The sequence below is a fragment of the Actinomadura madurae genome (genome assembly GCF_047130825.1).
Lineage (GTDB): Bacteria > Actinomycetota > Actinomycetes > Streptosporangiales > Streptosporangiaceae > Spirillospora > Spirillospora madurae.
This window is the reverse complement of record NZ_CP083237.1, coordinates 8,874,654-8,930,658: the sequence shown is the minus strand read 5'-3', so window position 1 is coordinate 8,930,658 and position 56,005 is coordinate 8,874,654. Positions and strand designations below refer to the sequence as shown.

At 73.8% G+C, this 56,005-nt stretch carries 53 protein-coding genes (1 of these 53 running past the window's edge); 18 read left to right on the top strand and 35 right to left on the bottom strand.

Annotated features, from left to right (window positions below):
• Positions 1–82 precede the first annotated feature (82 nt).
• On the top strand, positions 83–1,507 hold the full coding sequence (locus K8Z49_RS41740) for a glutamate decarboxylase (protein ID WP_412516768.1): 1,425 nt from the start codon (positions 83–85) through the stop codon (positions 1,505–1,507).
• Between the two features lie 7 nt (positions 1,508–1,514).
• Here K8Z49_RS41740 and K8Z49_RS41735 read toward each other — a convergent pair whose 3' ends face one another.
• From K8Z49_RS41735 to K8Z49_RS41720, 4 genes are all read right to left on the bottom strand, one after another.
• Entirely contained in the window at positions 1,515–2,366 is an 852-nt protein-coding gene (locus K8Z49_RS41735; protein WP_021594229.1) for a hypothetical protein, read from the bottom strand.
• Between the two features lie 127 nt (positions 2,367–2,493).
• A complete protein-coding gene (locus tag K8Z49_RS41730; protein ID WP_412516767.1) occupies positions 2,494–3,666 on the bottom strand; it encodes an acyl-CoA dehydrogenase family protein in 1,173 nt (390 codons plus the stop codon).
• Complete coding sequence (locus tag K8Z49_RS41725) at positions 3,667–4,773, bottom strand: acyl-CoA dehydrogenase family protein (RefSeq protein ID WP_412516766.1); 1,107 nt, start codon at positions 4,771–4,773, stop codon at positions 3,667–3,669.
• Positions 4,774–6,396 carry an AMP-binding protein gene (locus K8Z49_RS41720; protein ID WP_412516765.1) on the bottom strand — a complete coding sequence of 541 codons (1,623 nt, stop codon included), beginning with the start codon at positions 6,394–6,396 and terminating at the stop codon, positions 4,774–4,776. It abuts the gene before it with no gap.
• A gap of 228 nt (positions 6,397–6,624) precedes the next feature.
• Between K8Z49_RS41720 and K8Z49_RS41715 the strand changes: the two genes are divergently transcribed.
• Positions 6,625–7,248 (top strand): TetR family transcriptional regulator, encoded by a 624-nt coding sequence (locus K8Z49_RS41715; RefSeq protein WP_024935877.1) that lies wholly within the window; start codon positions 6,625–6,627, stop codon positions 7,246–7,248.
• 46 nt (positions 7,249–7,294) lie between these two features.
• Here the strand turns inward: K8Z49_RS41715 and K8Z49_RS41710 are convergent, their stop codons facing one another.
• Positions 7,295–8,239, bottom strand: coding sequence for a CU044_5270 family protein (locus tag K8Z49_RS41710; RefSeq protein ID WP_412516764.1), 945 nt, complete (start codon positions 8,237–8,239; stop codon positions 7,295–7,297).
• On the bottom strand, positions 8,236–8,814 hold the full coding sequence (locus K8Z49_RS41705; protein ID WP_021594223.1) for an RNA polymerase sigma factor: 579 nt from the start codon (positions 8,812–8,814) through the stop codon (positions 8,236–8,238). The genes K8Z49_RS41710 and K8Z49_RS41705 overlap by 4 nt, the downstream gene beginning before the upstream one ends.
• A 156-nt stretch (positions 8,815–8,970) precedes the next feature.
• Between K8Z49_RS41705 and K8Z49_RS41700 the strand changes: the two genes are divergently transcribed.
• Complete coding sequence (locus tag K8Z49_RS41700) at positions 8,971–9,204, top strand: DUF397 domain-containing protein (RefSeq protein WP_021594222.1); 234 nt, start codon at positions 8,971–8,973, stop codon at positions 9,202–9,204.
• 410 nt (positions 9,205–9,614) lie between these two features.
• Here the strand turns inward: K8Z49_RS41700 and K8Z49_RS41695 are convergent, their stop codons facing one another.
• The 11 genes from K8Z49_RS41695 to uraD all read right to left on the bottom strand — a co-directional run bounded on the left by K8Z49_RS41695 (position 9,615) and on the right by uraD (position 20,901).
• Positions 9,615–10,955 (bottom strand): hypothetical protein, encoded by a 1,341-nt coding sequence (locus tag K8Z49_RS41695; RefSeq protein ID WP_412516763.1) that lies wholly within the window; start codon positions 10,953–10,955, stop codon positions 9,615–9,617.
• Positions 10,956–11,103: 148 nt separating this feature from the next.
• Positions 11,104–12,120, bottom strand: coding sequence for an allantoicase (alc, locus tag K8Z49_RS41690; protein ID WP_412516762.1), 1,017 nt, complete (start codon positions 12,118–12,120; stop codon positions 11,104–11,106).
• Positions 12,117–13,418, bottom strand: coding sequence for an allantoinase AllB (allB, locus tag K8Z49_RS41685; protein WP_412516761.1), 1,302 nt, complete (start codon positions 13,416–13,418; stop codon positions 12,117–12,119). Before allB ends, alc begins: the two co-directional genes overlap by 4 nt.
• Entirely contained in the window at positions 13,403–14,206 is an 804-nt protein-coding gene (locus K8Z49_RS41680; RefSeq protein WP_021594217.1) for a hydroxypyruvate isomerase family protein, read from the bottom strand. Before K8Z49_RS41680 ends, allB begins: the two co-directional genes overlap by 16 nt.
• Positions 14,203–16,515: a xanthine dehydrogenase subunit D gene (gene pucD, locus K8Z49_RS41675; RefSeq protein ID WP_412516760.1), complete on the bottom strand. Its 2,313-nt coding sequence runs from the start codon at positions 16,513–16,515 to the stop codon at positions 14,203–14,205. Before pucD ends, K8Z49_RS41680 begins: the two co-directional genes overlap by 4 nt.
• Position 16,516: 1 nt before the next feature.
• Positions 16,517–17,866, bottom strand: coding sequence for an 8-oxoguanine deaminase (locus K8Z49_RS41670; protein WP_412516759.1), 1,350 nt, complete (start codon positions 17,864–17,866; stop codon positions 16,517–16,519).
• A complete protein-coding gene (locus K8Z49_RS41665) occupies positions 17,863–18,348 on the bottom strand; it encodes a (2Fe-2S)-binding protein (protein WP_412516758.1) in 486 nt (161 codons plus the stop codon). The genes K8Z49_RS41670 and K8Z49_RS41665 overlap by 4 nt, the downstream gene beginning before the upstream one ends.
• Positions 18,348–19,229: an FAD binding domain-containing protein gene (locus K8Z49_RS41660; RefSeq protein ID WP_412516757.1), complete on the bottom strand. Its 882-nt coding sequence runs from the start codon at positions 19,227–19,229 to the stop codon at positions 18,348–18,350. The genes K8Z49_RS41665 and K8Z49_RS41660 overlap by 1 nt, the downstream gene beginning before the upstream one ends.
• 14 nt (positions 19,230–19,243) lie before the next feature.
• A complete protein-coding gene (pucL, locus tag K8Z49_RS41655) occupies positions 19,244–20,116 on the bottom strand; it encodes a factor-independent urate hydroxylase (protein WP_412516756.1) in 873 nt (290 codons plus the stop codon).
• The gene (gene uraH, locus K8Z49_RS41650; RefSeq protein ID WP_021594211.1) at positions 20,117–20,431 is read right to left on the bottom strand and encodes a hydroxyisourate hydrolase; all 315 of its coding nucleotides are present in this window, start codon (positions 20,429–20,431) and stop codon (positions 20,117–20,119) included. It abuts the gene before it with no gap.
• A complete protein-coding gene (gene uraD / locus K8Z49_RS41645; RefSeq protein ID WP_412516755.1) occupies positions 20,428–20,901 on the bottom strand; it encodes a 2-oxo-4-hydroxy-4-carboxy-5-ureidoimidazoline decarboxylase in 474 nt (157 codons plus the stop codon). The genes uraH and uraD overlap by 4 nt, the downstream gene beginning before the upstream one ends.
• 95 nt (positions 20,902–20,996) lie before the next feature.
• Between uraD and K8Z49_RS41640 the strand changes: the two genes are divergently transcribed.
• Positions 20,997–22,439 carry a PucR family transcriptional regulator gene (locus K8Z49_RS41640; RefSeq protein ID WP_412516754.1) on the top strand — a complete coding sequence of 481 codons (1,443 nt, stop codon included), beginning with the start codon at positions 20,997–20,999 and terminating at the stop codon, positions 22,437–22,439.
• 6 nt (positions 22,440–22,445) lie between these two features.
• Here the strand turns inward: K8Z49_RS41640 and K8Z49_RS41635 are convergent, their stop codons facing one another.
• The 7 genes from K8Z49_RS41635 to K8Z49_RS41605 are packed head-to-tail and all read right to left on the bottom strand — an operon-like array spanning position 22,446 to position 29,460.
• On the bottom strand, positions 22,446–23,306 hold the full coding sequence (locus tag K8Z49_RS41635) for an alpha/beta fold hydrolase (RefSeq protein ID WP_021594208.1): 861 nt from the start codon (positions 23,304–23,306) through the stop codon (positions 22,446–22,448).
• Positions 23,307–23,343: 37 nt separating this feature from the next.
• On the bottom strand, positions 23,344–24,078 hold the full coding sequence (locus K8Z49_RS41630; RefSeq protein ID WP_075022118.1) for a Clp protease N-terminal domain-containing protein: 735 nt from the start codon (positions 24,076–24,078) through the stop codon (positions 23,344–23,346).
• Between the two features lie 49 nt (positions 24,079–24,127).
• Entirely contained in the window at positions 24,128–25,054 is a 927-nt protein-coding gene (locus tag K8Z49_RS41625) for an NAD-dependent epimerase/dehydratase family protein (RefSeq protein ID WP_412516753.1), read from the bottom strand.
• Positions 25,051–26,556: a class I adenylate-forming enzyme family protein gene (locus K8Z49_RS41620; RefSeq protein ID WP_021594205.1), complete on the bottom strand. Its 1,506-nt coding sequence runs from the start codon at positions 26,554–26,556 to the stop codon at positions 25,051–25,053. Before K8Z49_RS41620 ends, K8Z49_RS41625 begins: the two co-directional genes overlap by 4 nt.
• Positions 26,553–27,707 carry a cytochrome P450 gene (locus tag K8Z49_RS41615; RefSeq protein WP_111831844.1) on the bottom strand — a complete coding sequence of 385 codons (1,155 nt, stop codon included), beginning with the start codon at positions 27,705–27,707 and terminating at the stop codon, positions 26,553–26,555. Before K8Z49_RS41615 ends, K8Z49_RS41620 begins: the two co-directional genes overlap by 4 nt.
• A complete protein-coding gene (locus tag K8Z49_RS41610) occupies positions 27,704–28,459 on the bottom strand; it encodes a glycosyltransferase (RefSeq protein WP_412516752.1) in 756 nt (251 codons plus the stop codon). The genes K8Z49_RS41615 and K8Z49_RS41610 overlap by 4 nt, the downstream gene beginning before the upstream one ends.
• Positions 28,459–29,460: a 3-oxoacyl-ACP synthase III family protein gene (locus K8Z49_RS41605; RefSeq protein WP_075022122.1), complete on the bottom strand. Its 1,002-nt coding sequence runs from the start codon at positions 29,458–29,460 to the stop codon at positions 28,459–28,461. Before K8Z49_RS41605 ends, K8Z49_RS41610 begins: the two co-directional genes overlap by 1 nt.
• 190 nt (positions 29,461–29,650) lie before the next feature.
• Between K8Z49_RS41605 and K8Z49_RS41600 the strand changes: the two genes are divergently transcribed.
• Positions 29,651–30,829, top strand: a complete 1,179-nt coding sequence (locus K8Z49_RS41600; protein ID WP_033333646.1) for a cytochrome P450 — start codon at positions 29,651–29,653, stop codon at positions 30,827–30,829.
• Here K8Z49_RS41600 and K8Z49_RS41595 read toward each other — a convergent pair.
• Positions 30,826–31,224 carry a hypothetical protein gene (locus K8Z49_RS41595; protein ID WP_024936322.1) on the bottom strand — a complete coding sequence of 133 codons (399 nt, stop codon included), beginning with the start codon at positions 31,222–31,224 and terminating at the stop codon, positions 30,826–30,828. The genes K8Z49_RS41600 and K8Z49_RS41595 overlap by 4 nt on opposite strands.
• 184 nt (positions 31,225–31,408) lie before the next feature.
• Between K8Z49_RS41595 and K8Z49_RS41590 the strand changes: the two genes are divergently transcribed.
• Both K8Z49_RS41590 and K8Z49_RS41585 read left to right on the top strand, forming a co-directional pair.
• Complete coding sequence (locus K8Z49_RS41590) at positions 31,409–32,566, top strand: steroid 3-ketoacyl-CoA thiolase (protein WP_412516751.1); 1,158 nt, start codon at positions 31,409–31,411, stop codon at positions 32,564–32,566.
• 75 nt (positions 32,567–32,641) lie between these two features.
• Complete coding sequence (locus tag K8Z49_RS41585) at positions 32,642–33,631, top strand: MBL fold metallo-hydrolase (protein WP_021600210.1); 990 nt, start codon at positions 32,642–32,644, stop codon at positions 33,629–33,631.
• Here the strand turns inward: K8Z49_RS41585 and K8Z49_RS41580 are convergent.
• Complete coding sequence (locus K8Z49_RS41580) at positions 33,616–35,253, bottom strand: ABC-F family ATP-binding cassette domain-containing protein (protein WP_412516750.1); 1,638 nt, start codon at positions 35,251–35,253, stop codon at positions 33,616–33,618. The two genes, K8Z49_RS41585 and K8Z49_RS41580, sit on opposite strands and share 16 nt — an antisense overlap.
• Positions 35,254–35,627: 374 nt before the next feature.
• Between K8Z49_RS41580 and K8Z49_RS41575 the strand changes: the two genes are divergently transcribed.
• The 5 genes from K8Z49_RS41575 to K8Z49_RS41555 are packed head-to-tail and all read left to right on the top strand — an operon-like array spanning position 35,628 to position 41,390.
• Positions 35,628–36,899, top strand: coding sequence for a cytochrome P450 (locus K8Z49_RS41575; protein WP_021598636.1), 1,272 nt, complete (start codon positions 35,628–35,630; stop codon positions 36,897–36,899).
• A 36-nt stretch (positions 36,900–36,935) separates the two neighbouring features.
• On the top strand, positions 36,936–38,171 hold the full coding sequence (locus K8Z49_RS41570) for a cytochrome P450 (RefSeq protein ID WP_412516749.1): 1,236 nt from the start codon (positions 36,936–36,938) through the stop codon (positions 38,169–38,171).
• Between the two features lie 28 nt (positions 38,172–38,199).
• A complete protein-coding gene (locus K8Z49_RS41565) occupies positions 38,200–39,480 on the top strand; it encodes a glycosyltransferase family 4 protein (RefSeq protein WP_021598634.1) in 1,281 nt (426 codons plus the stop codon).
• A gap of 43 nt (positions 39,481–39,523) precedes the next feature.
• On the top strand, positions 39,524–40,285 hold the full coding sequence (locus K8Z49_RS41560; protein ID WP_412521270.1) for a class I SAM-dependent methyltransferase: 762 nt from the start codon (positions 39,524–39,526) through the stop codon (positions 40,283–40,285).
• Positions 40,275–41,390, top strand: a complete 1,116-nt coding sequence (locus K8Z49_RS41555) for a prenyltransferase (RefSeq protein WP_021598632.1) — start codon at positions 40,275–40,277, stop codon at positions 41,388–41,390. Before K8Z49_RS41560 ends, K8Z49_RS41555 begins: the two co-directional genes overlap by 11 nt.
• A gap of 39 nt (positions 41,391–41,429) precedes the next feature.
• On the opposite strand, the gene K8Z49_RS41550 is transcribed toward K8Z49_RS41555, so the two are convergent.
• Positions 41,430–42,146 (bottom strand): class I SAM-dependent methyltransferase, encoded by a 717-nt coding sequence (locus K8Z49_RS41550; protein WP_021598631.1) that lies wholly within the window; start codon positions 42,144–42,146, stop codon positions 41,430–41,432.
• 220 nt (positions 42,147–42,366) lie between these two features.
• Here K8Z49_RS41550 and K8Z49_RS41545 point away from each other — a divergent pair, with 220 nt between their 5' ends.
• The 3 genes from K8Z49_RS41545 to K8Z49_RS41535 all read left to right on the top strand — a co-directional run bounded on the left by K8Z49_RS41545 (position 42,367) and on the right by K8Z49_RS41535 (position 44,867).
• Entirely contained in the window at positions 42,367–42,558 is a 192-nt protein-coding gene (locus K8Z49_RS41545) for a ferredoxin (protein WP_021598630.1), read from the top strand.
• 143 nt (positions 42,559–42,701) lie between these two features.
• Positions 42,702–44,552, top strand: coding sequence for an endonuclease/exonuclease/phosphatase family protein (locus K8Z49_RS41540; RefSeq protein WP_244938689.1), 1,851 nt, complete (start codon positions 42,702–42,704; stop codon positions 44,550–44,552).
• Positions 44,553–44,681: 129 nt separating this feature from the next.
• Positions 44,682–44,867, top strand: coding sequence for a hypothetical protein (locus K8Z49_RS41535; RefSeq protein WP_021600335.1), 186 nt, complete (start codon positions 44,682–44,684; stop codon positions 44,865–44,867).
• A 219-nt stretch (positions 44,868–45,086) separates the two neighbouring features.
• On the opposite strand, the gene K8Z49_RS41530 is transcribed toward K8Z49_RS41535, so the two are convergent.
• On the bottom strand, positions 45,087–47,630 hold the full coding sequence (locus tag K8Z49_RS41530) for a hypothetical protein (RefSeq protein ID WP_412516748.1): 2,544 nt from the start codon (positions 47,628–47,630) through the stop codon (positions 45,087–45,089).
• A gap of 111 nt (positions 47,631–47,741) precedes the next feature.
• Positions 47,742–48,308, bottom strand: a complete 567-nt coding sequence (locus K8Z49_RS41525) for a DUF1707 SHOCT-like domain-containing protein (protein WP_021597622.1) — start codon at positions 48,306–48,308, stop codon at positions 47,742–47,744.
• Between the two features lie 204 nt (positions 48,309–48,512).
• Between K8Z49_RS41525 and K8Z49_RS41520 the strand changes: the two genes are divergently transcribed.
• Together K8Z49_RS41520 and K8Z49_RS41515 are read left to right on the top strand one after the other, a co-directional pair.
• Entirely contained in the window at positions 48,513–49,097 is a 585-nt protein-coding gene (locus tag K8Z49_RS41520) for a Uma2 family endonuclease (RefSeq protein ID WP_021597621.1), read from the top strand.
• A gap of 23 nt (positions 49,098–49,120) precedes the next feature.
• On the top strand, positions 49,121–49,819 hold the full coding sequence (locus tag K8Z49_RS41515; RefSeq protein WP_021597620.1) for a cupin domain-containing protein: 699 nt from the start codon (positions 49,121–49,123) through the stop codon (positions 49,817–49,819).
• 6 nt (positions 49,820–49,825) lie between these two features.
• Here K8Z49_RS41515 and K8Z49_RS41510 read toward each other — a convergent pair whose 3' ends face one another.
• Entirely contained in the window at positions 49,826–50,317 is a 492-nt protein-coding gene (locus K8Z49_RS41510; RefSeq protein WP_412516747.1) for a MarR family winged helix-turn-helix transcriptional regulator, read from the bottom strand.
• 65 nt (positions 50,318–50,382) lie between these two features.
• Here K8Z49_RS41510 and K8Z49_RS41505 point away from each other — a divergent pair, with 65 nt between their 5' ends.
• Positions 50,383–51,234 (top strand): TIGR03619 family F420-dependent LLM class oxidoreductase, encoded by an 852-nt coding sequence (locus K8Z49_RS41505; protein ID WP_412516746.1) that lies wholly within the window; start codon positions 50,383–50,385, stop codon positions 51,232–51,234.
• A gap of 69 nt (positions 51,235–51,303) precedes the next feature.
• Here K8Z49_RS41505 and K8Z49_RS41500 read toward each other — a convergent pair whose 3' ends face one another.
• From K8Z49_RS41500 to K8Z49_RS41480, 5 genes are all read right to left on the bottom strand, one after another.
• On the bottom strand, positions 51,304–52,308 hold the full coding sequence (locus K8Z49_RS41500) for a sugar phosphate isomerase/epimerase family protein (RefSeq protein WP_111831849.1): 1,005 nt from the start codon (positions 52,306–52,308) through the stop codon (positions 51,304–51,306).
• A 1-nt stretch (position 52,309) separates the two neighbouring features.
• Positions 52,310–53,449, bottom strand: a complete 1,140-nt coding sequence (locus tag K8Z49_RS41495) for a Gfo/Idh/MocA family protein (RefSeq protein ID WP_021597616.1) — start codon at positions 53,447–53,449, stop codon at positions 52,310–52,312.
• Between the two features lie 81 nt (positions 53,450–53,530).
• The gene (locus K8Z49_RS41490) at positions 53,531–54,598 is read right to left on the bottom strand and encodes an ABC transporter substrate-binding protein (RefSeq protein ID WP_021597615.1); all 1,068 of its coding nucleotides are present in this window, start codon (positions 54,596–54,598) and stop codon (positions 53,531–53,533) included.
• A gap of 83 nt (positions 54,599–54,681) precedes the next feature.
• Positions 54,682–55,728, bottom strand: coding sequence for an ABC transporter permease (locus tag K8Z49_RS41485; RefSeq protein WP_244938690.1), 1,047 nt, complete (start codon positions 55,726–55,728; stop codon positions 54,682–54,684).
• Positions 55,725–56,005, bottom strand: the end of a protein-coding gene (locus K8Z49_RS41480) for a sugar ABC transporter ATP-binding protein (protein ID WP_021597613.1). Its footprint extends 1,237 nt past the window's final position; only the last 281 of its 1,518 coding nucleotides appear in the window; the start codon falls outside the window, past its right edge; its stop codon occupies positions 55,725–55,727. Before K8Z49_RS41480 ends, K8Z49_RS41485 begins: the two co-directional genes overlap by 4 nt.

The following is a 56,005-nucleotide window of genomic DNA, read 5'->3' as shown; positions in this document are numbered from 1 at the left end:
CCTACCGGTGTGGCGCGGTGCGCCGCGGGTACCCCCTGCGGATCCGGGGGCGTCCCGTCCCCGCACGCGGGAGGGCGGCGACATGGCTCCGCAGCATCCGCGCGACGCCGGGTCCGGCGGCCGTGACCTGGAGGTCAACCCGGTCTTCAGCCGGGAGCCGCTGACGATCCCCCGGTACGCGCTGCCCGCCGGGGAGCTCGACCCCGGCACCGCCTACCAGATCGTCCACGACGAGCTGATGCTGGACGGCAACGCGCGGCTGAACCTCGCGACGTTCGTGTCCACCTGGGCGGAGCCGGAGGCGCTCCGGCTGATGGCCGAGTGCGCCGACAAGAACATGATCGACAAGGACGAGTACCCGCGCACCGCCGAGCTGGAGATGCGCTGCGTGCACATGCTCGCCCGGCTGTGGCACGCCGCGGACCCGCGCCGGGCGGTGGGCTGCTCGACGACCGGGTCCAGCGAGGCCGCGATGCTCGGCGGGCTGGCGCTCAAGCGGCGCTGGCGCGAGCGGCGGCGCGCCGCGGGCGAGCCCGCGGACCGGCCGAACCTCGTCATGGGCGTCAACGTGCAGGTCTGCTGGGAGAAGTTCGCGAACTACTTCGAGGTCGAGCCCCGGTACGTGCCGATGGAGGGCGACCGCTTCCATCTCGGCGCGCGGGAGGCGGTGGAGCTGTGCGACGAGAACACCATCGGCGTGGTCGCCGTCCTCGGGTCCACCTTCGACGGGAGCTACGAGCCCGTCGCCGAGATCGCCTCCGCGCTCGACGACCTGGAGGCGCGGACCGGGCTGGACGTCCCGATCCACGTGGACGGGGCGTCCGGGGCGATGATCGCGCCGTTCCTCGACCCCGGCCTGGTGTGGGACTTCCGGCTGCCGCGGGTGGCCTCGATCAACACCTCGGGGCACAAGTACGGGCTGGTCATGCCGGGCGTCGGCTGGGCGCTGTGGCGGGACGAGGACGCGCTGCCCGCCGACCTGGTCTTCCGCGTGAACTACCTCGGCGGGGACATGCCGACGTTCGCGCTCAACTTCTCCCGTCCCGGCGCGCAGGTCGTCGCCCAGTACTACGCGTTCCTGCGGCTCGGCTTCGACGGGTACCGCCGCGTCCAGCGCACCTGCCGGGACGTCGCGACGCGGCTGGCCGCCGAGATCGGCCGGCTCGGGCCGTTCGAGACGCTCACCGGCGGCGACGAACTCCCGGTGTTCGCGTTCCGGGTGCGGGAGGACGCCGGCTGCACGGTCTACGACGTGTCCGCCGCGCTGCGCGAGTGCGGATGGCTCGTGCCCGCCTACACGTTTCCCGAGAACCGCACCGACCTCGCCGTCCTGCGCGTCGTGGTGCGCAACGGGTTCGGGCACGACCTCGCCGACCTGTTCCTGGACGACCTGCGCCGCGCCCTGCCCCGGCTGCGCGCCCAGCAGGGCCCCGGACGCGACGCGAGCGAGACGACCGGATTCGCCCACGGCGCCGAGCCCAAGAAGGCGCGGGCCCGGAAGATCTGAGGGGCGGTCAGGCCATCCACTCGCCGATGCTGTCCCAGTACATGTTGAGCATCCGCTCGGCCATCCGGCGATCGCTCAGCTCGCCCGCCCGCGCGGCGACCGACCGCATCAGCGCGAACCCGCCCTCGGCGTTGAGGCGGTGCCCGATGGCGCGGATCTCGACACGCTCGGCGAGCCCTTCCGGCGGCGTGCCGCCGTCCAGCAGGCCGTCGACATAGCGGAGGTCGTGCCAGCGCTCCCGGTCCTCCTCGCCGAGCCCCTTGTACGCGCGCTGGGCGGCCGCCACGAGGTCCACGAGACGGCGGGCCGTGCGCTCGTCCTCGCCGACGGCCTCCGCTTCGAAGAAGGCGAGCCGATCCTCGGGGCAGGTCGCGCGCAGCAGCTCGATCGCGCGGTTCGCCTGGGCCGGCGAGTGGCCCGAGGACACGATCCCGCGGTTCAGCACGACATTGAGCACCACGGTCACGCCGTCGTCGGTCATCTGCCACACGGCCCCGGCGGCCTCCTCGGCCACCGGCGAGTCGATGACCAGATCGGCGACCGTGACCGCGTGCGGCGTGACGTCCTCCAGGTGCGGGGAGCGCAGGGTCTGGACGACGACGTCGCGGTCCGGGTGGTGCAGCAGCGCCATGACCCACATACGGCGCAGGCTCTCGTCGTCCCCGCCCGCGTAGTCGTTGAACTCCGCGTCGTCCGGCCAGAGCGACGGCATCGGGCTCTGGTCGAGGAAGGAGCCGACGTCCACCACCGCGGGGACGCGGATGGGCTTGCGGTCCCAGATGTCGGCGGTCCAAGCACCGCTGAGCAGCAGGGTGCCGTCCTTGTCCGGCTCCCGGTCCCGCTTCCTCCGCCAGAACACGCTGCACCTCCTGCGAGTGACCGCCCGGATTCATTGCGTCAGTGCGTAGATGATCGCATTTCTTCCGGTGGAGTGCAGCCCGTACCGTGATCGCCGCGTCACACCCAGCTGACTCCGGGGCGCGGCATCAGCGCGGCGCCCGGGGCAGGCCGAGGCCGATCATCGCGATCAGCTCGCGCTGGATCTCGTTGACGCCGCCGCCGAAGGTCAGCACCAGGGCGCCCTTGGCCAGCCGGTCGAGCGCCGTCATGAACGCGGCCGTCTCCGGGTCGGCCGGATCGCCGTAGCGGGCGAGGACGGTGCCGACGATCCGGCCGACCTCCTGCATCCGCTCCGAGGAGTAGATCTTGGTGGCGGACGCGTCGGCGGCGCCGAGCCAGCCGAGGTCCTGGTTCGCGGCGACCTGCCAGTTGAGGATCTCGTTGACGCGCAGGTAGGCGTACACCTGCGCCACCGCGCGGCGGACGGCGGGCTCCTCGATCAGCGGGCGCCCGTCCCGTCCGGGGGTGCCGCGGGCCCAGCGCTCGAAGCGGATGTAGGTGTGCCCGATGTTGCCCGCCGGGCCCAGCGTGACCCGCTCGTGGTTGAGCTGGTTGACGATGAGGTCCCAGCCCTTGTTCTCCTCGCCGATGAGCATGTCCGCGGGGACGCGGACGTCCTGGAAGTACGTCGAGTTCGTGTGGTGGGCGCCGTCCATCGTGATGATCGGCGTCCAGGAGAACCCCGGGTCCTCGCAGTCCACGATGAGCATCGAGATGCCCTTGTGCTTCTTGGCGGCCGGGTCGGTGCGCGCCGCGAGCCACACGTAGTCGGCGTGGTGCGCCCCGGAGGTGAAGATCTTCTGGCCGTTGACGACGTAGTGGTCGCCGTCCCTGACCGCGGTGGTGCGCAGGGCCGCGAGGTCGGTGCCCGCGCCCGGCTCGCTGTAGCCGATCGCGAAGTGGCACTCGCCGGCCAGGATGCGCGGGATGAAGAACTCCTTGTGGGCCTCGGACCCGTACTGCAGGATCGTCGGCGCGACCGAGTTCAGCGTGATGAGCGGGTAGGTGACCTCGGCGCGCGCGATCTCGTTGGCGAAGATCGTCTGCTCGACCGGGCCGTAACCCCGCCCGCCGTACTCCTTCGGCAGCGCGACGCCGAGCATCCCGTCCCGTCCGAGCCGCTTGCAGTGCTCCAGGTAGGCCGGGCCGAACGGGTCGGCGAGGATCGCGGCGCGCTGCTCGGCCGTCAGGCAGTTCTCGAAGTACTCGCGCAGCTCGGCGCGGAGCTTCTTCTGCTCGTCGGTGAGGTCGATGAACATTCAGGCCTCCTGGGCGATCAGGGCGCCGAGCGCGTCGAGACGGTCTTCCCCGCCACCGAGCAGGTGCGCGCAGTGCTTGCCCCAGGCGAAGTAGCGGTGCAGCGGGTAGGTGACGTCCAGACCGATGCCGCCGTGCAGGTGCTGGCAGGTGTAGAGCGCCTTCACCACGGGGTCGCACGCGTTGTAGGCGGCCACGGTGAGGACCTCCTCCGCGTCGTCCGCTCCTTGCGCGAGGCGCCACACTCCCGCCCACACGGCGACGTCCAGCGCGCGCTTGGCGATGTAGACGTCCCCGATCTGCATCGTGACCGCCTGGAACTGCGCGAGCGCACGGTCGAACTGCTCGCGCGTCTTCGTGTACTCCTTCGTCAGATCCAGAGCGCCTTCGATGACACCGGACGCGACGGCCACCGCGCCCGCGACGGCCGAGCGGCGCAGCGTGTCCCAGGCCGCGCCGTCCGCCGAGCCGCCGAGAAGGGCGTCCGGGCCGACGCGGACGTCGGCGAGGGCCACGCGCGACAGCGGTTCGGACGTCGCGGACGGCTGCTCGCTGATCGTCACGGCGGAGGGCTCGACGAGGAAGACCCCGATGCCCGCGCCCTCGACACGCGCCGGGATCAGGATCCGGGACGCCTCCCGCGCGTACGGGACGAACGTCTTCACGCCGTCCAGGACGTATCCGGCGCCGTCCTCGCGGGCCGTCGCGGCGATGCCGCCGGCCGGTCCGACCTCGCGGTACGCGCCCGTCAGGATCGTCGCCCCCTCGGTCAGCGGGGCCAGCAGGGCGCGCTGCTCCGCCGTCCCGTGCGCCGCGATCGGGGCGGCCGCGAGCGCGAGCGACGCGTACACGGGCACGGGCGCGACGTGGAGGCCGGCCTCCTTGAGGATCACCGCCAGCTCGACCGGGCCGAGCCCGGCGCCGCCGGCGTCCTCCGGCAGGACGACGCCGAGCAGCCCCGCCTGCGCGAGGGCCTTCCACGTCACGTCGTCGTAGGGCGCCCCGCTCCGCTCGAACGCCTCAAGGCGCTCCCGCGTCGACTCGCGCGCGAGCACGTCCGCCGCGAGCCCCCTGATCTCTTGCTGGGTCTCGTCGAGGTCGAAGTCCACTCATCCGCTCCCTTCCAGGAGGTGCAGCCGGCCGCGCCGCTCGAACTCGGCCCGCAGGCCCGCCGCGTCGTCCGCGGTCATCGGGCGGTAGTCGAGGTCGCGGCCGGGCCGCCACCACACCGGATCTCCGGTGCGCCAGCCCTCCCGCACCAGCCGGCGTTTGAGGATCTTGTTGGAGGCCGTCGCGGGCAGCTCCCGCGCCACCCGGACGTAGCGGGGCGGCCACTTGGGGCTCATGTCGGCGCGCCCGCGCAGGTAGGCGGCGAACGCCTCGGGGTCGAAGGCGTCGGCGGCGACGGCGAGCATCACCTGGTCGCCGGACGCCGCGTCCGGCACCCCGTAGACGGCGAGCTGCCGGACGCCGGGCAGCTCCGCCAGAACACGTTCCACCTGGACGGCGCCGAAGTTCTCGCCGTCCACGCGGAGCCGGTCGGCGCTGCGCCCGGCGAAGAAGACGTACCCGTCGGCGTCGGCGTAGGCGAGGTCGCCGCTCCAGAACATGCCGTCGCGCAGGCGATCGGGCGCGTCCTCCTTGTAGTAGCCGTCGAACAGGCCGAGGTCCCCGGTCTTGACGAGCTCGCCGATGGCCTCGTCGCCGTTCACCACGCGTCCGGCGCCGTCGAACCGCGCGGGCGGGCAGGGCCGGCCGGTCGCGGGGTCGAGGATCGCGATGCCCTCGGTCAGCCTGCCGAGCGCGCCCTGCGGGCCGAACGGGTCGGGCGCCAGCGAGATGGCGGTCTCCGTCGAGCCGTAGCCGTCGATGACGAAACAGCCGAAACGCTCACCGAACGTCTTCTGCTCCAGCGGAGCCGCCTCGTTCCCGAACGCGAACCGCACCGGGTTGTCGGCGTCGTCCTGTTTCGCCTGCGTGGCGAGCACGTACGACAGGGCCTTGCCGACGTAGTGCAGGTAGGTGCACCCGTGCTCGCGCACGTCGGGCAGAACCGACGACGCCGAGAACCGGGCGCGCAGCACCAGCTCGGCACCGGCGACCAGGGCGGGCGCGTACGCGGCCATGACGGCGCCGGAGTGGAACAGCGGCATCGGGCAGTAGACGACCGACTCCGGGGTCAGCATGCGCTCGGCGAGCACCTCCCCCGGCACGACCACCTTCCGGTGGGTGACGCGGACGGCGCGGGGCCGTCCGGACGTCCCGGACGTGAAGATGAGCATCAGCAGGGTGGCGGGGCTGATACCGGAGATGTCCGGAATCGGAGAACCCTCGAAGGGCGCCAGCAGCTCATGGAAAGCCTCGATGTCCAGCACGGGAGGCCCGAGCGCGGCGGCCCGCTCGGCGTGGCGCGGCTGGGCCACCACAAGATCGCAGTCGGCGCGCTCGGCGTCGCCCGCCAGCTCGGCGGCGCTCCGCGTCGGGTTCAGCGCGACCACCACCGCGCCCGACAGCGCCGCCCCGCCGAGGAGGAACACCAGCTCGGGAAGGTTGTCGAGGAGCACCCCGACATGGACGGGACGCTCCGCGCCCGCCCGGCCGCCCATCCAGGCGGCGCGGGCCGCGCACTCGGCGACGACCTGCCGCCACGTCCAGGCGCGTCCGTCGTCGGCGGAGCGCAGCCCCGGGCGGTCGTCGTCCGCCCTCGCCTCCAGCAGTGTCGCGACGCTCACGCCACCACCTCCCGCGGCAAAAACTAGAACAGATTCTAGTCTCTGTCCAGAGCTCTGATCATCCGTCTTCCCGCCCCGATTGGCCTGGACCACTGGTGCGTCACCCCATCCCCGAGAGCACCACGGAAGCCACCCCGATCAACGGATCAGATAACACGTTCTCGCATGAGCGGTACGCTTGGGGGGAACACGTCGGGCGTCCGGGCCCGCACAGAAGGGATGACGACCGTGACCGCAGAGCCGACAGTGACCGGGGACGAGGCCCGGGGGCAGGCGGCCGGCCAGGGCGTGCGCTCCCGCAGCCAGCACCAGCGGCGCAAGCGTATCGTCCAGGCGGCCGCGGCGCTCGCCTCGCGCGGCGGCATCGAGGCGATGCAGATGCGCACCGTCTCCGAGCGCGCCGGGGTCGCCCTCGGCACCCTCTACCGCTACTTCCCGTCCAAGATGGACCTGGTCGTCGCCGTCGTCAGCGAGGAGATCGACCTCCTCGAGAGCAGCATCGAGCGCCGCCCGCCCCGCGCCGGCGCCGCCCCGGAGCGGGCCGTGGACGTGCTGATGCGCGCCACCCGCGGCCTGATGCGCGAACCGGAGCTGGCCGAGGCGCTGATCCGGTCACTGCTGCTGTCGGACGTCAAGACCGACTTCGGCTACCGCATGAGCGAACTCCTGCTCCGCGCCGCGTACGGCCCGCCGGAGGAGATCCCCGCCGGCGACCCCCGCCGCCTCGCGTCCCGCGCGCTGTCCGGCATCTGGACCATGGAGATGATCGAGATGCTCCGCGGCAACGCCACCGCAGAGGAGATCCAGGCCCGCCTGGAGATCACCGCCACCCGCCTCCTCATCGACCCCTGACACGACGAGCGGCCGGGGCGCGCCCCGGCCGCTCTCCCGCCGCTCTTCAGGGCCGCTGCCCCGCCTCGTCGACGACGCCCGACCTGACCCGGACGGTGAGGTTCAGCAGATCGTCCCTCTTCACCGGCACGCCGCCGTCGTGGTCCTTGATCGCGCTCGACCGCTCGCCGATGTAGGCGTAGCTCTCCCGGTCCAGCAGCAGTTCCCGGTGCAGCCAGCCTTCGGAGACGCGCCCGAGCCCGAGCGCCGGACGTTCGCCGGTCCGTCCCGCCAGCGTCACGCCGGGGAGGTACAGGACCCCGAGCACGCCGGGGATCCGACTGATCGCCCGGTACACCGCCGCCTCGGTCTTCGGCGGCAGCAGATTGTCCCGCAGGATCGCGCAGAGCATCGAGTACGCGGCCGAGTACCGCCCCTCCGCCGTCCCCCCCTGCCCGCCCGCCTTCTCGTAGACCCACTGCAGCAGGGCGGCCGGATCGGTCGGCAGCGCCGCCAGCGACGCGTAGTCGGACGGCGGCGTGGTCGGCGGCGAGTCGGAGACGACGAGCTTCCCGTCCTCCAGCCTGGCGGACTTCTCACCGTCGGCCCGCTTCCACTGCCGCCGCACGACCGTGTCGCGCGGGTCCTTCGACAGCGCCCCGTTCGGGCGGGGGCCCGTCCGCGTCCGCGACTCGATGTAGATCCACTGGTCCGGGCGGGGCGGCGTGAACGGCCGCTCCTCCGCGGCCAGCGCGGCCCGCTCCAGCGCCTGCGACGCGCTGGACACGGGACGTACGACCGGCCCGTCCCCATCGCCCGCCTGCACCACGGTCACGCCCACGGCGACCGCGGCGGCCACCACCGCGACCCTGATGCCGAGCCGGAACCGCCCCCGCTTCCGGGTGCCTCCTGACGCGCGTTCGAGGAGCGCCGTCCTGGCCGCCGTGCGAGACGCCTCCGCGGGCGGCCCGGGCTCGGCCCAGGCGTCGCGAAGAATGTCGAGGTCGTTCACAGGTCCTCTCCCAAGGTCGTCGGGTCGGTCTCGCCCAATGCGGCACGGATCCTCCTGCGGGCCCGGTGCAGCCGCGACCGCGCCGTCCCGGCCGGTATCCCGAGCGCCTCACCGGCCTCCTGCACGGTGAGCTGCGCCCACGCGACGAGCAGCAGGACGTCCCGGTCGCCGCGCGGCAGCCCGGCGAGCGCCGCCGCCAGCGCCCCCTTCGCGGCCTGCGCGTCGACGCGCCCGGCCACCGCGTCGGCGTGCCCGTCGCCGGCCTCGGACGTCCCGGCCCTCGCGAGCGCCCGGTACTGGCGCACCTCGGCACGGTGGTGCCGGGCGACGAGGTTGGACGCGATCCCGTACAGCCAGGGCCGCGCGTCGGGCCGCGCCAGGTCGTAGCGCCCGCGCCGGTCGAACGCGATCAGGAACGTCTCGGCGGCGACGTCGTCGGCGAGCCCCCGCCCGAGCCGCCGCGCCGCGTACCCGTGGATCGCGGCGTAGTGCCGGTCGAACAGCGCGGCGAAGCACTCGGGCTCGTGCCGGGACCGCCGGACGATCTCGGCGTCCCCGGCGGTCACCGCGACCATGCCGGTCCTTCTCGGGTCATGTCCTGCCTTCCGCAGAGGGGGATGGTCACCTGTGCTTCGCCGATCCCCCACCGCGCGTTCGCGTTCCGGTGTGCCGCACGCACCTTCCCTACTAACCTTGGCCACGCCAGAGCCAGGGAAGAAGAAGGTGGGCCAGTGACCGAGCAGGAACCGATCCTCAGCGACGGGGTCATCATCGAGTTCATCGATGGCAAGGACGTCCCCGTCCAGCACAAGGACTTCGGTGAGCGGGCCGTCGTCATGCGCGACGCCAAGAACCCCGAGGGCCCGATCCTCTACTTCACCGAGGCCGAGTGGGACGCCTTCATCGCCGGCGTCAAGGACGGCGAGTTCGACGACCTCCTAGAAGACCCCACCGAAACCCCCTGACCCAAACCCAGAACGCCCCCGGCATCCCCGCCGGGGGCGTTCTGCGTGAAGCACACCCAGATCAACCGAACACGTCGTCGACCGACTCCGCCGTGACCGCGCGGGCCAGCCAGCGGTCCAGTTGCTCCGTGTCCTCGCAGGCCAAGACACGCTCCCGCGCGTGGTCAATTCAGGCATCTGTGCCGCCTGCTCGGTCGAGGTTATGAGCGGTTCGGAGCCCGGTCCCAGTACCAGGGGCGTGAGCTCGAAGCCCGGGTGACCGAGCTTGATCGGCTCTCGGGCCCACTCGGCCACCGCAGGACGAGGACATATGACCACCAGGTAGCACGGGGCTCTCGTCTTGGCCCATTGGGAGGTGACGTCTCGGCGACGATGCTGAGCGTCGGCTTGTGCAGTGGGTCACGGTGCATTTATGGGCGGGAAGGTTGCACTAGTAGGGGGTTTGGGTTGTGAGGGTGGAAGGCGGGGGTGTCCAGGGAGAGGGCGTTGGCTTTTTGGTTTAGGGACTTTGGTGTGGTGCTGGGCCAATGGTTGGTTTCGACGCGCTTTTCCAGGACTTGGAGGCTTGCCACGTATTCGGAGGCCGCGAAGTTGCAGTGGCCCGTGCGGTGGACGTAGGCCTGGCGCAGCAGGCGGGTGCGGCCGGCGGCGCGGACGGTCCCGGCGTATTCGGTCTCGTGTTCCACAGGGACCAGCTGGTCGGAGATCGTGTGGATGTTCAGGGTCGGGACGGTGAGGCGGCCGGTGGGTTCGGATGTGCGCGTCATCCAGGCGAGAGGGGCCGGTTCGAGCTGTTTGGTGGCCTTTGCAGTGAGGGTTGAGAGGTCCTTCTTCAGGTTCAGGCCCGCGGTTCGGTAGAGGGCCTTCACCTGGCGGAGGTTCGCGGAGCGGGTGAGCAGGCGGGAGTAGTTCAGGCCCTTGTTCCAGGCGCTGTCACCGCCTGCCGCCTGGTTGATGGAGTAGCGGCCGCTGAAGATGAACCCGAGGACCCCGGAGGTGAGCCACTGGTACTGCTGGCGTTCCTGTTCGGCGTAGTCGTGGCGGGGTGGTTCTTCCTCGCCGGTGAACCAGGACGACTGGTTGAGGAAGGCGGAGGCCAGGGCTATGCGGGCGCGGCCGGCGGGGGTGGCCTGGGCGTTCTGCACGGCGAGGGTGAGCTGGGTTCCGGCGACGATGCCCTCGGCAGGGGACGTGTAGTCGGTGAGCTTGATGTCCTGGGACGGGGCCAGCAGCGTGGCGATGGCGTGGCCCGCGTTGAGCTGGTAGTTGTTCAGGTCGACGCCGCCGCCGACGATGCCGCAGGTGCTGAGGACGCCGTCCACGGCGCGGGTCTCGGCGAGCTTGGCGCTGACCAGGCCGCCCATCGACTGGCCCAGCGCGAGCGTGGTGCGGGGACGTCCGATGATCTTCGTGACCGCGTCCTTCGCGGCGGTCTGGTCCCGGACGGCGCTGCCCAGTGCCCACAGGGAGCCGTCCGGATCGTAGGACGAGCCGGCGAGCGCGTACCCGCGGTCGAGGAGGGCCTTTCCGGCGGCCTCGCTCGGGCGGTCGGCGGGGGTGAGCGGGCCGAATCCGTGGCTGAACAGGATGAGCGTGCCGTTCCAGCGGGCGGGGACGTCGGCGATCCAGGTCGCGCCGTCGGGGAGGGTGCCGGTGTAGTGCGCGGGGCCGGCGGCGTGGGCGGTGGTCGGGGCGAGCGCCGCGGGCACCGCGAGGACGGCGGCGAGAGCGCCTGCCTGCAGTCGTTTCATGGGAATCCTCTCCGGCCCGGGGGCTCAGAAATTGGAGGTGTACGCCACGAACGTCACGATTTTGTCGAATGTCGACCCGTACGGAGGCGGGCTCCGGAGTCGAGTGCTCAGAATGTAGGCAGAAATCTCACGGTCGTCAACGATCCGCCTAATATCGGGTGTACTCGTCCCAGCTCTTCACCAGGCGGCGCTGGGTCTCAGGGCTCAGCACGCCCCAGAGGCGGAACCTGGAGAGGCCGCCGTCCGGGTAGATGTCCAGCCGGACGTGCGTGACCTCCGGGGTCGCCATCCGGAAACGGTGCCGGGTGTCGGGCCGCAGGGGGGTCCGCGGCAGGATCGTCCAGGAGAACGCCCTGTCGTCGGCGCCGCCGCGGCCGTCGGTGCCGGTCAGGCGGACCTCGGCGGGGGCGTTGAACTTCAGGTTCGTGGTGTCGATCTCGGCGAGGAGGACGGTGCCGGGCGCGGCCAGGCTGATCTCGGCCCAGTCGTTGCCGTCGTCGCGGCGGCGGGCGGTCTCCCAGCCTTCCGCCTGGTTGCGGGCGAGTCCCGGGAACAGCATGTTGTCGGGCGAGGAGTAGAACATGTCGGAGCAGCCGATGACGCGGGCGCCGTTCTCCAGGGCTGCCAGGTCGACGGTCAGGCCGGTCAGGAACTCCGGGTTGGGGACGACGTGGCCGTGGACGCGGAGCCGCGCGATCCCGCCGTCGGGGAACATGTTGAGCCTGACGTGCGTGAACACGCGGTCGGGCACCTGGGCGGGGAGGGTGTGCGCGGTGTCGCCCGTGAGGGGGGTCTTCGGGACGATCTCGACCCAGTCGGCGGCGGCGAGGGCGGCGGGCGAGGGGTGGCCGTCCGCGAAGCAGGCCTCCACGGAGGCGTGCGGCGGGAAGTTGCCCTTGAACCAGGCGGTGTCGATGACGACGCCCATGATCCGGCCGGGGAGGCCGAGGCGGATCAGGGCCCAGTCGTGGCCGGGTCCCCGGCGGCGGGCGGTCTCCCAACCGTCGTAGAGCTGCCCCTTCGGCCCGAAGGTCTCCGGGCTGAACGCCGGTGGCCAGGGGTTGAGCAGGTTCTCCTTCTCCGCGAACGACTCGTCGCTGGCGGCGATGACCGAGCCGCCGAGGGAGCGGACGGCCAGGTCCGGGAGGGACGTGAAGTCGGTCATCGCGCCTCCCTGGTGAGCAGCCGGCCGGCCGGCTCGTCCGCGATCGGCACGCCGCGCAGCCAGGTGGTCCGGACGAGCCCGGTCAGCGTCCGGCCCGCGTAGGGGGTGACGGGGTGCCGGTGGTGGAGGGCGGCCGGGTCGACGGTGAAGGGCTCGTCGGGTGCGAAGGCGACCAGGTCGGCGTCGTTGCCGACGGCGATGCCGCCCTTCCCGGGGACGGCGGCCAGCGCCGCGGGGGCCTCGGACGTCCAGCGGGCGACGGACGCCAGCCCGTGGCCGCGCTCGCGGGCGGCCGTCCAGACCGCGGGCAGCCCGAGCTGGAGCGAGGAGACGCCGCCCCAGGCCGTCGCGAAGTCGCCGAGTTTGAGCTCCGGCGTGCAGGGCGAGTGGTCGCTGACGACGCACGAGATCACGCCGGAGGCGAGGCCCTGCCAGAGCAGGTCGCGGTTGGCCTCGTCGCGGATGGGCGGGCAGCATTTGAACGTGGTGGCGTAGGCGTCGTCTGCGGAGAGGGTCAGGTAGTGGGGGCAGGTCTCGGCGGTCACGGGGAGGCCGGCGGTCTGTGCCTTCGCCAGGACCTCCAGGCAGCTCGCCGATGACAGGTGCAGGATGTGGGCGCGCACACCCGTCTCCTCCGCCAAGCCGACGACCTGTTCGACGGCGCGGCGTTCGGCTGACGGGGGACGCGACGCCAGGAAGGCCGGATAGTCGCCGCCGGTGGGTGGCCGCAGGGACGCGGGGTCCTCGGCGTGCACGACGACCAGCCCGCCGAACGAGGCGATCTCCCGGAACGCCGCCCTCATCTCGCCGGGCGCCAGCGGCGGGAACTCCGGGACGCCCGAGTCGGACGTGAAGCACTTGAACCCGAAGACGCCGAGGTCGTGCAGCGGCCGGAGCGAGGCGAGGTTGCCGGGGATCGCGCCGCCCCAGAAGCCGACGTCCACGGCGCACGCCCCCTCGGCCGCGTCGCGCTTCGCCGCCAGCGCGGCCGGGTCGACGGTCGGCGGGAGCGCGTTGAGCGGCATGTCGACGAGGGTCGTCACGCCGCCCGCGGCGGCGGCGCGGGTCGCGGTGGCGAAGCCCTCCCACTCGGTGCGTCCCGGCTCGTTGACGTGGACGTGCGTGTCGACGAGACCGGGCAGCAGCGCGACGCCGCCGAGGTCCACCGACTCGGCGGCCGGGACGGCGGCGTCGTACGCCGCGATCGCCGCGATCCGGCCGCCGCGGACGGAGACGGCGGCGGGACGCTCGCCGTCCGGCAGCACGGTCCGGCGCGACCGGATCAGGAGGTCGTCCACCCGAACTCCTCGGGCGACGGGCCCTGGGGCACGTACTCCAGCGCGATCCGGCCGGTGTAGCCGATGCCGTCCAGGACGGCGAAGAGCCGGTCGAAGTCGATCCGGCCGGTGCCGGGACGTCCCCGGCCGGGCGCGTCGGCGATCTGGACGTGCCCGATGTCGGCGGCGTGCTCCCGGGCGGCCCTCTCCAGGTCGTCGCCGTTGGTCGCGAGGTGGAAGGTGTCGAACAGGAACCGGACGTTCGCGGCGCCCGCCGCCCGGACGCGCGACACCACGGCCATGGCGTCCGCGGCCGTCTCCAGCGGGTAGGCGCCGTTGAGCCCGCGTGCGAGCGGCTCGATCAGGAGGGTTCCGCCGAATTCGCCCACCGATCGGGCGGCATGGACGAGGTTCTCCGTCGCGACCCGGTCCTGGTCGGACGCCGCCACGCCGTCGAGCCGCTGCCCGTAGAGCGCGTTGAACGACCGGACGCCCGTCCGCCCGGCGATCCGCCGCACCACCGGCAGGCAGGCCCGGAACTCCTCGACGCGGGACGGGTCGGACAGCACGCCCCGCTCCCCCGCCGGCATGTCGCCCGCGTAGAGGTTGAGGCCGATGAGGCGCACGCCCGCGTCCTCGACCGCCCGGCAGAACGCGTCCACGTCCGCGCCGGGCGGGTCGGGCTCGCCGGGCCAGGGCCACCAGAACTCCACCTCGCCGAATCCCGCCGCGCGCGCCGCGGCCGGGCGTTCCAGCAGCGGCGCCTCGGTGAAGAGGATCGAGCAGTTGACCGCGAACCGCCGCGTCATGGGCCTCCTTGGACGATGTGCTCCGGCCGGACCGGCGCCCGGGTCAGCGCCGCGCCCGTCGCGTCCCGGACGGCCGCGACGATGGCGGGCGTCGACGACAGCGTCGGCGGCTCTCCCGCGCCGCGCAACCCGTAGGGTGCCTCCGGGTCGGGATTCTCCAGAATCTCCAGCCGCATCGGCGGCATGTCGAGGATCGTGGGGATCAGGTAGTCGGTGAAGGACGGGTTCCGGACGAGGCCGTCCGACACGACGATCTCCTCCATCAGGGCGAGCCCGAGGCCCTGCGCGGACCCGCCGTGGATCTGCCCCTCCACCCCGGTCCGGTTGATGATCTTCCCGACGTCCTGGACGGCGGCCAGCTCGACGACCTTGACCAGGCCGAGGTCGGCGTCCACGTCGACGACGGCGCGGTGGACGCACAGCGCGAGCTGGGTGTGGCTGCGCCCCTGCCCGGTGACCGGGTCCATGCGGGACGTGGGCCGGTGGTGGTACTCGCGGGTCTCCTCGATCACGGCGTCGCCGAGGGCGTCCTCGATCGTGCCGAGCACCCCGGCCGCCCGCGACATGATCTTCCCGCCGGCCACGGCCAGGTCGCCGCGGCCGAAGCGGCGGGCGGCGCGGGCGAGCAGCTCCGCCCGCACCGCCTCGCAGGCCGCCTTCACCGCCCCGCCCGACATGTACGACTGGCGGGACGCGCTGGACGAGCCGGCGTCGCCGACCCGGTTGTCCGCGGGCGCGATGGCGACCTTCTGCACGCCGAGCTCGGTCCGCGCGATCTGCGCCTGGATCGTGACGAGCCCCTGCCCGACCTCGGCCGCCGCGGTGTGCACGAGCGCGGTCGCCTCCCCGCCGATGACCTCCAGCCGGACGCGGGCGGTGGACAGGTCGTCGAAGCCCTCGGAGAAGCAGATGTTCTTGATGCCGACGCCGTAGCCGACGCCGCGCACGACGCCCTCGCCGTGCGTCGTCTGCGACACCCCGCCCGGCAGGTTCCGCAGGTCGGCCGCGTCCGGGGCGGGCGGCATCGGCATCGCCTCCAGCCGGGTCAGCATCTCGGCGAGCGGCGCCGGCGACTCGATGACCTGCCCGGTCGCGAGCTTCGAGCCCTGCGCGACGGCGTTGCGGCGGCGGATCTCCACCGGGTCGAGACCGCAGGCGGCGCCCAGCTTGTCCATCATCGACTCGTAGGCGAAGCACGCCTGCACGGCGCCGAACCCGCGCATCGCCCCGCACGGCGGGTTGTTGGTGTAGACGCCGTAGCCGTCGATCCTGATGTTGGGGATCTCGTACGGGCCGACGCCCAGCGAGGCGGCGTTGCCGACCACGTTCATCGTGGAGGACGTGTACGCGCCGCCGTCCAGCACGATCTCGACGTCGGCGTAGAGCAGCCGCCCGGTGGCGGTGGCGCCGTACTCGTACCGCATCTGCGCGGGGTGCCGGTGGACGTGCCCGAAAAAGGACTCGTACCGGTTGTACGACATCTTCACGGGCCTGCCCGTGTGCAGCGCCAGCATCCCGGCGTGGATCTGCATCGACAGGTCCTCGCGCCCGCCGAACGCCCCGCCGACCCCGGCGAGCGTCATGTGCACCTGGTCCTCGCGGAGGCCGAGGCAGGGCGCGATCTGCTTGAGGTCGTTGTGGATCCACTGGGTGGACACGTACAGGTCGATCCCGCCGTCCTCGGCCGGGATCGCCAGCCCGGACTCCGGGCCGAGGAACGCCTGGTCCTGGATGCCGACCTCGTACTCGCCCGAGACGACGACGTCGGCGCGGGCCTTGGCGGCGTCCACGTCCCCGACGCGGACGGGCTGGTAGCGGGTGATGCCACCGCGGTCCTGGACCTTCAGCCGCTCCGGGTCGGCGATCACCGCGCGCGGGTCGGTGATCGGCTCCAGCACCTCGTAGTCGACGGCGATCCTGTCCAGGGCGCGGCGGGCCGTCTCGGGATGGTCGGCGGCGACCAGCGCGACCGGCTCGCCCTGGTGCCTGACCTGGTCGATGGCGAGGACGGGCTGGTCGTCGGTGTCGTCGATGCCGAACATCCTCCGGCCCGGCACGTCCTCGTGGGTCAGCACCGCCCGGACGCCGGGGACCGCGAGCGCCGGCCCGATGCCGAGCGACCGGATCCGCGCCCGGGGGTGCGGGCTGCGCAGCGTCGCGCCCCACAGCATCCCGTCCATCCAGAGGTCGGACGCGTAGGCGAACTCGCCGGCGACCTTGAGCGTGCCGTCCGGCCGCAGCGGGCTCTCCCCGACGCCGCCGATGCCGGGGGCGGCCACGTGGCCCGGGCTTCTCACCGGGGACGCCATGTCAGAGCACCTCCTCCGCCGAGCGCATGAGGCGGCGGTGGGCCGCGGCGCCGCGCCGCCCGGCCTCGTCCTGCGGGACGGTGACGAGGGTGTCGCCGTCCACGACGGTGCGCCCGCCGACGAGGAGGCGCCGCAGCGGCGGCGTCGGCCCGAACGCGAACGCGACGACGGGGTCGTCGATGGCCGCCTGGAAGCCGTCCATCCGCCACAGCGCGATGTCGGCGAGCTTGCCGGGTTCCAGGGAGCCGATCTCGTCCTCGCGGCCGAGGCAGCGGGCGCCGCCGAGCGTCGCCATCTCCAGGGCCTGCCGGGCGGTCAGCGCGGCCGGCCCGTACCGGGCGCGCTGCATGTAGACGGCCTGCCGCAGCTCCCCCGCCAGCGGGACGAGCTCCGCCGACGCCGAGCCGTCCACGCCGAGCCCGACGGTCGCGCCCTCCTCCAGCAGGTGCGACACGCGGGCGATCCCGGAGCCGAGGCGCGCGTTGGAGCTCGGGCAGTGGGCCGTGCCGGTGCCGGTCTCCGCGAGCCGCTTGATGTCGGTGTCGTGCAGGTGGACGCAGTGCGCGAGCCACACGTCGGGGCCCAGCCAGCCGATCGAGTCCATGTACTCGGTCGGCGTCATGCCGAACTGCTCCGTCGTGTGCTCCTCCTCGTCCAGCGTCTCGGCGAGGTGGGTGTGCAGGCGGACGCCCTTGTCGCGGGCCAGCCGCGCCGACTCGACCAGCAGCTCCCGCGTGACGGAGAACGGCGAGCAGGGCGCGACGGCGACGCGGAGCATGGAGCCCGGCGACGGGTCGTGGTACCGGTCGATCGCGGCCTCGGTCTCGGCGAGGATCGTGTCGAGGTCCTCGACGACCTCGTCCGGCGGCAGGCCGCCCTGGGACGCGCCCCGGTCCATCGACCCCCGGCACGGATGGAACCGGAGGCCGATCTCCCGCGCCGACTCCACCTCCGCCGCGAACAGGTCGCCGCGCCCCTTCGGGAACAGGTAGTGGTGGTCGGTGGACGTCGTGCAGCCCGACTTGGCCAGCCACGCGAGCCCGGCGGTGGCGGCCCCGGCGACGACCTCGGCGTCCATCATCGACCACGGCCGGTAGAGCGTCGTCAGCCACTCGAAGAGCGTGCTGTCGGTGGCCATGCCCTGGCTCGCCCACTGGTAGAGGTGGTGGTGGGTGTTGACCAGGCCCGGGGTGGCGAGGCAGCCGGTGCCGTCGACGCGGGCGGCGGCGCCCGCCGGGGCGGGGCCCGCGCCGACCGCCGTGATCCGGTCGCCGTCGACCACGACGTGGCCGCGGGGGTACTCCTCCCCGGAGACCGTGACGACGTGCGCGTTCTCGATGATGAGCCTCATCCGGTGACCGCCTTCCGCGCGGCCGCGAGGCGCACCGCGTCGAGGATCTTCTCGTAGCCGGTGCAGCGGCACAGGTTGCCGGCGAGCGCCTCGCGGATCTCGGCGTCGGACGGCGCGGGGTTCCGCTCGATCAGGTCGTGCGCCTGGACGATCAGGCCCGGCGTGCAGAACCCGCACTGGACGGCGCCCGTCTCGACGAACGCCTCCTGGACGGGGTCGAGCCGCTCCTCCCCGGGCGGCCCCTCCGCGAGGCCCTCCACGGTGCGGACCTCCCGGCCCTCGGCCTGCCCGGCCGCGACCAGGCACGCGCACACCGGCAGGCCGTCCAGGTAGACGGTGCACGAGCCGCATTCTCCCTGCTCGCAGGCGTTCTTCGAGCCCGGGAGCCCCATCCGCTCGCGCAGCATGTAGAGCAGGCTCTCGCCCTCCCACACGTCGTCCACGGTCTCAGCGGACCCGTTGACGACCACGTTCACCCGCATCAGGAGGCCTCCTTCCGTCCCGTGCTCCCCGCCCGGTGCTCGTTCCATGCCCACGTGAGGGTGCGGCGCGCCATCACCGCGAGGGCGTGCCTGCGGTAGTCCCCCGTCCCGCGGACGTCGTCGATCGGCGCCGCCGCCTCGCTCACCAGCGCGCCGAACCGCCGCGCGGCCGCGTCGGAGAGCGGGCCGCGCCCGTCCCAGTCCAGCTCGGCGGAGATGAACGCCTCCGCCTCGGCGGCGCGGCGGGGCGTCGGGGCGGCCGAGCCGAGGCCCGTCCCGGCGCGGCGCTCCGCCGGGTGCAGGGCGATCGCGAACGAGCAGACCGCGATGACCATCGCGTTCCGGGTCCCGATCTTGGAGAAGTACTGGGGGCCGGACGCGGGGGCCGTCCAGAACGCGCGGATCAGCTCGTCCGGCTCCAGCGCGTTGCGCTTCACGCCGGTGAAGAACTCCGCGGCCGGGATCATCCGGACCCCGCGCGCCGCCGACTCCGCCTCGATGACGGCGTCCCCGGCCAGCAGCGGCGGATGGGCGTCCCCGGCGGGCGACGCGGCGCCGAGGTTGCCGCCGGCCGTGCCCCGGTTGCGGATCTGCGGCGACCCGACCGTCCGGGACGCCTGGGCGAGGCCGGGCAGCCGGCCGCCCAGCTCGGCGATCAGCCGGGCGTAGGTGACGCCGGCGCCGACGCGCAGCCGGCCGTCCGCCATGTCCCAGTCGGCGAGCTCGCGGATCCCGGTGAGGTCGAGCAGCGCCTCCGGCCGGCGCGCGTCGAAGTTGATCTCGACCATGACGTCGGTGCCGCCCTGCACGGGCAGCGCGCCCGGCAGCCCCGCCTTGGCGGCGAGGGCGTCCTCCCAGGTCGGCGGTCGCAGGAAGTCCATGTCTCCAGGGTTCCTCACGTGAAGGCGGACGGGGCGTCCGGCGCGTCATCGGTCAGCACGGTGCCCTCGATCAGCCCGTACGGGCGGTCCGCGGCGAAGTAGACCTCGTTGTCGTTGTCCAGCCCGAACGGCTCCAGGTCGACGAGGAAGTGGTGCCTGTTGGGCATCGACAGCCGGATCTCGCAGATCTCCGGCCGCTCCTCCAGGACGCGGCGCCCCATCTGGTAGAGCGTCTGCTGGAGCGAGAGGCTGTGCGTCTCGGCGAACGCGCGCAGCAGGAGGTCGCGGGCGGCGGTGTAGGAGTCGTCCCAGGCAGTGTCCGTATCCGTGTCCGTGCCGCGGTGCCGCCACCGGGCCGTCACCGCCGTGGCGAGGACGCGGTCGTCGGTCGGCGCGAGCGTCGTGTACTCGTCCTGGACGAAGCCGTGGAACTCGCTGCCGGTCGAGTTGAGGACCACCAGGTCGGTGAGCCCGGAGACGACCGTCTCCGCCGCGGCGCCGGCGTGGACGAGCGCGGTCCGCACCTCGCCGCCGTCCCGGGCGAACGAGTGCCCGCCCGTGATCCGCCGCCAGCCGTACTCGTGGATCTCCACCCGCGCGTGGGTGATCGTCGGCTGCGAATCGACGAAGTGGCGGGCGAGCAGCAGCCCGAAGTCCTCGATGGAGGCGATCCCGTGCTTCTTCGCGAACGCGAACACGGTGTTCTTCTGGCTGTCGGTCGGCAGCACGGCCGCGTTGTCGCCGGTCAGATGCACGTCGTCCATCGCGCCGGAGAGGGAGACGCTGACGTTGACGTCCTTGATCCGGTGCGTGCCGCCGTCCCGCGTCACGCGGACGACGCGCGTCTCCGCCTTCCCGTAGCGGTTGGGCCCGAGCATGATCGCCATCTAGCTCCCCCGGTAGGTCGAGTACGCGAACGGGCTGATCAGCAGCGGGACGTGGTAGTGCCGCCCCGGATCATCGATCGTGAAGGCCACCGTGACCTCGGGGTAGAAGGCGGACAGTCCCGCCGTGTCGAAGGTGAGCCGGTGCACGCCCTCCTGCGGCAGCACGCCCCACTCCCTGATCCGGCCGTCGGCGTCGGTGCGGGCCTCGGCGAGCGTCGTCCAGCCACCGCCGTCGTCCCGCCGGTCGAGCCGCACGGCGACCCCCTCGGCGGGCAGCCCCTTCGCGGCGTCGAGCACGTGCGTCGACAGGCTCATGTGAGTTCCTCCACCAGTTTGGCCAGGCGCAGATCGACGATCTTGGCCAGTTCCCCTCGGACGACCTCCCGCTCGGTCTCGGCGTCGTTCCCCAGCCGCGCCAGCAACTCCCCGAGCATCTCCCGGGCCGGGCGGCCGGACGCGCAGATCAGGAACACGTGCCCGAAGCGCTCCTCGTAAACCCGGTTGCCCTCGACCAGGGCATGCCGGACGTCCGGGGCGGCGCCGCCCATCCCGGACTGCTCGCCGCGCGACCAGCCCGCCTCCCGGGCATCGCCGCCGGCCCGCTCCCCGATGCGCGGATGGGCGGCGAGCGCCTCCTCCACATCGGCCCACCCGAGATCGTCCAGCGCCCGCCGCGAGGCCGCGCGCAGCGCGCCGAGGTCCGCGTAGGCGCGTCCGGCGAGGGCCCCGACCCAGCGGCGGGACGCGCAGCACGCCGCCAGGTCCTCGGTACCAGGTTCCAGCACGCCAGCAGTACACACAGCGGCCCGGCGGCCCGTCGAGGGGCAGGACGTCCGAATTGTCCTCGTCGCCGGACGGGGCCTTTTGTAGGTTGCTCCATATGAAGCTGCGCTCGCTGCTCTCCATGCCCGGGCTGCGGCTGGAGGTCGTCACCGGGGAGGAGGAGCTGGACCGGCCGATCCGGTGGGTCGTCACCACCGACCTGCTCGACCCGGGCCGCTACCTGCGCGGACGCGAGCTGGTGCTGACCGGGCTGGTCTGGCGGACGGGCCCCGCCGACTCCGAGGCGTTCGTCCGGGCCCTCGCGGGCGCGGGCGTCTCCGGCCTCGCCGCGTGGGACCTCGCGCTCGGCGCCATCCCCGACGACCTCGTCGAGGCGTGCCGCCGCCACCGCATCCCGCTGTTCAAGGTCCCCGAGGACGTGGCGTTCGCGACCGTGACCGAGGAGGTCGTCCGGCACCTGTCGGGCGCCCGCGCCGCCGACCTGACCGCCGTCCTCGACCGGCACCGGCGGCTGGTCGAGGGCACCGGGCTCGGCGCCGTCCTCGACCTGGTCGGCCACTGCCACGTCCTCGCCCCGACCGGCCGCGTCGTCGCCGGGCCGCCGCCGACGGACGCCGCCGCGCTGGCGCGGGCCTTCCTCACCGCGCCGCGGCTGCCGCACCACGTCCCCGCCCTGGACATCTCGGTCCTGCCCGTCGGCCCGGACGGCACGCCCCGCGCCGCCGACTGGTTCATCGCGCTCGACGGCGACGCCGCCGGCTGGCCCGAGGAGCGGCACGCCCTCGCCGGCGAGCTCGCCGCGATCGTCGCCCTCGAACGGGCCCGGCTGCGCGCCGAGGACCGCTCGTCCCAGGAGATCGTGGACGCGGCGTTCGCCGGGGACCCCGTCGCGCCCGGCCGGCTTTCCTTCCCCGTCGTCGCCGTCGCGGCCTCGACGGAGGGGGCGCTGCGTCCGGGCGAGCTGCGCACCGTCCTGGCCGAGGCCGTCCCCGGGCCGCAGCCGGCGGTCGGGATGGTGGACGGGGAGGCCGTCGCGCTCGTCCCGGCCACCGGGGAGGACGTCGCCGCCGCCGTCCAGGACGCGCTCGACTTCCTGTCCCCGGGGCTGCCGGAGGGCGGCATCGCCGCCGGCGTCAGCGACCGCGCCGGCGCGTCCGGCCTGCGCGGCGCCATCGAGGAGGCCCGCTACGCGCGCCGCCTCGCCGCGACCCGCCCCGCGCCGGTCCGCGTCGTCCGGCACGACGAGCTCGCGACACACGTGCTGCTGCTCGCCAGTGTCCCCGACGACGTCCGCCAGATGTTCCGGGTGCGGCTCCTGGACCCGCTGCGCGACTACGACGAGGTCCACGGCTCCGACCTCGTGCGCACCCTGGAGACCTTCCTGCAGAACTCGGGGTCCTGGACGCGGTGCGCCGAGCAGCTGCACCTGCACGTCAACTCCGTCCGGTACCGCATCCAGCGCATCCAGGACCTCACCGGCCGCGACCTCTCCCGCCTGGAGGACCGGGTCGACTTCTTCCTGGCCCTCCGCCTGTCCTGACGCCGTTCAGGAGGTGTGGCGGAGCAGGGCCGGGACGAACGTGTCCCACGTCCGGCGAGGAAGTTCGCTGCCCGTGCCGGGGAGGACGAGGAGCTCGGCGTCCGGGATCTCGGCGGCGAGGGCCCGGCCGTTGCCCAGCGGGAAGAAGGGGTCGTCCTCGCCGTGGACGACGAGGGTCGGCGCGGTGATGCCGGGCAGCCGCTCGCGCCACCGGTCGCCGCAGTCCAGGGCCGCAAAGACCGTCCCCATCTGGTTCGCGCGGTGCGCCTTGCCGGGGTCGGCGCCGGTCCGCGTCCGGTCGTGGATCCGTTCGATGGCGGAGCGGGCCTCGGCCTCGTCGAAGGCCGGGCCCGCTCGGTGCCGGGCGCCCTCGACCATGAACGCGACCACGGACTCGCGGTCGCTCCAGTCGACCTCCGTCATCTTCATGAAGTGCGCCATCATCTGGGGCGCGTGGTCGGGCAGGTCCTCGTCGCTGGGTCCGGGGGCGGTGGGCCGGGTGGCGACCAGGGTGAGCGTGGTGACGCGGCCGGGGTGGTCCAGGGCGAGGAGCTGGGCGATCCAGCCGCCGGGCCCGAAGCCGGCGACGTGCGCGGCCGGCAGGTCGTGGGCGTCGAGGACGCCGGCGGCGTCGTCGACGAGGTCGCGCAGCGTGTAGCCGGGCGCCTCGGGGTCGCCACCGGCGGAGCCCCCGGTGTCGCGCAGGTCGTAGCGGACGACGAACCGCCGCAGCTCGGCGAGCAGCTCGCAGAGCTCGTCCGGCCAGGTGAGCATCGTGTTCCCGATCAGCAGGATCGGCGCCCCGGCCGCGTCACCGAACGTCTCGGCGCACAGCTCCACCCCGTTGGCCTTGATGAGTTTCTCCATGACGGGTCGGACCGCGGCCGGACGCGGAACTCATCGGTCAACCGCCCTCCTTCTGGGCGGTGATGGCGGCCAGGGCCTCGACGATGTTCGCCTCGGCGGCGGCCTTGCCGATGCCCGCCTCCGACAGGACGCCGGTGCCGTTCTCGAACTCCAGGAGGGCGAGGAGGAGGTGCTCGGTGCCGATGTAGTTGTGGCCGAGACGGAGGGCCTCGCGGAACGTCAGTTCCAGGGCCTTCTTGGCGTCCTGGTCGAAGGGGATGAGTTCGGGGAGGTCGTCGCCCGACGGCGGGAGGGCGGCGGTGGCGGCCTGGCGGACGGTGTCCAGCAGGACGTCCTGGGCGACGATCGCCCTGGAGGCGAGCGAGTCGCGCTGCGTGATCATGGCGAGCACGAGGTGGGCGGGGGCGATCTCGGCGTTCCCGGCGGCGCGGGCCTGGCTCATCGACTGCACGACCACCTGGCGGGCCCGGTCGGTGTAGCGGGAGAAGCCCTGGGACGGGTCGAGGTCGGGGCCCGATCCCTTCGGGACGAACCGCTTCTGGGCCGCCTGCTTGGTGACGCCCATGCTGGTGCCGATCTCGGTCCAGGAGGCGCCGGAGCGGCGGGCCTGGTCGACGAAGTGGCCGATGAGGTGGTCGGCGACCTCGCCGAGGTGCTCGGCGGCGAGGACCGCGCTGCTCAGCTGTTCGAGGGCGTCGGTGTGGACCTTCTTGATGGCGTTGATGAGGTCGTCCAGGCGGACCTGGACGGCCGGCGGTGTGGGTTCGGACATGCGTCAACCATAGGTTGACGATCCTGGATCGTCAACCCGAGGTTGACGCTCACCAGCCGGCGGCGCCCGCGAAGGACGTCGGAGCCGGGTCGTAGCCGAGCTCCTCCCTGGCGGCGGTGATGTCGAGGGTGCGTTCCACGGCGAGATGGCCGATCGCGTAGCGGGTGATCCGCGGGGGCTCGGGACGGCGGGCCAGCAGGTACGCGCCTTCGGCGACCGCGGCGAGCGGGCGGGCGACGCGGGCCGGGACGTAGACGGGACGGGCCCGGACGCCGCGCTCCCGGAGGATCTCCCGGAACGCGTCGTCGAGGACGACCGGTTCCGCGTCCGCGACGTTGAAGACGCCCGAGGTCACCGGGCCGGTCGCGGCGAGGACGCAGGCCCGCGCGAGGTTGCCGGACGAGGTGAGGCTGACGAACCGGCGGCCCGTCCCCGCGGCGAGCAGGATCGGGCCGCGCACGGCCGACAGGACGCGCGGCAGGAGCGTCGTGTCGCCGGGCCCGTAGACGGCGTGCGGGCGCAGGACGATCGCGCCGCGGGCGGCGGCCAGCCGTTCGGCGGCGGCCTTGGACGCGCCGTAGGCGTTCATGTAGCGGCGCACCGGGGCCTCGTCCTCGCGCGCCATGACGCTCGGACGGTACGGGTCGTACACGCTGGCCGTGCTGACGTGCACGAACCGGGCGCACGGAAAGGTCGCGAGGGCGTGGCGGGTCCCAGTGAGGTTGGCGGCGAACAGGACGGCGGCGGGTCCCCAGTCGGTGGCGCTTCCCGCGCAGTGGACGACCGCGTCGACCCCGGGCGGATCGGCGAGCGGGCCGTGCGCGAGGTCCCACGACCGGTAGCCGGCGCCGCCCACGTGCGCGGGGTCCACGGCCGGACGGCGGCCGAACGCGTAGGTCGTGACGCCCTCGGACGCGAGCGCCCGGCACACCGCGCCGCCGACGAACCCCGAGGCGCCCGTCACCGCGATCCTCATGGCGCCACCAGGTCGCGGAGCCGGTCGCGGTCGAGCTTGCGGGTGCGCCCGGAGCGGGGCAGCCCGTCCAGGACGACGATGCGGTCCGGCAGGGCGTCGTGGTCGATGACGTCGGGGAGCGCCCGCCGGAGCCTGGCGGGCAGGTCGCCGGGTCCGACGACCGCCAGGACCACCTCCTCGTCCCCGGTCCGCGGGTCCGGCACGCCCACGATGGCGGCCTCGGTCACGTCGGGGAGGGCCGCGATCGACGGTTCGTACAGGCCCGGGTAGAGGTTGAACTTGCCGCGGATCAGCATGTCCTTCTTGCGTCCCACGAGGACGAGGCGGCCCTCGTCCAGCCGGGCGAGGTCGCCGGTCGGCAGTTCGCGCGAGGGTTCGGCGCCGAGGTAGCCGCGGCACAGGTTGGGGCCGGACAGCAGCAGCTCGCCGTCGTCCGCGAGCCGCGCGCCGACACCGGGCAGCGGCGCGCCGAGCAGGTCGCCGGGCGCGGCATGCGCGAGCTTCTCCTCCGCCGACGCGATCGCCACCGGCAGGATCTCGGTCATCGCGTACACCGACAGGACCTCGGCGGACGGGGCCGCGGCGACCGCGCGCCGCAGGATCGCCGCGGGCGCCGGGGCCGCCCCGAGCAGCACGTACCGGACGGACGGCGGCAGCTCGCCGCACGCGTCCAGGATCTCCGCCAGGTGGACGGGGACGCAGAACGTGTGCGTGGCCTCCCGTTCCCGCATCAGCCGGGCGAAGTCGGCGGGCGGGCAGGACAGCGGCGGCATCGACCAGCGGGCGCCGGCGATCAGCGTCGGCAGCCCCAGCATGAGCTGGTCGGTGTGGACGACGTCGCCCGGCCCGAGCGGCAGCCGGGCCCGGAACAGGTCGAGCGCCGCGGCGAGGGACGCCTGCGTGTGGACGACCGCGCGGGGGTTCGCCGTCGTCCCGGAGGTGAAGATCACCGCCGCGGGCGCGTCCGGGTCGGGATCGCCGCCGGGTTCGGGCGCGTCTCCCCGGATCAGCCGCGCGAACGACAGCGCCTTCCCGGGCACGCCCGGCAGGCGGCGGCCGACGTACACGTGCCGCATCGGGCCTTCGCCCGGGACCCGCAGGTCGGCGAGGTTCGGCAGGAGCAGCCCGCGCCGCCGCGCATACGCCCGGACGGGCCGGAGCCTGCTCCCCGCGTACAGCACCGATTCCGCGGCCGACCAGCGCGGGCGCGCCAGCCGCAGCCGCGCGGTGAACATCTCCGGCCCCGCCCCGGGATCGGCGAAGACGACCACGCCCCCGGCCGCGACCACGCCCAGCGCGAGGACCAGCGACTCCGGCGACGGCCGCACCGAGAACAGCACCCCGTCGCCCGCGCCGAGCCCGCCGGACAGCAGCCCGTGCCGGACGGCGAGCACCTGCCGCCGCAGTTCGCCGTACGTCAGTTCCGCGCCGTCCCCGGAGACCAGCGCGACGGCCCCGGGCGTCCGGCCCGCCTGGTCGAGGAGCCGGCGGACGAGGGTCATGGCGCGTCCCCCTTGCGGACGGTCAGGTACCGGTACGTGGGGATCAGGACGTTCCGCGCGGCGGCCCGCCCGGTGACCACGAGCGGCGCGGCGGCGAGCAGCGTCCGGGCGACCAGGCGGATCTGGGCCATGGCCAGCGGGTACCCGATGCAGAAGTGCGGCCCGGCGCCGAACCACAGGCGGCGCAGCTCGGGCGGGTGCGGGCGGTCCAGGTCGAACGGGCCGTGCGCGCGGCAGCAGTTGTGCGTGGCGATCAGGACCCGCTCGCCCGGACGGACGCGGACGCCGCCCGCCGTCGCCGGACGGTGCACGCTGCGCAGCATGACCGGCGTCGGCGTCGTGACCCGCATGGCCTCCTCGACGGCCCGGTCGAGCAGGGCGGCGTCACCGGCGACGCGGAGCAGCTGCCCGTGGTCGGCGAGGAGCGCGATCAGGCGGGGCAGCAGCGTGGCGACCGTCTCGGTGCCGGTGAGGAAGAACGCCCCGGCCGCGCCGCGCGCCTCGTCCTCGGACAGGCCGAGGGCCCGCATCCGGCCCATGACCGTGGCCTCGTCCCCCGCCAGGTAGGACTTCGCCGCGATGTCGCCGAGCGGGTCGAGGACCGCGCGGGCGCGCCGCACCTGGGACGGCGACAGCCGGCGCGTCCGCAGCGACACCGTCGACACGACCCGCTCGCCCTGCTCGAACAGCTCGCGGTAGGCGTCCTCGGTGCCGCCTTCGAGGCCGATGACCTCGCCGATCACGGTCCCGGCCATGACGCGCGCCGCGTCCACGAGGTCGAGGGTCGCGCCGCGCTCAAGGCGGCCGGCCAGCCGCTCCAGCGGCCCGGCCAGCACGCGGGCGCACAGCGCCTCGGTGTAGGACGGGACGAACAGGTCGGTCAGCCGCCGCCGGAGGGCGCGGTGCGCGTCCCCTTCCATGTTCAGCAGGACCGACGGCCCGAGCACGGGCGTCCACAGGTCGCCGGGCGAGCCGGGCCCGTCCTTGCGGAACGTCTCGCCGTCCATCAGGACCTCGCGCGCCACCGAGGCGTCGTTGACGACCACCCCGACCCCGGGCACCCGGACGGCCGGGCCGCGCCGGGCGACCGCGCGCAGCAGCGGATACGCGACCGGGTGCGCGGTCAGGTAGAGCCGCTCCTCCCAGTTCACCGGATGTCCACGACGTCGGGGCGGTAGCGGTGGTCGGCGTACCAGCCGAGGGTCCTGACCAGGCCGAACGCGCGGAGCCGCCGTACGGACCCGTAGACGATGACGTCCTCGCGCAGCCCGTAGGCGTCGGTGACGTGGCGGACGCGGTTGACGAGCGCGCGGTCCTCGTGGACGTCCTCGATGCGCGTGCGCGGGAAGCCGCCGGCCCGCGCGTACAGGTCCGCGGTGATCGCGAGGTTGCAGCCCGGCATCATCACGTAGGGGCCGAGGTAGAGGGGGTCCTGGTTGCCGGGGCGGAACCGCCCGAAGAGCGCCGCGACGTCGATGACGGCCGGGAGCAGGCGCCGCTCCCAGAACTTCAGCGGGAACTCGTCGGTGCGCGGGAGCAGCGGCCCGGACACCATCTCCAGCCCGTCGCCGAACGCCCGCTTCACCGCCGCGACCCACCCGCGGTGGGGCAGGCAGTCGGCGTCGGTGCGGGCCACGTGCGCGGCGCCGGCGGCGATGGCGTGCCGGACGCCGGTGTCGGCGGCGGCGCCGGTCCCCTTCTCCGGCTCGTGGACGATCCGGACGTCGAAGGGCGGGTCCCCGGCGGCGAACTCCTTGACGACCGTGGCGGTCCCGTCGGTGCTGCCGTTGTCGACCACGACCAGCGTGAACGCGGTGTCGCTCTGCTCGGCGAGCCGGCGCAGCGTCGCGCCGATCGACCGCTCCTCGTCGTAGGCGGGGACGACGACCCACAGGCCCGCCATCACAGCTCCGCGAACATGACGCCGAGGCTGACCCCGCCGGCGAGGCCGATCAGCGCGATCCTGTCTCCGGGCCCGCAGCGTCCCTCGGCGCGCGCGGTGGCGATCTGCAGCGGGAGGCTCGCGGACGCGACGTTGCCGTGTTCGGGCAGCGTGACGACCAGCCGGTCGGGCGGGATGCCGAGGATCGAGCGCAGCACCTCCATGTACGGCAGCGTCACCTGGTGGACGGCGACGACCGCGAAGTCGTCCCAGGTGAGTCCGGTCTTGTCCAGCGCGGTGGTGAAGATCTCCGGGCCGTTGACGACGAAGGCGTCCTTGAGCCGCCGCCCGTCGCCGCTGAAGTAGGTGTACTCAGGGTCGCGCGGGTGCATCGAGCCGCCGGCGGGCAGCGTCCCGATCCGCCAGGCGCTGGAGACGGCGGCGAAGTCGCGGTAGAAGATGCCGCCGTCCGGGGCGGCCTCCACGAGCACCGCGGCGCCGCCGTCGGAGAGGGTGTAGCCGGCGAAGGCGTCCACGAACTGGGCGCGGTCGCGGACGCTCCAGCGGATCGCGCGGGACGGGCTCTCGCCCGTGCAGACCAGGACGCGCTCGTGCTGCCCGGTGCGGATGAGCGCGTCCGCCATCTGCAGCCCGTTGAGGAAGCTGTTGCAGGCGTTCTTGACGTCGAAGACCGGGCAGGTCGCGCCGAGCTTGGCGGCGACGATGTGCGCGGTCGCGGGCTCGATGAGGTCCTGCGAGGCCGATCCGAAGATCAGCAGGTCGAGGCCGGCCGGGTCGGCGGCCCGGTCGGCGAGGGCGCGGCGGGCGGCGGCGACGGCCAGATCGGACGCCTGCTCGCCGTCGGGCATGACGTGCCGGGCGCGGATCCCGGTCATCCGCTCGACGATCGTGGGGCGCGGCCGGAATCCGGGGCTCTCGGCGGCGACCCGGGCCTCGACCTCGGCGCTGCTGACCGTCCGCTCGGGCAGGTGCGCGGCGACGGCGGTGATGCGGGCTCTCATGGGCTGGGGTTCCCCCGGTTCCTCGTGCTCGGTGTCCGGCCAGACTCGCCGAACCCGGACGCTCCCGATCAGGGAGACCCTACGGAACATGGAGCGGGCGTTGTACCCGGTTCGTGGTGAGTACCGCCACTTAGCCGGTTTGAGTAATACCGCGTTTCCGTCCCGGTCCGCCACCCGCCAGAATCGCCGGATGACCAGCATGAAGATCGCGGACCGGCACGAGGCGCGGCTGCTGTGGGCCGCGAACCCCGCGCTGTTCGCTCTCCTGGAGGCGGCGCGCCACACGGGCCCGATCACTTGCGTCCCCAGGCTCGGGTGGGTGGTGACCGATCCCGTCCTGGCACGGCACGTGCTGAACGACCACGCCGGTTTCGGCATGACCGGCGAGGGCGGCGTCGGCCACCTGTGGACGCAGCTGTTCGGGGAGGAGATGGGCCGCTTCTTCAGCGGCGCGCGGCACGCGGAGATCCGCACCGGCGTCCGGGACCTGTTCACCGAGGACGCCGCGCGGACCCTGGTGGAACGTTCCCAGGGCGCCTCCCACGCCGCGCTCGCCGGCCGCCTCACCGCCGGCGCCGACGTGGACGTCGCCGACGCCGCCCGCGTCCTGTCCGGGCGGATGGTCGCCGACCTGCTCGGGCTTCCCGCCGGCCGGTCCGACGACGCCTGCCGCGAGCTGTTCGCCGCCGGGGAGCGGCTGGCCCGGCTCGCGCTCGGCACCACCGCGTCCACCGACCTCGACCCGGCCGTGCTCGCGCGGGCCCGCGCGATCGTGGCCGGGCTCACCGCCGCCGTCCCGGACGCCTACCGCACGGCGGGGCCGGACACCCTCCTCGGCCGGTGCCGCGCGATGGGCCTCGGCCTGCCGCTGAGCCGCGGCCTGGCGACCCTGCTGGTGATCGCCGGAACGGAGACCGGCGCCTCCGGGACCGCCCGGACCGCGGCGCTGCTGCACGACACCGGCCGGCAGCGGGCGCTGCTGGACGACCCGTCGCTCATGGACGCCGCCGTCCGCGAGGGCCTGCGCGTCGCCGCCCCCGCCCCGCTGATCGGGCGGCACGTGGCCCGGGACGCGACGGTCGGCGGCCGGCGGCTCCGCGCGGGCGAGCGCGTCCTGCTGCTGGTCCACCGGGCCACCAACGGCGCCGGTCCGTTCGACGTCCACCGCGGATACGTGCCCGAGACGCGGCAGCTGTGGTTCGGCGGCGGCCGCCACCTCTGCCTCGGCGCGGCGGTCGCGCGGGTGCAGGTCGCGCGGATGCTGGGGACGCTGCTGTCGGGCGGCCGGCCGTACCGGATCGTCTCCCGGCGCCCCGCCCGGCGGGTGCTCGTCCCGGCGTACGCCGAGCTGCGGGTGCGGCTCGCCTAGATCTCGGGGATGCCGGTCGGCGGCGCCTGCGTCGCCGGGCCGGTCGGCGCCGGACCCGTCGGCGCCGGGGCGGGCGCCGGGGAGTGGGTGATCGTCGGGCCGACCGGCGGGGCCGGCTCCTCGGCGCGCGGCGCCGAGTTCCACCACCAGAGCGCGATGGAGATCGCCAGCAGCACCAGCACGGCCCCGATCAGCTGGAACACGGCCATGCGGTGGCTCGTCTCCCGGCCGCGGCGGCGGAACCGGCCGCCCGCGGCCCGCCGGGCGGCCCTGCGGGACCGCCGCCGCTCGCGCCGGCCCGGCGGGCGGGCCCGCTCGCGGGCGGACGGCTCGGTGAAGACCGCGCTCCTGACGAAGTCCTCGTCGAACACGGGATCGTCGAAATCTGCGGCCATGGGGGCCCTCCGGCGCGGGGGATCGTCGCACCCCAGGCTAATGGACGCGTCCGGGTGCCCACAGGGGCGATTCACGGCCGCCGCCCGCGCCCCGGCGCGGATCCCTTTCACCGGGACCGGCCTTCCCCGGGAAAGTTAGAACACGTTACAGTCGAAGGCGAATCGCGTTCTAGAAGGAGACCGCATGGGTACCCCGGTGATCGTCGAGGCGGTGCGCACGCCGCTCGGGAAGCGCAACGGCTGGATGGCGGGCCTGAAGCCGATGGCCGTCCTCGCGCATGCGCTGAACGCCGTCGTCGGCCGCTCCGGCATCGACGCCGCCGAGGTGGAGCAGGTCTTCGCGGGCTGCGTCACGCAGGCCGGTGAGCAGGGCGGCCACATCGGCCGCTACTCCTGGCTGTACGCCGGGCTGCCGTGGCAGACCGGCGTCACCACGATCGACGCGCAGTGCGGGTCGTCGCAGCAGGGCGTGCACCTCGCCGCGTCCCAGATCGCGGCCGGGGTCGTGGACGTCGCGATCGGCTGCGGCGTCGAGGTGATGAGCCGCGCCCCGCTCGGCTCCAACGTGCTGCCCGCCAACCCGCGCCCGGACGACTGGTCGCTGGACATGCCGAACCAGTTCGAGGCGGCCGAGCGGATCGCCGCCCGCCGCGGCATCACCCGCGCCGACCTCGACGCGTTCGGCGCCCGCTCCCAGCAGCTCGCCGCCAAGGCGTGGGCGGACGGCCGGTTCGACCGGGAGGTCGCCCCGATCACGGCCCCCGTCCTGGACGCCGAGGGCAACGTCACCGGGGAGACCCGCGAGGTCACCCGCGACCAGGGCCTGCGCGAGACGACCGCCGACGGGCTCGCCGGGCTGAAGCCCGTGATGCCGGACGCGCTGCACACCGCGGGCACGTCCTCGCAGATCTCCGACGGCGCCGCCGCCGTCCTGCTGATGTCGGAGGAGAAGGCCAGGGCCCTCGGCCTGCGGCCCCGCGCCCGCGTCAGGACGCAGGCCCTCGTCGGCGGCGAGCCGTACTACCACCTCGACGGCCCGGTCCAGGCGACCGAGCGCGTGCTGCGCAAGTCCGGCATGACGATGAACGACATCGACATCACCGAGATCAACGAGGCGTTCGCGTCGATCGTGCTGTCGTGGGCGTCGGTCCACAAGCCGGACATGGACCGGGTCAACGTCAACGGCGGCGCCATCGCCATCGGCCACCCCGTCGGCGCCACCGGCGCCCGGCTGATCACCACCGCGCTGCACGAGCTGGAGCGCCGCGACGCCGGCACGGCCCTCGTCACGATGTGCGCGGGCGGCGCCCTCTCCACGGCCTCGGTCATCGAGCGGATCTGAGCGGGCATCCTGGACATCGGCCCCGGCGGTCCTCGCCGGGGCCTCGACCCCTGACAGGCGCGAAAGGCGGTCTCGGTGCAGCCGGAACCTGAAGATCTCGGCGGCGGGCTGTGGAGCGTTCCCGTCCCCATCCCGGACAACCCCCTCGCCTACACCCTCGTGTACGCGGTGGAGAGCCCGCGGGGGCCCGTCCTGATCGACGCGGGCTGGCACCACGAGGACGCCTGGACGGCCCTGCGCGACGGCCTCGGCACGTTCGGGATCGACGTCGCCGACGTGCACGGCGTGGTCGTCACCCACTTCCACCCCGACCATTCGGGCCTCGCCGGCCGCGTCCGGGAGGCGTCCGGCGCCTGGATCGCCATGCACCACGCGGACGCCGGCATCGTCCGGCTCTTCCACCAGGTCGGCCAGGGCGGCCGCCGCGCGTTCGAGCTGACCGCGCTGCGCCGCGCCGGCGCGGCCGAGTCGGAGCTGAGCGGCCCGAGCCAGCAGACCCGGGTCGCCCCGCCCGCGATCCCCGACCGCGAGCTGTCCGACGGCGACCTGGTCGACCTGCCCGGCCGCCGGCTCCGCGCGGTCTGGACGCCGGGCCACTCCCCCGGGCACATCTGCCTGCACCTGGAGGACGACGACCGCATCTTCACCGGCGACCACGTCCTGCCCCGCATCACCCCGCACATCGGCCTCTACCCGTACGACACCCCGGACATCGACCCGCTCAGCGACTTCCTCGGGTCACTGGACAAGGTGTCCGCGATGTCGGTGGAGGAGGTCCTGCCCGCCCACCAGTTCCGCTTCAGCGGGCTGTCCGCCCGCGCCCGCGAGATCATCACCCACCACGAGGAGCGCCTCGCCGAGGTGGCGGCGCTCCTGTCGTCCAGCCCCATCACGCTGTGGGACCTCACGGCGGGCCTCACCTGGCGCCACCCGTGGGCGGACATGGCCCAGCAGGCCCGCCGCATGGCCGCCGCGGAGGCCGCCGCCCACATCCGCACCTTGGAGACGCGGGCGGTGGCCCGCCGCGAGGGCACCGACGACCCGCTCCGCTACGTCCTGCGCTGACCACCGAGGTCCAGCCGCGGCCAGCCCGCGGTGTCGCGCTGGAGCCGCCGGTCATGGGTCGCCAGGACGACCGCGGCCGGGGTCGCGTGGAGGGCCTCGGTCAGCTCGTCCACGAGTGCGATCGACAGGTGGTTCGTCGGCTCGTCCAGTAGGAGGACGTGCGGGCGGGCCGCCAGCACCATCGCCAGGTCCAGCCGGCGCCGCTGCCCCATCGACAGTTCGCGCACCCTCTTCCCCAGCTCCCCGGACGACAGCAGGCCCAGCGCCGCCTCGGAGACGGTCTCGTCCTCGGCGACGGCGCCCGTCGTGATCAGCCGCCCCACATGTGCGGCGAACACGTCGCGGGCACGGCGTCCGTCCGCCGGCGGCGACTCCTGGGCGAGCAGGCCGGCCCGCACGCCGGGCGCGCGGCGCGCCGTCCCGGCCGTCGGCGCGAGCCGCCCGGCGAGCACGCCCAGCAGGGTCGACTTGCCCGCGCCGTTGGGCCCGGTGACGACCACGCGGGAGCCGGCCTCCAGGGACAGCGTCGCCTCCCGGCGCAGCCGGCCGTCCACGCGCACGCCGTCGGCGGCCAGCAGGACGCCCGGACGCGCCGGAAGATCCGGCATCCCGAAGCGCCGCGGCGGCTCCGGCGCCGTCACCGCGTGCCGCTCCAGCTCGTCGCGCCTGCGGTGGACGGAGCGGACGAGCGCGGGGGCGCGCGTGGCCCGCTGGTGCTTTCCGGTGCCCTTGTCCGGCCGCCACCCGGTCACGAGCCGGTTCCGCGCCTCGGACAGGTCGCGGGAGAGGCGCACATGCTCGGCCCGCTGCCGCTCGTACTCGGCCTCCCACCGCCGCAGCTCGGCCTCGCGGCCCTCCCGATACCCGGCGAACCCGTCTCCGTGGACGCGCGGGCGCCCGTCCGGGCTCGGGTCGAGGTCGAGGACGGTGGTCGCGACGTCCTCCAGCAGCGCGCGGTCGTGGCTGACGAGGACGATCCCGCCCGGGTGCCCGCGCAGCCTCTCGGTGAGGAACGCCAGGCCCGCCGCGTCCAGGTGGTTCGTCGGCTCGTCGAGGAGCAGGAAGTCGTGCTCGGCCCCGAGCAGGCAGGCGAGGCGGACGCGGTAGCGCTCCCCCACCGACAGCTCCCGCAGCCCGCGGGCGCGGTCGGTGACGGCCCCCAGGTTCCGCAGGGCGAGGTCGACGCGGCGGTCGGCGTCCCAGGCGCCGAGCGCCTCCGCCGCGTCGAGGGCCGCCGCGTAGTCCTCGTCCGCGCCGGGACGTCCGTCGGTCAGGGCGCCGGTGGCCGCGTCGAGGGCGCGCAGCGCGGCCCGCGCGTCCGCGAGTTCCCGGTCGACGGCGTCGCCGACCGTGGCGCTCTCGCCGGCGGGCATGTTCTGCTCGGCGATGCCGAACGTGCCGACGCGCCGCACCTCGCCCTCGTCGGGCGCGAGCGCTCCGCTCAGCACGTGCAGCAGGGTCGTCTTGCCGCGGCCGTTCTCGCCGACGACGCCCCAGCGGGACCGCGGTGAGACGGTCATGGTCAGGCCGTCGAGGACGGTCCGCCCACCGCGGGCGACGCGGATCCCCTCGGCGGTGAGCTGTGCCCGCGCGCGTGCGGGCAGGGTGATGGAGACGGTCATTCTTCCTCCGGACGCAGGCACGCTTCGACCGTCGCGCGGGCGACCGCGGTACGGGAGCGTGCCTTCGAGCTGACTCGCCCAGTGCGAGGGCGAATGGCAGGCGTCAGACCGCCCGCGGCTCGCTCGGCGCGAGGGGCGGGCCGTCCGGAGTCCGATCAGAGAAAGAGCGACTGCAGCACGTCCGGGATCCTACCGCCCCGGACCAGGCGGGACGAGGGGGCGCGGGCCGGATGCGGCATGCGTCACTCCGGCTCCGGGGCCTTGATGAGACTGGAGTCTCATGTTAGAACCTGTTCTAGGTGCGTGCACCCAAGCAAGCGCTCAAACGGCCTGTTCGCCTCGTGTGGTCTCCACCCCGGCACGAAGGATCTTCCATGGCACTCGCGACGTCTCCCGTCTCCGCCCACCGGGCCTTCCGAGCTCCCGAGATCGACATCATCGACCCCGGCGTGTACGAGCGCGGGGGCATCCCGCACCGGCAGTTCCAGTGGCTGCGCGACAACGATCCCGTGCACTGGCACCAGGACCCCAACGAGGGGGTCCCCGGTTTCTGGGCGATCACACGGCACGAGGACGTCGTCGCGGTGTCGCGGCGTGCCGACCCGTACTCCTCGCACGTGCGGTCGGCGATGTTCGAGGAGTTCGCCGACGAGGACATCGCGCTCTACGGGCAGATGATGCTGTTCCAGGACCCGCCGGACCACACGCGGCTGCGGTCCATGGTGAACAAGGGCTTCACCCCGCGGATGATCGGGCGGCTGCAGGACCACATCCGGCGGATCTGCAACGAGCTGATCGACGAGGCCGCGCCGCTCGGCGAGTGCGACTTCGTGGAGAAGTTCGCGGCGCCGCTGCCCCTGTACACGATCTGCGAGCTGCTGGGCGCCCCGCTGGAGGACCGGGAGAGGATCTTCCACTGGTCGAACAAGCTCGTCGCGTTCAACGACCCCGAGTTCATCGAGGGCCGCGAGGAGTCGACGCTGTGCGCCGCCGAGTTCGCCGAGTGGGGCGGGCGGCTCGCCGCGGCGCGCGCGTCCACGCCGCGCGACGACATCGTGACCAAGCTGCTGCAGCCCGACGCGGACGGCGACACGATCAGCCTGGAGGAGTTCCAGCTGTTCATCATCATGCTGTCGATCGCGGGGAACGAGACGACCCGGACCGCGACCGCCGGCGGGATGCTCGCCTTCTTCGAGCGGCCGGACCAGTGGGAGCGGCTGAGGGCGGACCGGAGCCTGCTGCCGAAGGCGGTCGAGGAGATCGTCCGCTGGGTCAGCCCGATCAACCAGTTCCGCCGGACGGCCCTCGCCGACACCGAGCTCGGCGGCAAGGAGATCAAGAAGGGCGACAAGGTGGTGCTGTTCTACGGGTCCGCCAACATGGACGAGCGGGTGTTCGAGAACCCCTTCTCCTTCGACGTGGGCCGCGACCCGAACCCGCACCTCGGCTTCGGCGGCGGCGGCCCGCACTACTGCCTCGGCACCCACCTCGCCCGGATGAACCTGCGGATCGTCTTCGAGACGATCCTGGAGCGGATGCCCGACATCCGGCTCGCCGGCGAGCCGCGCCGGCTGCGGTCCAACTTCGTCAACGGCTACAAGGAGATCCCGGTGCGGTTCACGCCCTCGGCTCCCCTTGGAGGTTGACGGCGCCCATCACTCCGGACGAGGAGGTTCGAGGCGATGACCACCACCCCCGACATCGAACTGGTCGATCCCGGCGCGTACGAGCGCGGCGGCATCCCGCACGAGCAGCTGGCGTGGCTGCGCGAGCACGAGCCGGTGCACTGGCACCACGGCGATCCGGAGCGGGACTACCCGCCGTTCTGGGCGGTCACGCGGCACGAGGACGTCGTCCACGTGTCGCGGCATCCGGAGGTCTTCTCGTCCTGGCGGCGGCTCGCGCTCTTCGACGAGCCGCCGGAGGATCATCTCGTCCTGCAGCGGATGATGATGCTCAACCAGGACCCGCCGGAGCACTCGCGCAAGCGGAGCATCGTCAACCGGGGCTTCACGCCGCGCGCCATCGGCGCGCTGGCGGAGCACATCCGCGACATCTGCCGGACGCTGGTCACCGAGACCGCCGAGCGGGGCGAGGACGCCGACTTCGTCCGCGACCTGGCGGCGCCGCTGCCCCTGTACGTCATCTGCGAGCTGCTGGGCGCGCCGCCGGAGGACCGGGAGAAGATCTTCCACTGGTCGAACACCCTGATCGGCGGGGACGACCCGGAGTTCCAGCGCACGCCGGAGGAGGGCCAGGCCGCGGCGACCGAGCTGTACGCCTACGCCAACGTCCTGGCCGCCGACCGGCGGGAGAACCCCCGCGACGACATCGTCACCAAGCTGCTCCAGCCGGACGCGGACGGCGAGGTCCTGACCGGGGACGAGTTCGAGCTGTTCGTCATGCTGCTGTCGGTCGCCGGGAACGAGACGACCCGCAACGCGGCGACCGGCGGCATGCTCGCGCTGCTGGAGCATCCGGAGCAGTGGGCGCGGCTCAGGGAGGACCGGTCCCTGGTCCGCACGGCCGCGGACGAGATCGTCCGCTGGGTCACGCCGGTCAACCTGTTCCGCCGGACGGCCGTCCAGGACACCGAGCTCGGCGGCAAGAAGATCAAGGAGGGCGACAAGGTCGTCGTCCTCTACTCGTCCGCCAACCGCGACGAGGCCGTGTTCGCCGACCCGTACGCCTTCGACGTGGGACGGGACCCGAACCCGCACCTCGGATTCGGCGGCGGAGGGCCCCACTTCTGCCTGGGCTCGCACCTTGCCCGACTTGAGCTGAGTGTGCTCTTCGAAACACTTTTGGACGCCATGCCCAATATTGAACTCAGCGGTAACGTACGCAGGCTAAGGTCTAGTTTCATCAACGGCATAAAGGAGATGCCGGTGCGCGTGCGACCGGCGTCCCTCGACTGACGGGAGTGGTGCGTGAACAGGGCCTGGCGTGGGTGAGGCAGGCGAGGCGGGCGGCCCGTTGCGGGTGGCCCTGCTCTCGTACCGGAGCAAGCCGCACTGCGGCGGGCAGGGCGTCTACCTCCGGCATCTGAGCCGGGAACTGGTCGATCTCGGGCACACCGTCGAGGTCGTCTCGGGCCAGCCGTACCCCGAGCTCGACCGCGAGGAGATCGCCCTCACCAAGCTCCCGAGCCTGGACCTGTACCGCGACGAGGACCCGTTCCGCACCCCCGCGCTCCGCGAGTTCCGCGACTGGCTGGACGTCCTGGAGTTCGCGCACATGAAGACCGGCGGCTTCCCCGAGCCGCTGACGTTCAGCCTGCGCGCGCTGCGGCTGCTGCGCCGGCGCCGCCGCGACTTCGACGTCGTGCACGACAACCAGGTCCTCGGCCTCGGCAACCTCGGCATCGCCCGGCTCGGGCTGCCCCTGGTGACCAGCATCCACCACCCGATCAGCGTCGACCGGCGGATCGAGATCGAGGCCGCCCGCGGGATCAAGCAGAAGCTCGGCAAGCTCCGCTGGTACGGGTTCGTCGGCATGCAGTCGCAGGTGTCCCGGCGGATCGGCCCGGTCCTCACGGTGTCGGAGTCCTCCAAGGTCGACATCGTCAAGGACTTCAAGGTCGACCCGCGCGACATCGAGATCCTGCCGCTCGGCGTCGACACCCGGATCTTCCACCCGCGCGGGGAGCGCGTCCCGGGCCGGATCGTCGCGATGGCCAGCGCGGACGCGCCGATCAAGGGCGTGGACGTGCTGCTGCGCGCGGTCGCCAAGGTCGCCACCGAGCGGGACGTCCACGTGATCGTCGTGAGCCGGCCGCAGAAGGACGGGCCGACCGACAAGCTCGTCCGCGAGCTGGCCCTCGGCGACCGCGTCCGGTTCGTCAGCGGCATCGGCGACGCGGAGCTCGGCGAGCTGCTCGCGTCCGCGGAGACCGCCGTCGTCCCGTCCCGCTACGAGGGGTTCTCGCTGCCGGCCGTGGAGCACATGGCGTCCGGGACGCCGCTCGTCGCCAGCCGCGCCGGCGCGCTGCCCGAGGTCGTCGGCGACGCCGGGATCCTCGTCCAGCCCGGCGACGTGGAGGAGCTGGCCGCGACCCTGCACCGCCTGCACGACTCCGCCGGGGAGCGCGCGCGGGCGGGCGCCGCCGGTCTCGCCCGCGTCCAGCAGCGGTTCGCCTGGCCCGCGGTGGCGCAGGCCACCGTCGAGCACTACCGGGCCGCGATCGCCCAGCAGAACTACCGGCGGCTCGCCGCCGGGGGCAAGTGAGGGAGCGCCCTCCCGGCGGCCCCTGTACGGAAGGAGCACGACCCTGCTGACCGTGGATTTCCAGCGGTTCCGCGTCTCCCCCGGAGACCGCGTCCTCGACATGGGATGCGGCGCCGGACGGCACGCCTTCGAGCTGTACCGCCGGGGGGCGCACGTCGTGGCCTTCGACCAGGACGCCGGCGAGCTGGCCGGCGTCGAGACGATGTTCGGGGCCATGCGCCTCGAAGGCGAGGTGCCCGCGGACGCGACCGCCGAGACCGTCCAGGGTGACGCGCTCGACCTGCCGTTCCCCGACGACCGCTTCGACGCGATCATCGCGTCCGAGGTGCTGGAGCACATCCCCGACGACATGCGGGCGATGCGCGAGCTGCTGCGCGTCCTGAAGCCGGGCGGAAGGCTCGCGGTGACGGTGCCGAGCTGGCTGCCCGAGCGGGTGTGCTGGGCGCTGTCGGAGGACTACCACACGGCCCCGGGCGGGCACGTGCGGATCTACACGCGCGCCGAGCTGGAGGCCAAGCTGAAGTCGACCGGCTTCAGGATCGGCGGCCACCACCACGCGCACGGCCTGCACGCGCCGTACTGGTGGATCAAGTGCGCGGTGGGCGTGGACAACGACGGCAACCCCCTGGCCAAGGCCTACCACCAGATCCTCGTGTGGGACATCATGAAGCGGCCGCTCGCCACCCGGCTCGCCGAGCGCGTGATGAACCCGCTGATCGGCAAGAGCGTCGTCGTCTACTCCGCCAAGCCCGCGGTCCCCGGCACGCCCGCGGCCCCGGCCAGGGAGACGGCGGATGCGGTCTGAGACCGCGCCGCCCGCAGTCCCCGGAATCCTCACGACGGACGAGATCGTCGCGACGGCGCGGAGCATCGCGGCGCAGCAGGAGGCGTCCGGCGCCATCCCGTGGTTCTCCCCGACCGGCGGCGTCCCCGGCCACGTGGACGCCTGGAACCACGTCGAGGCGGCGATGGCGCTGTCGGTCGCCGGTCTCGGCGCGGAGGCCCGGCGGGCGTACGAGTGGCTGCGGGGCGTCCAGCGGCCGGACGGGTCGTGGCCCGCGAAGTGGGTGCTCGGCGAGGTCACCGAGCCGGGCGGCGAGTCCAACCACGCCGCCTACGTCGCGGTCGGCGTCTGGCACGAGCTGCTCACCACCGGCGACGAGCGCTTCGCGCGGCACATGTGGCCGGCGGTCCGGCGGGCGATCGACTTCACGCTCGGGCTGCAGACCCGGCGCGGCGAGATCATCTGGATCCGGCACGAGGACGGCGAGCCGTCCGACCACGCGCTGCTGACCGGCTGCTCGTCCATCTACCAGTCGCTGCGCTGCGCGGTGGCGCTGGCCGAGCACCTCGGCGAGCACCAGCCGGAGTGGGAGCTCGCCGCCGACCAGCTCGGGCACGTGGTGGCCGCGCATCCGGAGGCGTTCGCCGACAAGAGCCGCTGGTCGATGGACTGGTACTACCCGGTGCTCGGCGGCCCGGTGCGCGGCGCGGACGCGGCCCGCCGGTTCGAGGAGCAGTGGGACGCCTTCGTCGTGCCGGGCCTCGGGTGCCGGTGCGTGTCCGACCAGCCGTGGGTGACGGCGGCGGAGAGCTGCGAGCTGGTGCTGGCGCTGGACGCGGCGGGCGACCGCGACCGCGCGCTGGAGCTGTTCGCCACGATCCAGCACCTCCGGCACGAGGACGGCTCGTACTGGACGGGCTGGCAGTTCGAGAACGAGCGGCACTTCCCCGGGGACCGCTCCACCTACACGGCGGCGGCGGTCGTCCTGGCGGCGGACGCGCTGGCGGGCGCGTCCCCCGGCTCCCGGCTGTTCAAGGAGATCGCGGGACGGCCGCTCGGGCCGTCGGAGGCGTCCGACCCGCTGGCGTGCGGGTGCGCGCTGGTCGCGGTCGCCAACCGCGTGTGAGGCGCCCGCGTGGGGCGGCTCAGCGGCGTCTGAGAGGCGTCAGGCGGACGGCGTGAGGGGGTCGGTGCCGGCGACCCTTTCCAGGACGCGCAGCGACCCTTCCACCCGCCGTTCCTCGAACGCTCCGCTCTCCAAGGCCCGAAGGTAGACGTGGTAGGGCGGCTGCCCGCCGTCCCGCGGGTCGGGGAAGACGTCGTGGATCACGAGGGCTCCGCCGACGGCGACGTGCGGCGCCCAGCCCTCGTAGTCGCCCTGCGCGTGCTCCTCGGCGTGCCCGCCGTCGATGAACAGCAGCGCCAGGGGCGCCCGCCAGAAGGCCGAGACGGTGCGCGACTGCCCGACGATGGCGACGACCTCGTCCTCCAGGCCCGCGTAGCCGATCGTCTTGCGGAAGGTGGGCAGCGTGTCCATCCGGCCGGTGCTCGGGTCGACCAGGGACGGGTCGTGGTGCTCCCAGCCCGCCTGGTTCTCCTCGGAGCCGTGGTGGTGGTCGACGGTGACCAGGACCGTTCCCGCCGTCCGGGCGGCGGCGCCCAGGTAGACGGCGGACTTCCCGCAGTAGGTGCCGACCTCCAGCATGGGCCCGGCCGCGGCGAGGCGGGCCCCGTAGAGCAGGGCCGTCTCGTACAGCGCGAGGCCCTCCTCCTCCGGCATGAAGCCCTTGGCGGCGCGGGCGACCCGCCGCAGGTCGGCGGGCATCGCCGGGGCGGGCGCGGCGGTCGTCCCCGCGGGGGTGGACGCCTTGGTGTCGGTCATCGATCTCCTCTGTCCGGGGCACCTTACCTCGCGGGCGCCATGTCCAACATCGTCCGGATGAGTCGTGCTGTGTCCAGGATGGCTTGCCCCACCAGACTGGAACGTGTTCTACTTTCCGGGTGCACAAGAACCTTCCCGAACCGTGTTCGGTAGGTTGGCGGGCGCGGTGGCCAGGCCCCGGCACCGCGGCGCTCACCGGGAATCGTGAACGGAGAAGGCGATGAATGTACGGGTCGACCCGCTGGTGTGCGAGGCGAACGCCGTGTGCGTCGGGCTCGCCCCCGAGGTCTTCGACCTCACCGACGACGACGAGCTGGTGATCCTGAAGCCGGACGTCCCGCCCGGGGAGCAGGACCGCGTCCGGCACGCGGTCCGGTCGTGCCCGAAGGCCGCGCTGACGCTGGAGGAGTAGCCCGACCGCGCCGCTTCCCGGCCCCCGAGCCTGCGGCGTGCCGTCCCGCAAACCGCGCCCATCCCGGGACGGCACGCCGCACGGTCGCACCGGCGTATCATCCTTGTCGTTCGTTCGGACTCCGAGTCGGTCATGGAGCGTAAGTGGTGCACGGTCTGGGCGCGCTCCTGGCCGCGGCGGCGCTGGCCGCGCCGCTGCTCGCCGCCCCCGCGGCGCACGCCGCGGCCCCCTCGCCGCGCATCCGCGACATCCAGGGCGCCGCGCACATCTCGCCGCTGAAGGGCCGCGCCGTGTCCGGGGTCCCCGGCGTCGTGACGGCGCTGACCGTCAACGGCTTCTGGATGCAGGACCCGCACCCCGACCGCAGCCACGCGACGTCCGAGGGCGTCTTCGTCTTCACCCGGACCGCGCCCAAGGCCCGCGTCGGCGACTCCGTCCGCGTGGACGGCAGGGTCAGCGAGTTCCGCCCCGGCGGCGGAACGTCCGGCGGGCTGACCCGGACGGAGATCGACGCCACCGCGACGGCCGTCGGCGCGCACGGCGCGCCGCTCCCGGCGCCCGCCGCGCTCGGCCCGCGCGGGCTCCGCCCCCCGGGCGCCGTGATCGAGCGCGGGCGGGGGAACGTCGAGCGGGGCGGCGCGTTCGACCCCCGCCACGACGCCATCGACTTCTACGAGGCCCTCGAAGGCATGCGGGTCCGCGTCGACGACGCCGTCGCGGCCGGCCCCACCCTCGACGGCGAGCTGCCCGTCCTACCCGCCGGCGGCGCCGGGGCGCGGGCGCGGACGGCGCGCGGCGGCATCCTCCTGCGCGACGGCGACGCCAACCCCGAGCGGGTCATCCTCGACGACGCGCTCGCCCCGATCCCCGCCGCGAACGTCGGCGACCGGCTGCCCGGCCCGAACGATGGCGTCCTCGACTACTCCTACGGCGACTACCGGCTGCTGCTCACCGCGTCACCGCGGCGCGTCCCCGGCGGGCCGGCGCGCGAGGCGACCCGGCCGCAGCGCCCCGGCGAGATGGCCGTCGCCACCACCGCGCTGAACGGGCTGAACCCCGACGCGCCGCCCGCGCGGTTCGACGCCGTGGCCCGCGACATCGTGGCGGGCCTGCGCTCCCCCGACCTCGTCGCGGTGACCGGGCTCGGCGACAACAGCGGACCGGACGACGACGGCACCGTCGCCGACGACCAGACCGTCGCGCAGCTCATCACCGCGATCAGCGCGGCGGGCGGTCCCGCCTACGACTGGCGCTCGGTCGACCCGCGCGACAACGAGGACGGCGGCCGCAAGGGCGCCAACGACCGGGTCGGCTTCCTGTTCCGCACCGACCGCGGCCTGGCGTTCGTCGACCGCCCCTCCCCGTCCGAGCCGCTCCCGGACGAGCCGCCCGAGCAGCCCGACCCGGCCGTGACCTCGGTCCGGGCCGTCGCGCGCGGCGGCACGGCCGGGCTCACGCTCAGCCCGGGCCGGATCGCGCCGCGCGACACCGCGTGGGCCGGCACCCGCAAGCCGCTCGCAGGGGAGCTGACCTGGCAGGGCCGGCGCCTCATCGTCATCGCCAACCAGTGGTTCCCGCGGACCGGCGACGACCAGCCGCTCTTCGGGCGCAACCAGCCGCCGTCCCAGCCCACCGCGTGGCGCCGCGACGCGCAGGCCCGCGTCGTCGCGCGGTTCGTGAACTCCGTCCGGAGGGTGGACGCGAACGCGAACGTGATCGTGGCGGGCGACCTCAACGACCGGGCGGCGTCCATCCCCGTCCAGACCCTGGCCAAGGGGGCGGGGCTCGCCGACCTCTCCGCGGAGCTGCCCGCAGGCGACCGCTACACGGCGGTGACCGCGGGGAACTCCGAGGACCTCGACCACATCATGCTCAGCGCGTCGCTGCACCGGCGGCGGCACGAGTTCGACGTGGTGCACCGCAGCGCGGAGTTCGCCGACCGGGCCGGCGAGCGCGACCCGACGGTCGTGCGCATCGCCATGTCAGGGAAATAAACACCTCACCGGATTTGGGCGGTGCCGAAAAGATCGGCGCGGCAGGTCCCCCAACGCCTCCGGTGTTTTCCTCCGGACGGGCGGGGCAGCCATCGATCGTCACACCCCCGGCTGGAGGAGACGCCCCCCATGGCGACCCGATACCGACCGCACATCAGCCTGGTCGGGCTCATCTACATCATCATCGGCGTGTTCATCGCGTGGGACCGCGGCTACATCGACGAAGGCCTGGTCCAGCGCATCGTCAGCGCCCTGCTGGCCGTCTTCCTGTGGGTCCTCGTCCTGCTGGGCGTGGACTTCCACATCGACTTCTGAGCGCCCGGAAGCCGGGCACGGGCCGTCCCGTCCCCGCCACGGGACGGCCCGTGCCTCCGGCGACAGGTGCACGTCGCGCTCCGGTCATAGACCGCAGAGTGCACCGGACGTTACCGTCCGCTCATGACGAAAAAGGACTGCAACTGCGGACACGGCGGCGGATGCTCCTGCCCGAAGGGATGCTCCTGCGGCTGCAACGGCTGACCCGCGCCGGCGCCCTCACTCCGGAACGGGGGCGCGCCAGAGGATCGGTGTCTCGCCGCTGGTCCCGGTGGCGAGGAGATCCGGCCCCACCGTGGTGAGGGCGGTCAGCCGCTGGGCGCCGTCGCCCGCGAGCCCCGGGACGTCGAGGCGGCGCCAGGCCGAGCCGTCGCGGGACGTCAGGACGGCCGCCTTCCCGTTCGAGACCGCGGCCACCGCGAATCCCCGCGGGGTCGGCGCGACGGCGGTGGCGGTGAGGCCGGGGCCGAGGACCCGCCGCGTCCAGGTCGCGCCGGCGTCGGTGGAGACCAGCGCGACGGCGTCGCCCGGCGCGCCGCCGGCGATCGCCACCAGCGTGCCGCCCCTGGCCGCGACCTGCGTGAGCGGGGCGGTGAGGCCGGGCGGGAGCTTCGCCGGCGTCCACGCGGCGCCGTCGGGGGACGTCCAGGCCGCGGCTGCCTTGCCCCGGCCGCCGACGGCGACGAGGTTGCGGCCGGTCGCGGTGACGTCGGCCGGGGCCCCGTCGAGGGCCGCGCGCCGCCAGGTCCGCAGGTCGGCCGAGCGCCAGGCGACGCCGGTCCCGACCGCGACGTAGCCGGACGGGCCCGCGGCGGCGGCGACCGGCGGCGGCCCTCCGGGGAACGGCGCCTTCTGCCAGGCCAGCCCGTCCTGCGAGGTCATCGCGAGGGGGCCGGGCGAGGCACCGGAGACGCGGCCGACGGCCAGCCAGCCGCGGTCGCCGCGGACGGCGTCCGCGAGCCGCCCGCCGGTGCCGGGGAACTGGGCCCGCGTCCACGAGCGGCCGTCGGGGGCCGTCCAGATCGCGGTGCCGCCGTTGGTGCTGCCCACCGCGACCGCCAGGCCCGGGGCCGTCGCGAGCGAGCTGATCGAGCGTTCGGGGTGGACGGCGCCCGGCACCGTGCGGAGGTCCACGCCGAACAGGTAGGCGTCGTCGCCCTGCCGTCCGGTGACGGCGACCCGCCCGCCGGCGACCGTCAGCCCGCTGCTGTCCACCGGTGCCGGGATGCTCCCGCCGGGCTGCCAGGTGCGGCCGTCGGCGCTGCGCAGCACGGTGTGCGCGCCCTTGGCGCCGCGGACGATGACCGCGAGGCCGGCCGGCGTGCCGTCGAACCGGTCGATGCCGTACCCGCCGAACCTGCTCGCGACCCGCCACGTCTTCCCGTCCGGCGAGGTGAACAGCACCCCGAACCGCGTGGTCTTGCGGTTCTTCTTGCGGCCGGTCGTGCGCCTGCCCTCGCGGACGGTCGCGAACCCGCCCGGACCGGCCGTCAGGCCCTTCGTGGCCCCGTACGAGCCCTGCGTCTGCGGGACGGTGACGAGCGCCCACGTCCGGCCGCCGTCCGCGGACCGCCAGATGCCGCCGGCGCGCACGGTCCGCGTGACCTTCTTCTTGCCGCGCTTGGCGGTGATCTTCCGGGAGTACGTCCCGTGCGCCAGCACCACGTTCCCGGACGCCGCCACGCGGTCGAGGCCGAGGATGCCCTTGAGGCCGCCGTCGACGCGCTGCCACGCGCGGCCGTCCGCCGAGCTCCAGGCGACGGCGCGGCCGCCGGACGCGCCCACGGCCACGAAGCCCCGGCCGGTGCGGGCCAGGTCGGTCACCTGGTCGGACGGGGTGAAGCCCGCGGTGACCGGGCGGCGGGTCCAGGTCCTGGCGTCGTCGCTCGTCCAGGCCACGACGCCGCCGCCGGGCGAGCGGCCGAGCGCGACCCAGCGGCCGTCTCCGCCGGAGACCAGGCGCGGGACCTCGCCGGCCGGCGGCGCGGCGCCGCCCGCGGCGCGCGGCGTCGCGAGCGACCAGGTGCGGCCCGCGTCGGCGGAGACGAGGAACCGGGCCCGCTCCCGGCCGGGGACCCCGTCGCCCTCGGTGCCCGCGGCGACGACCGCCGCGCCGGCGGAGGCGACGGTGGTGAGGTCCTGGACGAGCCCGTCGGCCGTCGCCTCGGGGTCGGGCGCGAACAGCGCGTCCGCGGCGATCGGAGCGGGGACGCTCGGCCCGTCCGGCCCGCCGTCGCCCTGGGACGCGACGACGATCGCGCCGCCGGCGACCGCGAGCACCCCGGCCCCGACCGCCGCCCGGACGCGCAGGCGCCGGGAGAGGCCCGTCCGCATCGCCGGGGCCGGCTTCGGCTTCGGCGGCCCGGCGACCAGGACGTCGCCCGGGTCGGGCTTCGCCTTCGCGGTCCGCCGCGGCGCGGGCGCGGGCTTCGCGGGCTTGCTCGGCTTGCTCGGCTTGGCGGGCTTCGCCTTCGCCGGGCGCGGGGCGGGGGCGTCCGCCGTCTCGGGCGGGGACTCCAGGCGGACGGCGTTGAGGCTCCCGGCCTTCGGCGCGCGCTCCCGCGGCGGTGCCCCGTGCCCCCAGGCCAGCCCGGCGGCGCGCCAGGCCTCGTAGGCGCGCTGCCAGGGCGACAGCGCGGCGGGCATGTCGGCGAGGTCGCCGGCGACGCCGAACGTCAGCCTCCGCCGGACCTGGCGGGACCCCGCGGGGCCCTCCTCGGCCGTCCGCCGGGCCTCGTCCTGCTCCGGGGTGCTCGCCGTCACACGCGCTCCTTCACGGTCCTGTCGGACCACCATCAAATCGCGCCACGGGAGTCCTTGTACGGACATCCGCGTGAACGGCGGCCGATGGGGCCGCGGGAGCGTTCTATCACTTCACGGGCGACGTATCCGATCTTTCGCTTCGATCGTTCCCTTGTAGGCGTAGCCGCGGACGTGGACGACCGGCGCACCGGGCCGCGGATCGCCGTGGACCTCCGAGGACACCCCGAGGCCGCCGGTCTCCACCCGAACGCCCGGCGGCACGATGATCTCCACGTCCGACTTGTAGGCGAGCACGCGCAGGACGGTGAGCTCGGCCTCGAAGTCGGCGGTGCGGAGGTCCAGCGTTCCCGTCCCCTTGTAGACGACGGTCGTGAACTGTGCCGGGAGCCGCCAGCATCCGGCGCGCGTGACCGAGCCCTTGTAGGCGACCTGGAACCGGCCCGCCGGCCCGTGCCCGGCGCCCGGCGGGGCGACCCGGCCGGACGGCAGGTCGGCGGCCACCGTCCCCAGCTCGTCATGGGTGCGGGCGGCCAGGACGGTGTCGATGCGCTCGTCGAGTTCGGCCTCGCTGAGGCGTCCCTCGGCGAAGGCGGTGTGCAGCCGGACGAGCATGTCGTCCCGGTCGCGGTCCGAGGCGCGCAGTGCGACGGGGGGCTGGGGGTGCTGCTCGACGCTCATCGCATCTCTCCTTAGCGGGTCCGCCTCCGCAGCCTGCACCCTCCCGTGGGAGGAGGGTCAATACGCGATGTATCTTAACTTGTCGTCGCTCGGCTTTCGAGACATTCGGCCGCATCCCGACGCGCGATCACGGCTGCGGCCTTTCCGGACGGCCGTCCGCTAGATTCGGAACAGCCCGTTGATCGAGGTGAGGGGGGACGATCCATGGGCGGGACGCTCGGCCGCGCGCACGGCCCGTACACGCTGTACGACCTGGACGCGCTCCCCGAGGAGGGTCGCCGCTACGAGCTCGCCGACGGCTGGCTGCACGAGCTGCCGGGCGACCTCTGGCACGACCACGCGGCCGAGCGGCTCAAGGCGATCCTCAAGGACGCGGCCCGTCAGGCCGACGCCGACGTGCACATCGCGGGCGCGCCGCAGGACGTCACGACCCCGGCCGGCGTCCGCAAGCCGGACGTCTTCGCGGTCGCGCGGGACGTCGCGCGGGCCGCCCTCGAACGCCAGACCCGCACCTACTACGGCCCCGACCTCATCCTGGTCGCCGAGGTCGTCACGCCGCGCACGGTCAACGAGCAGATCGACCGGGTCCGCAAGGTCGACGAGTACGCCACGACGGGCATCCCGCACTACTGGCTGGTCGACCTGGAGCCCCGGCCCACCCTCACCCTGATGGAGCTGCGGGACGGCCGCTACGAGCTGACGGGCAAGGCTCGCTCCGGCGAGACCGTCACCCTCGACCGCCCCTTCCCCATCGCGTTCGACCCGGCCCGCCTCTCCGAGATGGAATAGCCCCGACCCCCTAGGCTCGACCCGTGCTGCTGATCACCACACTCGACGCCTGGCGGGCCCAGGCCGGCCCGAGGTTCGTCCTGTCCGAGGCGGGTGCGGTCTGGGCGCCGGACGACGAGCCCGGAGTGCTCGCCGTGGCCGACGACGTGTTCGAGGACGGCCAGGTCGTCGCCGTCACCCTCGACCCGGCGCCCGGCGCCCTGCCGCCGCGCGGGATCATCGACCGGACCACCGCGTCCCGCGTCCGGTACGTGCGGCGCGGCCCGGACGGGAGGCACGTCGCGGTGCTGGAGCGACCCGCGACCGCCGAGGCGCTGGACCTGCTGCCGCACCCCGAGGGCGGCTGGTTCCGGGAGACCTGGCGGTCGGACGCGGCGTTCACGCCGGACGGCTACCCGGGCGAGCGGGCGAGCGCGACCGCCATCTACTTCCTTTTGCCGCCGGGAGAGGAGTCGATGTGGCACGCCGTCCGGTCCGCCGAGGTGTGGCTGTGGCACGCCGGCGGCCCGCTGACGCTGCTGCTCGGCGGCGAGGGGGAACGGCCGTCCGAGACGCCCGAGCGGATCACGCTGGGGCCGGACGTGGCGGGCGGGCAGGTCCCGCAGGCCGTCGTGCCCGCGAACGCCTGGCAGGCCGCGCGCCCGGCCGGGGACGAAGAGGTCCTGGTGAGCTGCGTCGTCTCCCCCGGCTTCGACTTCACCGACTTCCGCGCCCTGCCCTGACGCGCGTCAGCCCGCGCTCTTGCGGCGCGGGCGCACCGCCTGCTCGGCCCAGAACGGCTCCATGACCCGGCCTATCGCGCGGACGAGGACGCGCAGCTCCTCCTCGTCCAGCGGCCCGAACACCTCGTCGCCCACGCGGTCGGCGGCGGCCCGGGCGCGGCGGTGCAGGGCGCGCCCGTCCTCGGTGATCGCGACGGAGTAGCGCCGCCGGTCGCGCGGGTCGCGGGCGCGCTCGCACAGGCCGCGCTCCTCCAGGTCGTCCACGAGCCCGACCATCAGCGTGGGGTCGAGCAGCAGGTACCCGGCCATGTCCTGCTGGCTGAGCGTGCCGGACGAGTCGAGCATCGCCAGCACCAGGAAATGCCGCACCCGGATGCCGAGCGGCCTCAGTTCCTCTTCGACCCGCTGCTCCATCCACCATCCGCACTTGGACAGCTGGAAGCCGGCCAGGGACGCGAGCCCTTCCGGCAGCCCGCCCCGCGGGGGACCTTCCACCATGGCGACATGGTATATCGGATCGATCATCGGTTGACTCGATCGTAGAAAAGTTCGACTATTGATGGATGCCACCGACCATCGGGCTCTTCGCTCTCAACATGTACGCGTGCGCCGAGCCGCGCACCGCCGCCCGCGTCGCCGGGCTCGCCGAGGACCTCGGCTACGACTCCGTCTGGGTGGGCGACCACGTCGTCCTGCCGAGGCCGCGGCTGGACCCGTCCCCCGCGGAGCCGGACGCGCCGTTCACCGACCCGCTGGTCGCCCTCGCGCACCTCGCCGCGCGCACCGAGCGGATCGCGCTCGGCACCGGCGTCGTCGTCCTGCCGCAGCGGAACCCGCTGGTCCTCGCGAAGCAGCTGGCCAGCGTCGACGTGCTCAGCGAGGGACGGCTGATCTTCGGTGCCGCCGCGGGGTACCTGGAGCCGGAGATGCGTGCCGTCGGCGTCTCCCCCGAAGGACGCGGCGCCCGCGCGGACGAGTACCTCGCCGCCATGCGGTCGCTCTGGTACGACGACAGGCCCGCCTTCCAGGGCCGCCATGTGCGGTTCGAGGGCGTGGACGCGTATCCGCGTCCCCTCCAGCGCCCGATCCCCGTCGTGACCGGAGGCCACGGCCCCGCGGCGCTCCGCCGGGCCGCCCGCCACGCGGACGGCTGGTACGGATGGATGGTCGGGCGCCGCGCCGCCGCCGACCTGATCCCCCGGGTGCGCGCCCTCCGCGAGGAGGCCGGCCGGGAACCGCTGCACATCTCGGTGAGCCCGCCGAAGCTCCCGGACGCCGAGTTCGTCCGGGTCTACGGCGAGCTGGGGGTGGACCGCCTCATCGTCGTCCCGCCCATGGGCGTCCCGGCGGCCGAGCTGGAGCGGTTCGTCGAGGACCACGCCCCCGCCAGGCTGGGCGCCCGCCCCGCGTCGTGAATGAGCGTCACGAGGGGAGCGGCGCGCCGCCCGCGTGCGTGGCCTCACGGGGGGCGGCGCGCCGCGGGCTCAGTCGGACGAGAAGGCGGAGTCGAACGACGCGGTCGGCGGCTCCATCGCGTTGAGGCCGCGGACGAACTCCAGCGCCTCGGGGGCGCCCTGGAGGCGGTCCATGCCGGCGTCCTCCCACTCGACCGAGATCGGGCCGTCGTAGCCGATCGCGTTGAGGGCGCGGAAGACGTCCTCCCACGGGACGTCGCCGCGGCCGGTGGAGATGAAGTCCCAGCCGCGCCGCAGGTCGGCCCACGGCAGGTGGGACGACAGCCGCCCGCGGCGGCCGTCGCCCGTGCGGACCTTCGTGTCCTTGCAGTCGACGTGGTAGATCCGGTCGCGGAAGTCGAAGAGGAAGCCGACCGGGTCGAGCTCCTGCCAGACGAAGTGCGACGGGTCGAAGTTCAGCCCGAACGCGGGCCGGTGCCCGATCGCGTCCAGCGTCCGGACGGTCGTCCAGTAGTCGTAGGCGATCTCGCTCGGGTGCACCTCGTGCGCGAACCGGACGCCGACCTCGTCGAACACGTCCAGGATCGGGTTCCAGCGCTCGGCGAAGTCGGCGTAGCCGCGCTCCACCATCGCGTCGGGGGTGGGCGGGAACATCGCGACCGTGTGCCAGATCGACGACCCGGTGAAGCCGACCACGGTGCCGACGCCGAGCTTCGCCGCGGCCCGCGCGGTGTCCTTGATCTCCTCGGCGGCGCGCCGCCGGACGCCCTCGGCCTCGCCGTCGCCCCAGATCCGGTCCGGCAGGATCGCCCGGTGCCGCTCGTCGGGGTTGTCGCAGACGGCCTGCCCCACGAGGTGGTTGGAGATCGCGAACACCTTGAGGTCGTGCTTGGCGAGCGTCTCCAGCCTGCGCGGGACGTAGCCGTCGTCGGCGACGGCCTTGTCGACCTCGAAGTGGTCGCCCCAGCAGGCGATCTCCAGGCCCTCGTAGCCCCAGCCGGACGCCAGCCGGCAGACCTCCTCGAACGGCAGGTCCGCCCACTGGCCGGTGAACAGGGTGATCGGTCGTGCCATCTCACTCGCTCCCTTCGACATCGACCCAGCGGCCGGACGCCGCGCTGTCGGCGACCGCGGCGAGGACCCGCTGCACCTGCAGGCCGTCGGCGAACGACGGGCGCGGGTCGGCGCCGTCCGCGATGGCGGTGAGCAGGTCGGCCAGCTGGTGGGTGAACGTGTGCTCGTACCCCAGGATGTGGCCGGGCGGCCACCAGTGCCCGGCGTAGGGGTGGACGGGCTCGGTGACGACGATCCGCCGGAAGCCCGCGGTGCGCGGGTCCTCGGCCGCGTCGTGGAACCACAGCTCGTTCAGCGATTCCAGGTCGAACGCCAGGGCGCCGGACGAGCCGCTGACCTCGATCCGCAGCGAGTTCTTGCGCCCGGTCGCGAACCGGGTGGCCTCGAACGTGGCGAGCGCGCCGGCGTCCGTCCGCCCGATGAACAGGGCCGCGTCGTCCACGGTGACCCGCGCCGTGCCGCCGCCCGGCACCGGGCGCTCCGGGACGAAGGTGTCCAGCAGCGCCGACACCCCGGCGAGCGACTGCCCGGTGATGAACTGCGCGGTGTCGATGATGTGCGCGCCGATGTCGCCGAGCGCGCCCGACCCGGCCTTGTCGCGGTCCATCCGCCAGGTGAAGGGCGCCTCCGGGTCGGAGAGCCAGTCCTGGAGGTACTGGGCCCGGATGTGCCGGACGGTCCCGATGCGGCCCTCGTCCACGAGCTTGCGGGCGAGCGTGACGGCCGGGACGCGCCGGTAGTTGAACCCGACCATCGACCGGACGCCGCGCGCGCGGGCGCGCTCCGCGGCGGCGGCCATCGCCTCCGCCTCCGCGACGGAGTTGGCGAGGGGCTTCTCGCACAGCACGTGCTTGCCCGCGTCGAGCGCGGCGACCGCGATCTCGGCGTGGCTGTCGCCCGGCGTGCAGATGTCGACGAGCTGGACGTCGTCGCGGCGGAGGAGCTCCTTCCAGTCGGTCTCCACCGTCGCCCAGCCGAGCGCCGCCGCGGCGGCGCCGGCGCGCTCCGCGGAACGTCCGGCCAGGACGGCCATGACCGGGGTCAGCGGCGGCCCGAAGAACGGCCCGACGCTGCGCCACGCCTGGGAGTGGGCGCGCCCCATGAACGCGTGCCCGACCATCCCGACTCCGACGGTCGTCATATTCGCTCACCTCTCTGTTCCTGGCCGGTGCGCCCGCCCCGGAGGGGAAGGGGAGGCGGGCGCACCGACGCCCCCGTGCCTCTAGGATTCGAAGCCGAGCGGCATGTACTGGTCGACGTTGTCCTTGGTGACCGTCTCCGACGCCAGCGTGACCGACTGGGGCACCTGCAGCTCGACCAGGTCGGCCATGCCCTTGCCCTGCGCGATGAGCCGGCCCAGCTTGATCGCGGACGCGGCCATCGTCGGCGGGTAGGTGACGGTCGCCTCCAGCACCCCGCCGCCCGCCTTGATCTCGCGCATCGCGTTGGCCGACCCGGCGCCGCCGACCATGAAGAACTCCTTGCGGCCGGACTGCTTGATCGCGGCGAGCACGCCGACGCCCTGGTCGTCGTCGTGGTTCCACATCGCGTCGATCTTCTTGTGCGCCTGCAGCAGGTTGGAGGCGACCTGGTTGCCGGACTCGACGGTGAACTTCGCGTCCTGCTTCGCGGTGACGGTGAAGCCGTAGGACTTCAGCGCGTCCGCGAAGCCCTTGCTGCGGTCCTGCGTCAGCGGCAGCGTCGCGATGCCCTGGATCTCCACGATCACCGGGTTCGAGACGCCCTTGTCCTTCAGCTTCTTGCCGATGTAGTGGCCGGCGGAGACGCCCATGCCGTAGTTGTCGCCGCCGATCCACGACCGGTACGACAGCTTGTCGGGGAAGACGCGGTCGAGGTTGACGACCGGGATGCCGGCGTCCATCGCCTTGCGGGCGACCTGGTTCAGCTGCTCGCCGTCGTTCGGCAGGATGACCAGCACGTTGACCTTCGCCCGGATCAGCGACTCGACCGCGGAGATCTGCTGGTTGATGTCGTTGGTCGGCTCGACCGGCTTGAACGTCACGTCCTTGTACTTCTTCGCCTGGCCCTCGGCGTTCTTGGCGATCGCCGCGATCCAGCCGTGGTCCGCGGCGGGCGCGGAGAACCCGATGGTGACCTGCTTGCCCTGCTTGTCGTTGTCACCGCCGAGCGACCCGGCCTGGGCCGCGGGGCTCGGGTCGTCCTCGCTGTTGCTCGTGCAGGCCGCGGCGAGGCTGCCGGCCGCGACGACCGCGCCGCCGAACAGGACGCCTCTGCGGGTGGGACGGGGGCCCTGCTGATGATCACGCATGACGTGCTCCTGATTGGTGGGATGGGGCGTCCCGCGCCGCGCGGTCCCCGACACGCGCGGCACCGGACGTGGGGTGGGCGGGGTCAGGTGGGCGAGCGGAGCCCGCGGCGCTGCAGCAGCACGGCGATCACGATGATCACGCCCTTGGCGATCAGCTGGTCGCTGGTCTGCAGGCCGTTCAGGATGAACAGGTTGGTGATGACGGTGAACACCAGCACGCCGAGGATCGACCCGACGACGGTGCCGCGCCCGCCGGTGAGCAGCGTCCCGCCGATGATCACGGCGGCGATCGCGTCCAGCTCGTACAGGTCGCCGTGGGTGCTGGAGCCGGTGGTGGTCCGCGCCATGATGATGATCGCGGCGATGCCGCAGCAGAACCCGGACAGCGCGTACAGCAGCAGGGTGTGCCGGCGGACGTTGATGCCGGCGAGCCGCGCCGCCTCCGGGTTGCCGCCGACGGCGAACGTCCGGCGGCCGAACGTGGTGCGGTTGAGCAGCAGCCACCCGGCGATCGCGACCGCCGCGAAGATGTACACGACCAGCGGCAGCCCGAGCAGCCTGGTGGTGGACAGCGCCTCGATGGCGTCGTTCTCCGGCCGGACGAGCTGGGTCTTGCGGTCCGACATCCGCTGCGCCAGCCCGCGCGCCGCGACGAGCATCGCGAGGGTGGCGATGAACGGCACCAGCCGCCCGTAGGAGATCAGCAGCCCGGTCACGACGCCCGAGCCCGTCCCGACGAGGATCGCGCACAGCGCCATCACCCCGGACCCGTAGGACTGCGTCGCGACGGTGGTCGCCCACACCGACGCCAGCGCCATCACCGACCCGACGGACAGGTCGATCCCGCCGCCGATGATGACGAACGTCTGGCCGACGGTGATCACGCCGATGGTGGCGGCGAGGGCGAGGATGCCGACCACGTTCCCGGACGTCGCGAAGTTGTCCGGCTCGGTCACCAGCCCGACGACCGCGAGCAGCACCAGCGCGGCGACCAGCCCGAGATGGTGGATCTCGCGGCCGCCGGCGCCGCCGTTGCGCCCGAACGGCCGCCACGGTCCACCGCCGCCCGGCCTCATCTTCGTCAGCGGGCCGAGCGCTCCGCCGCGCTCGTCCAGCCCCGTGTCGGTCATAGAGCGCTCCCCTCCATGATCATGTTGAGTACGGTGCCCTCGTCGAGGTCGCGGGCGTCGCCGGTGTGCACGACGCGGCCCTCCCGCACGACGAGGACGCGGTCGGCGAGGCCGAGCACCTCGGGCACCTCGCTGGACACCAGCAGCACCCCGATCCCGCTGTCGGCCAGCCGCCGGATCACCGCGTACAGCTCGGCGCGGGCCCCGACGTCCACGCCGCGGGTCGGCTCGTCCAGGATCAGCAGCCGCAGCCCGGACGGGTCGAGCAGCCACCGGG

Coding starts and splice junctions, on each gene's coding strand:
- K8Z49_RS41590 (WP_412516751.1), top strand. CDS start 31,409: ATGGGTACCCCGGTGATCGTCGAGGCGGTGCGCACGCCGCTCGGGAAG.
- K8Z49_RS41535 (WP_021600335.1), top strand. CDS start 44,682: ATGGCGACCCGATACCGACCGCACATCAGCCTGGTCGGGCTCATCTAC.
- K8Z49_RS41705 (WP_021594223.1), bottom strand. CDS start 8,814: ATGGTCGCGGTGACCGCCGGGGACGCCGAGATCGTCCGGCGGTCCCGG.
- uraH (WP_021594211.1), bottom strand. CDS start 20,431: ATGAGCCTGTCGACGCACGTGCTCGACGCCGCGAAGGGGCTGCCCGCC.
- K8Z49_RS41660 (WP_412516757.1), bottom strand. CDS start 19,229: ATGGACTTCCTGCGACCGCCGACCTGGGAGGACGCCCTCGCCGCCAAG.
- pucD (WP_412516760.1), bottom strand. CDS start 16,515: ATGGCGTCCCCGGTGAGAAGCCCGGGCCACGTGGCCGCCCCCGGCATC.
- K8Z49_RS41510 (WP_412516747.1), bottom strand. CDS start 50,317: ATGGTGGAAGGTCCCCCGCGGGGCGGGCTGCCGGAAGGGCTCGCGTCC.
- K8Z49_RS41525 (WP_021597622.1), bottom strand. CDS start 48,308: ATGAGCGTCGAGCAGCACCCCCAGCCCCCCGTCGCACTGCGCGCCTCG.
- pucL (WP_412516756.1), bottom strand. CDS start 20,116: ATGGCGATCATGCTCGGGCCCAACCGCTACGGGAAGGCGGAGACGCGC.
- K8Z49_RS41520 (WP_021597621.1), top strand. CDS start 48,513: ATGGGCGGGACGCTCGGCCGCGCGCACGGCCCGTACACGCTGTACGAC.
- K8Z49_RS41740 (WP_412516768.1), top strand. CDS start 83: ATGGCTCCGCAGCATCCGCGCGACGCCGGGTCCGGCGGCCGTGACCTG.
- K8Z49_RS41730 (WP_412516767.1), bottom strand. CDS start 3,666: ATGTTCATCGACCTCACCGACGAGCAGAAGAAGCTCCGCGCCGAGCTG.
- K8Z49_RS41600 (WP_033333646.1), top strand. CDS start 29,651: ATGACCAGCATGAAGATCGCGGACCGGCACGAGGCGCGGCTGCTGTGG.
- K8Z49_RS41670 (WP_412516759.1), bottom strand. CDS start 17,866: ATGAGGCTCATCATCGAGAACGCGCACGTCGTCACGGTCTCCGGGGAG.
- K8Z49_RS41665 (WP_412516758.1), bottom strand. CDS start 18,348: ATGCGGGTGAACGTGGTCGTCAACGGGTCCGCTGAGACCGTGGACGAC.
- K8Z49_RS41545 (WP_021598630.1), top strand. CDS start 42,367: ATGAATGTACGGGTCGACCCGCTGGTGTGCGAGGCGAACGCCGTGTGC.
- K8Z49_RS41630 (WP_075022118.1), bottom strand. CDS start 24,078: ATGTCCGAACCCACACCGCCGGCCGTCCAGGTCCGCCTGGACGACCTC.
- K8Z49_RS41550 (WP_021598631.1), bottom strand. CDS start 42,146: ATGACCGACACCAAGGCGTCCACCCCCGCGGGGACGACCGCCGCGCCC.
- K8Z49_RS41490 (WP_021597615.1), bottom strand. CDS start 54,598: ATGCGTGATCATCAGCAGGGCCCCCGTCCCACCCGCAGAGGCGTCCTG.
- K8Z49_RS41640 (WP_412516754.1), top strand. CDS start 20,997: ATGAAGCTGCGCTCGCTGCTCTCCATGCCCGGGCTGCGGCTGGAGGTC.
- alc (WP_412516762.1), bottom strand. CDS start 12,120: ATGACCGACTTCACGTCCCTCCCGGACCTGGCCGTCCGCTCCCTCGGC.
- K8Z49_RS41610 (WP_412516752.1), bottom strand. CDS start 28,459: ATGGCGGGCCTGTGGGTCGTCGTCCCCGCCTACGACGAGGAGCGGTCG.
- K8Z49_RS41555 (WP_021598632.1), top strand. CDS start 40,275: ATGCGGTCTGAGACCGCGCCGCCCGCAGTCCCCGGAATCCTCACGACG.
- K8Z49_RS41575 (WP_021598636.1), top strand. CDS start 35,628: ATGGCACTCGCGACGTCTCCCGTCTCCGCCCACCGGGCCTTCCGAGCT.
- K8Z49_RS41595 (WP_024936322.1), bottom strand. CDS start 31,224: ATGGCCGCAGATTTCGACGATCCCGTGTTCGACGAGGACTTCGTCAGG.
- K8Z49_RS41495 (WP_021597616.1), bottom strand. CDS start 53,449: ATGACGACCGTCGGAGTCGGGATGGTCGGGCACGCGTTCATGGGGCGC.
- K8Z49_RS41485 (WP_244938690.1), bottom strand. CDS start 55,728: ATGACCGACACGGGGCTGGACGAGCGCGGCGGAGCGCTCGGCCCGCTG.
- K8Z49_RS41625 (WP_412516753.1), bottom strand. CDS start 25,054: ATGAGGATCGCGGTGACGGGCGCCTCGGGGTTCGTCGGCGGCGCGGTG.
- K8Z49_RS41680 (WP_021594217.1), bottom strand. CDS start 14,206: ATGACGCGGCGGTTCGCGGTCAACTGCTCGATCCTCTTCACCGAGGCG.
- K8Z49_RS41500 (WP_111831849.1), bottom strand. CDS start 52,308: ATGGCACGACCGATCACCCTGTTCACCGGCCAGTGGGCGGACCTGCCG.
- K8Z49_RS41505 (WP_412516746.1), top strand. CDS start 50,383: ATGCCACCGACCATCGGGCTCTTCGCTCTCAACATGTACGCGTGCGCC.
- K8Z49_RS41605 (WP_075022122.1), bottom strand. CDS start 29,460: ATGAGAGCCCGCATCACCGCCGTCGCCGCGCACCTGCCCGAGCGGACG.
- K8Z49_RS41620 (WP_021594205.1), bottom strand. CDS start 26,556: ATGACCCTCGTCCGCCGGCTCCTCGACCAGGCGGGCCGGACGCCCGGG.
- K8Z49_RS41580 (WP_412516750.1), bottom strand. CDS start 35,253: ATGACCGTCTCCATCACCCTGCCCGCACGCGCGCGGGCACAGCTCACC.
- K8Z49_RS41695 (WP_412516763.1), bottom strand. CDS start 10,955: ATGAAACGACTGCAGGCAGGCGCTCTCGCCGCCGTCCTCGCGGTGCCC.
- K8Z49_RS41635 (WP_021594208.1), bottom strand. CDS start 23,306: ATGGAGAAACTCATCAAGGCCAACGGGGTGGAGCTGTGCGCCGAGACG.
- K8Z49_RS41570 (WP_412516749.1), top strand. CDS start 36,936: ATGACCACCACCCCCGACATCGAACTGGTCGATCCCGGCGCGTACGAG.